The sequence below is a fragment of the Roseomonas aerilata DSM 19363 genome, assembly GCF_000711725.1.
Lineage (GTDB): Bacteria > Pseudomonadota > Alphaproteobacteria > Acetobacterales > Acetobacteraceae > Roseomonas > Roseomonas aerilata.
The window spans coordinates 1-55,116 of sequence record NZ_JONP01000024.1 but is presented as its reverse complement, the minus strand read 5'-3'; the positions used below and the strand labels follow the sequence as shown (position 1 = coordinate 55,116).

The following is a 55,116-nucleotide window of genomic DNA, read 5'->3' as shown; positions in this document are numbered from 1 at the left end:
TTAGGTACCCCTTTCCTGCGCAGGGGAGACAGACGACGCACTCAGTCGCCGTTCGCCGCACGAGAGCGTCTCTCCGATAGCTCGCCCCGATCAGCCCGGCAGAAAAAGCCCAGAACCACCAGCCTTCTTACGCGACACAGCAGAGGGGAGCGAAACCGCGAAGAAACCAAAAAAGGTTGGCTGAGGACGCAGTCAGGCACGATCCCGTCTCTGCACCACATTCCCTGGTTTCAGGGAAAAGAACAGGGATTGCAGCAGGCAAAGAGCACGAAAGGGTCCCCATCATCGCGAAATCCTAGCCCTCTCAGGTACTTACCTATCCAGTTCCCTGCCGCGATGATCAGGGAATGCCTTCACCTAAACAGTCAGCGACGCAGGCTGAACAGGGAACAAAGCCATCGTCCGGCTGCCGTGGTGCGAAAGTCGGTCGGTGCTGAGCAAAACTTCAAGGGCACAGCACTTAGCGCCGAACATCCGGAGCGGCCTCTTCAGAACAGGCCTTCCCGGAGACGGAGGCCGCCTCCCTCAAAGGAGTATCTATTCCAACATCGCTTGGGGCGGGTCTACCGCGCCCGCCGGAAGGTCAGGTTGTAGGGGCGGCGCTGGTCAGCAGATGCCTGCCATCCGACAGGGTGTTGACGCCTTGGTCGGTCAGCCGCGCCGGCCCTCTCCAGACCATCAGGCCTCGACGAGACGCCGGATGCCGCCATGCTCGTCCGCTTCGACGCGCTGGATGCCCTGCAAGTCAGGCCGGTGGTGAGCCAGACGCTCAGCGACATGAAGGAGTTGCTCGTTGCCCGGCGCGGCCTGGTCAAGGCCCGCGTCGCCGCGTCCAACCGGACCACACTCACCGTGCGCCACTGCTCAAACGGCTGACCGATCAGCAACTGCGCCAGGTTGAACGCCAGATCGCCGCCATCGATGCCGCTTTGCGCACCCTGTGCCAGGCAGATGCCGAATTGAAGGCCCGCTTCAATATCCTTGTCAGCATCCCAGCTATCGGCGAGGCGACCGCACTGGCCATGCTAATCGAGATGCCGGAGCTCGGCACGATGGACAACAAGTGCGCGGCCAGCCTGGCCGGCCTTGCTCCGATCGCACGCGATTCAGGACAGCACAGCGGCAAGCGCTTCATCCGGGCGGGTCGCGCCCACCTACGCCAGGCCCTCTATATGCCAGCCCTGGTGGCGATCCGCTTCAACGCGGACATGAAGACCAAGTATCAGGCCCTCGTCGCCAGGGGAAAGCAGTCCAGGGCTGCGACCACCCTTATCATGCGGAAGCTCATCATCCTCGCCAATGCACTGCTCCGCGAACACGGAAACTGGGCGCCAAGGCCCGCTTGACCAACACGGATACTCTAGCTCTCGACGCCGCACCGGAATTCCAGGAAGGCGCGCATGTCGGGAATGCTGTGCAGCGGCCCGAAACTCGGAGAGGCCGGGCGCGGGAGCTCGCGCACGAAGCTGCCGGACCCCTTGCGGGAAACCACGTGTCCCTCTACCCGAAGACGGACCAGCGCCTGACGCAGCACCGAGCGGGAGACAGCGAAGCGCCGCGCCAGTTCCTCCTCCGCGGGCAGTCGGGCGTCGCGCGGGAAGCTCCCCGAGCCCAGAAGGCCGCGCAGGCGGTCGTATACCTCGTGGCTAAGCGGGCGGCGTGCGAGAGCAGTCAGCTCAACTGAAGCTTTGTGACGAGGTGCTGAAACAGCTCGCGCTCGCGCGCGATGAAAGCATCGAAGTCCGCACCCTCTAAGTACGCCTGAAGAAAGTGGCCCCGGTTCAGGGCGTCTTGGTAGCTCTGCTCCTGTATGGTCCGTCGGGTGATGACGGCAAGGCGATCCACGATCTCGCGCGGCGTACCGCGCCGGACGGCTAAGCCGCGCCAAGTTCCGATAGAGAGGTCGATGCCGCGTTCCTTCAACGTCGGCGCGGTCTCAACGCCCGACGCGCGCGCGTCAGCCATGACGGCGAGAACACGAAAACGGCCGCTCTGGATGTGGGCCATCGCTTCCGGAGGGCTAACCGTCAGCGCATCCACATGCCCCCCGAGCAGCGCGGTGACCGCTGGGGCTGAGCCGGCATAGGGCACGTGCAGGAAACGCACGCCGGCCAGATCGGCCATTGCGGCGCCGGCCAAGTGAAAGATCGAGCCGACCCCGACATCGCCAAGCGAGATGCCGCCTGGGCGGCGCTTTGCGTCGGCAATGAACTCCTCAATCGTGTTCCAGGGGGCTTCCGAAGGGACAATGATGGCCGCGGGATCGGTGTTCAGCCGTGCGATGGTCTGGAAGTCGTCGGCGGAGAAGCGGATCTGGTTGAGATAGGGGAGGATGTTCAACGCCACGATGATGACACCGACCTTGTATCCGTCGGGGCGCGCGTTCAGCACGTCGGAGAAGCCGATGGCACCGGCGGCGCCACCCCGGTTCACCACCATGAAGGGCTGGGGCGAGTGACGCTTCGCCGCTTCGGCGAAGGCACGCGCCACCACATCGGTACCGCCACCCGCGGAGGAGGGCACGACGAGTTCGACCGGTCGGTTCGGGTAGTCGGCTTGCGCACTTGCCCCACGGCCCAGGGCAAGGGAAGCGGCACCGGTAGCGAGAGCGAGGAGTTCCGAGCGTCTGAACATTGTCACCTGGGACGTTCCTTCCCGTTTTCTTTGTTGCTTCGGAGCGATTGGTCAGCAGCGCGGACAGGTCAGGCCGGGTGCAGCACCGGCGCGGCGCGCAGTACTCCCCGGCCGGCAAGATTGCGCATCAGCCTGATGGTCCCGAAGGTCCAAGGCTCGCAGTCGTCGGTCGAGCGCATGCGGTTGACCAGCGCGCCCAGCTTCGGCGCGGCGATGGTGACGATGTCGCCCATCGCGTGGGTGAAGCCCTTGCCCGGCGCTCCGCGATCCGCGACCGGCGCGAACATCGTGCCCAGGAACAGCACCGCGCCGTCCGGATACTGATGATGTGACCCGATCATCTGGGCCACGAGATCCTCCGGGTCACGGCTGATCTGCGCGATGGAGGAGGACCCCTCCATCCGGAATCCGTCCTTCCCTTCGACCTCCAGCGTCACGGTGGTCTGCCGGATATCGTCGAGCGAGAACGAGTCGTCGAACAGCCGCAGGAAGGGGCCGAGCACGCAGGCCGCGTTATTGTCCTTCGCCTTGCCCAGCAGCAGCGCGGAACGCCCCTCCACGTCCCGCAGGTTCACGTCGTTCCCCAGCATCGCGCCCACGATCCGCCCGGCGGAGGATACGGCCAGCGCTACTTCCGGCTCCGGGTTGTTCCAGGAGGATTTCGGGTGCAGCCCCGCATCCATGCCCGTGCCCACGGCCGACATGGGCGGCCCCTTGGTGAAGATCTCCGCGTCCGGACCGATGCCCACCTCGAGATACTGGCTCCACGCCCCCTGGGCGATCAGCACCTCCTTCAGCCGCATTGCCTCGGCCGAACCCGGCTTCAGCCGCGACAGGTCGTCTCCCACCAGCCGCACCACCTCGGCCCGGATCGCGGCCGCCGCATCGGCGTTGCCGCGCGCCCGCTCCTCGATCACCCGCTCGAGCATCGAGACCGCGAAGGTCACGCCCGCGGCCTTGATCGGCTGCAGGTCCACCGGCGCCAGCAGCCAGGGGCGGCCCGCGTCGCGGGTATCCGGTGGCGTGTTGGCCAGGATGTCGTCGATCGCGCCGATCTGCTCGCCCCGTGCGGCTGAGAGGGCGCCAGCTGGGTCGCTGTTCTCGCAGAGCTCGCTGACTGTTGGATAGGACGATGTGACGTCGATCAGGTCGTGCCCGCGCAGGGTGACGACGGACGGACCGCCCAGCTCAGGGCGCCAGATGCGGCCCACGAGGATGGCGGCGTCTCGGTCGGTGGGAAGCACGCGGGCGGGGTCAAGGGTGAGATGGGGCATGGCGTATCCTGCGGTTCGGGCCGTCAACACCCACGCACGACGGCATTGGGGGCGGTGCCGCTGCGCGCCCAGCTGGCAACATTCTCGGCATATTTCCGGCGTAGATCGACGACCGAAGCGGTCGAGTACCAGGCGACGTGCGGCGTCACGACGGTGCGCGGATGGTGCAGGACCGGATGGTCCAAGCGTGGCGGCTCCCCCGGCATCACGTCGAGGCCCAGGCCGCGCAGTCGCCCGTCCTCCAGCGCGCGAAGGGCGGCGTCGAGGTCGACGAGACCGCCGCGGGCGGTGTTGACGAGATAGGCGCCGCGAGGTGGGATCCGGGCGAGCAAGGCGTCGCCGACAAGGTTCTGATTCTCCGGCGTCAGCGGGACGTGCAGGGTGATGGCATCGCTCGCCGCGAAGAGTTCCTGCAGGCCCAGGCGCACCACGTCCTCCGGCCAGCGCTCCTCCGGCAGGAACGGGTCATAGGCGACCACCGCGCGGAAGAACGGACGGGCCCGCTCCATCACGAAGCGGCCGAGCCGGCCAAGGCCGACGATGCCGAGGGTAAGGTCCGCGATGCGAGCGATCTCTCCGGTCGCCTGGAAGTCCCAGACGCCGCCCCGCACCTTCCGATCATGGAAAGGAACGTGGCGCAGGATCGAGAAGAGCAAGGCAAGCGTATGAGTGGGCACCTCGTCATGGCCGTAATTCGGCACGTTCGAGACCCAGACCCCGTGCCGGTCCGCGGCCGCGAGGTCGATGGTATCCACCCCTATGCCGTAGCGGCTGACCACACGCAGCTGCGGCAGCGCGGCGAAGACCTCGGCGGTCAAGGGCGCGTACTGGACGAGCAGTGCGCTCGCGTCGTGCCCCGCCGCGATCACCTCCTCCGGTGACCGGCACTGCGCGACGGAAACCTCGAAGCCGGCCTCCTCGAGCAGATGCCGCTCGAGATGCGGCTCGCGGACCTCGGTATCGGTGATGAGCGCCTTCATCACGCGCCGTGCGTGCCGCCGGCCCAATCGGCGCGCGGATTGAACTGCACCACCACGCGCTCCGAGAGGATGGGAGTGCAGAATTCCTCGAAGAACTTCTGATGCTCGGGCGACTCAGCGTAGTCGCGGTATCCCTGCGCGTCGTCGAACTCGAGCACGAGTCCAACATTATAGTTGGGGCGGAAGTTGTGGCGGCCGACATGGCTCTCGCCGCCCGCACCCTCGTTGCGGCCGATGTACCATTTGCGGATCACGGGCAAGCTCGTGGCCAGCTTGGGGAAGTTCTCGAAGTACCGGCGGATCGCGTCGGGATCGGCGTCCGGCTTGAACTTCAGGATAGCCATGTGGCGAAACATTCTTGTGCGTTCCTTGGATGTGCTGGTGGGTGGATCAGGCGGCGAGCCAGCCTCCGTCGACCCTGATCTCCGCGCCCGTGACATAATCCGAGGCGGATGAGGCGAAGTAGATCGCGGCACCCGCGAGGTCGGACGGATCACCGAGGCGGCGCATGGGGATGCGGGACATTACCCAGTCATGCTTCGCACGGTCGGCAAGTAGATCCTCGGTAAGTGCCGTTCGGTAGTAGCCGGGGATGATGGTATTCACGCAGATGCCGCTCTCCGCCCATTCATGGGCGAGCACGCGGGCGAGGCCAGCGAGGCCGCTCTTGGCCGCTGCATAAGGCGCCACCTGGCGGATGCCGATATGCGAGTTGAGCGATCCGACAAGCACCACCTTGCCCGGCGCGGCGCGTCCGAGGAGGTGCCGCGCGGTGGCCTGCGCGAGCAGGAAGGCCGAGCGGAGATGGATGTCGTGGACCCGGTCCCACTCCTCGGCAGTGACCTCCGTGGCAGGCTTTCGCACCTGGATGCCCGCGGCATGGACGAGAATGTCCACCTGGCCGGCGGCGTGGACGGCGTACTCGATCAATCGCAGGGGGCCGTCAGGGTCCAGTAGATCCAGCTCGGCCGCCACGGCCCACCCGCCGCGGCCGGCAATTTCGGCGGTGGCGCTCTCCAGTTCGGCACGGGTCCGGCCAGCGATGATGACCGTTGCGCCGGCCTCGGCCAGTCCGAAGGCGATCGCCTGGCCGAGGCCACGGCCTCCGCCCGTCACCACCGCGACGCGGCCGGTGAGGTCGAAGAGCCTCATTGGATCGCCTCGACCGGAGCGCTCTGCGGAATCTGGAAGGCGCGGGCGGCAGCGCCGCCGAGGACGAGCGCGCGCTCGTCGGCTCCGAGGCCGGCGAGCAGACCGCGCGTGCCGGCCCAGAGCTCGGCATAGGAGCCGGCCAGGAGACCGACGGGCCAGTTGCTCGCGGCCATGACGCGGCCCGGCCCGAAGAGGGACAGCACATGGTCCACATAGGGGCGCAGCGCCTCCGTGGACCAGCGCCAGCCGAGTGCGACGTCCAGCCCGATCGAGAGCTTCACGCGCAGGTTCGGAAGGGCCGCGGCGCGTGCGATGAGAGTCGCCCAGGGCTCCCATCCGCCGGAATCAACGGGCGGACGGGCAAGATGGTCGATGACGACCGGCATGTGCGGCCGCCGCGCGGCCGTGTCGAGCACCGCTTCCAAGCGAATGGGGTCGTTCGGCACGGCGTCGAAAACGAGGCCATGCGCCGCGATCACGTCCACCGATTCCTGCACCTCCGGGCGCAGCAGCCAGTGCGGGTCCGGCTCGAAATTGATGAGGTGACGGATGCCGATAAGGTGCTCCCGATGCGGCATCCTTTCGAGCAAGAGTGCGAGGCGGTCCGGGCAAGTCAGCGGCACCCAACCAACCACGCCAAGGATCCACTCGGTCCTGGCGGCAAGTGCCAGGAACTCGGCAGTCTCCTCGGCGTCGTTAAGCGACTGCATGAGAATCGTGCGGTCTACCCCCGCAGCCCGCATCTCCCGGCGAAGATCGTCGGGGGTGAAGTCGCGTGCCAGCGCCGCCATCGCCGGGGCGGGCCAGGCATGGGCCCGCGCCCCATGGCGCCAGAAGTGCTGGTGCGCGTCGATGACGGCGGCGCGGGACATGGCGGGTTGCCGGTCAGACCAGCTCGGGCTTCTTCTCGAGCGGCTGGGTGCCGTCCTCGGTCAGCCACACCGTCTCGGCCGCATCGGTGTTCGGCACGCCGATGTAGCAGAAGATGAGCGAGGCCTCCTCCGTCTCGGAGGCGTTGGCGATGACATGGATAGCGCCGGAGGGGACGTAGGCGAAGTCGCCACCCTCCAGGATCACCTCCTTGCGCTCGCTCGCGTCGCTGCGGGCGTACCAGAGCTTCACCTTGCCGTAGAGGATGTACCAGACCACGTCGTTCTTCGCGTGGTAGTGCGTGGGGTTCGGCCCGGCGCCGGGCACGAGGATCGTGCGGCCCATGGTGGCGTTGGGCGAATCCACCGTCTTGTCGCTGATGCCAAAGCCGATGCGCAGCGGCGGCTCGTAGCTGACGTCGGTGCCGATATTGCCCTGGCGGACGACAGTGACGACCTGCTTCTCGAAGGGAACCATCTGTAATCGTGTCTCCGGTGATTGGGGGAAGGGGCTCAGGAGGCCGGGAGGCGCTCGTCCCGGCGTGCCTCCAGGGCGTCGGGCGGAAGCCCGAGCTCCCGGAGGATCTCCTGCGTATGCTCGCCGAGCAGGGGCGGCGGGTGGCGCACCGCCTGCGGCGTGCGGCTGAGCTTCACGGGGAAGCCGAGCGCGTTGATGCGGCCTTCGGCGGGATGGTCGATCTCCATCACCATGTTCCGGGCACGCGTGTGGTCGGCCGCCAGGGCCTGGGCGAAGTCGTTCACCGGGCCGGCGGGAATGCCTGCCGCCAACAGCATCTCGATCCACTCCGCCGCCGGGCGGGCGGCGAAGGTTTTCTCCAGCGTCTCGATAAGCTCGAGCCGGTGCCGCAGGCGGCCGGGATTGTCGGCGAAGCGCGGATCCTCGATCAGCTCGGGGCGGCCGATGACGCCGCACAGGGCGGTCCAGAGCTTCTGGTTCGCGGCACCCAGGACGAAATGGCCATCGGCGGCGCGGACGGCCTGATAGGGCGCGCTCATCCGGTTGGCGGTACCGAGAGGCTGCGGCACGCGCCCCGTGCCCCAGAACTCCGTTACCTCCCAGATCGAGAGGGCGAGCGCCGTCTCGAAGAGCGAGGCGTCCACATGTTGCCCGAGGCCGGTGCGCTGGCGCTCGATATAAGCGCTGAGCACGCCGTAGAGGGTGAAGAGGCCGGAGCCGAGATCGGCGATGGAGACGCCGCATTTCACGGGGTCCGCGCCGGGCAGGCCGGTGGCACTGATGACCCCCGACATGGCCTGCGCGATGAGGTCGAAGCCCGGCCGCTGCGACCACGGCCCGGTCTGCCCGAAGCCGGAGATGCTCCCATAGATGAGGGCGGGGTTGATCTCCCGCAGCGTCGGGTAGTCGATCCCCAGCCGCGCGGTGACGCCAGGGCGGTTGTTCTCGATCAGGATGTCCGCGGTCCTGACCAGGGAGTGGAAGACAGCGAGCCCGGCCTCGCTCTTCAGGTCGATCTCGATGCTGCGCTTGTTGCGGTTCAGCGCCAGGAAGCCGGGGCTGTCATCGCTCTTGAGGCGAAAGCCCATGGCCTTGCGGGTCTGGTCTCCCGCGCCGGGCGGCTCGACCTTGATCACGTCGGCGCCCATGTCGCCCAGCATCATGCAGCAGAAAGGGCCGGCCATGACCTGGCTGACGTCCAGAACCCGGATGCCGGAGAGGGGGAGGGTCATGCGACCTCGCACCACGGCTTGGTAGCTCGCGCACCCTCATCCGCAGCCATGGAAATCTCCCAATGGGTTGGCTGCTCGGCAGACCGACCAGGGGATCTGAAGCCGCCTCGTATTACCTATCGTATACGTTAATAGGTGACAAGTCCATTCGATTACGCCTGCAACTGGGTGGTATCAGGGCTATCCACTGGAGCTCGCGGCTATTCTGCCCGAGGCACGACGTGTACGTTCCCGCGTTCTTCAGCGCATCTCCGAGGTCCTCTTCTTGCCCACGGTTTCGAAGTCACGCCCGGAAGCGACGGTCGCACGGGGTGGAGAGCGTTCTGCCCAGACTGCCTATGCGCGGATCAAGCAACGCATCCTCGACAACGACTACGTGCCAGGCGATTCAGTGCTCGAGCAGGTCTTGGCGGATGATCTCGGTCTCTCGCGCACGCCAATCCGCGAGGCTCTGGTACGCCTCGAGCAGGAGGGGCTGGTCACCGTCGTGCCGCGCCACGGGATGCGCGTGCTGCCCTTGCTGCCGCGTGACATGCGCGAAATTTACGAGATCATGATCAGCCTGGAGGTGACGGCGACACGCTTCCTCGCCCAGCGCAGGCCAACGCGGGAGGAAATCGTCCCGCTGATCGAGGCCTGCGACGCCATGGAGACGGCGCTGGAGCGGGACGACCTGATTGCCTGGGCGCGGGCCGACGAGCGGTTCCACCTCTCGCTCGTGGAGCTCTCCGGCAACAAGCGGCTGGCCGCAATCGTCATGGCGGTTTGGGACCAGTCGCACCGGGCAAGGATGTTCACCCTGCGCCTGCGGCCCAAGCCGGTGGACTCCACCCGCGAGCACCGGGCGGTGGTCAACGCAATCCTGGCGGGCGACGCAGCGGGATCGGCGGCGCTGTACCAGGCGCATCGCGAGAAGGCCGCGGTAACGATGGTCGCGCTGATCGAACAGTTCGGGCTGACGCGGCTCTGAAGCACCGCAGGCTGCCTACAGGGGCTGAAGAGTGCTTGCCGACCAGCAACGTATACGTTAAGGTATATCTCGACGCATAACAGCAGTGCTTGCCGCTCTGGTCGCGCGCACTGCGCGGGAAGGACGTGCAAGCATGGTTCTTGGGATGTCCCGGCGCACCCTGGGTGCCGCTGCGTTGCTGCCTTTCGTGAAGGGCGCCTCGGCCCAGGGCACCTATCCAACACGGCCCGTGACTCTGCTCGTCGGCTTCGCGCCAGGAGGCGGGACCGATATCATCGCCCGCTTGCTTTCCTCCCGTTTGAACGAGGCCTTCGGGCAGCCGGTGGTGGTGGAGAACCGGCCAGGCAGCAGCGGGACCATCGCGGCATCGGCGGTTCTGCGCGCCAGGCCGGACGGCTACACGCTCGGCATCGGCAGCAACAGCAGCAACGCCATCGTCCCGCCGCTGATGCGGCCCTCCCCCTTCGACCCGATGAAGGACCAGACGGCTATCCTGCATGTGGGCACGGTGCCGCTGGCCGTGGCGGTTCCGGCAAACTCGCGCGCGAAGGACCTGCGTGACTTCATTGAGATGTGCAAGGCGCGGCCAGGCGGGGTGAATTACGCCACGGCAGGCGTGGGCACCCAGCAGCACTTCGCGGCCGAGCTCTTCGCCCGCGCCACGGGTACGCAGATGACGCATGTGCCCTATCGCGGCAGTGGGCAAGCGCTGAGCGACCTTATCGCAGGACAGGTGGACGTTAATTTCGACACGCTGCCCTCGGTCCTCTCCAACATCCGTGCCGGAACGCTGCGCGCGCTCGCCGTGACCACGCCGGAGCGGGTGGACTGGCTGCCAGAGGTGCCGACGGTAGCAGAGGCGGCAGTACCGGGCTTTGAGGTGGTGACCTGGTATCTCGCTTTCGGCCCCGCCGGGCTACCTGCTCCCGTCGTGGCGCGCTGGGCGGATGCGCTGAATGCCGCCCTGTCCGACCCAACGATGCGCGCGCAGGTGCGCGACGCCGGCTTCATCCCGGGCGGCGGCACCTCGGACGCCGCCGCGGCCAGGGTGCGCGCCGATTCCGAGCGCTTCGGGGCGCTTGCCCGCGCCGTAGGGATAGCGCTGGACTGAGGCGCCAGGAAATGCCCTCCCCCGGGCTTCAGCCCAGCCCGATCTCCCGAAGATAGCGCCAGACACCGGGATGGATCAGCGCCGGATCCGGCGCCGCGCGAAGCGTATTCTCCGCGCGCGTCTCCCGGGCCTGGTCCAGCGCCACGGCGAGGCGATCCTCGCCCCGGTGGAGCGCCCGTGCGAGCCGATAGGCCGTATCCTCCTCCAGATCGGGCCGCGTCATCACGAAGCTCCAGGAGCCTACAGACTCGATCGGCGCATCCTGGCCGGGATAGCTGCCGGCAGTCGCGGTCAAGGGCTTGAGGAAGGCGTGGCGTTTCAGGATGCGCGCGCGCTCCGCCGCATCCGGCGCGATGAAGCGGGCGCCGGCGGGGCCGTTCGCGACCGCGGTGAAGCCTGGCCAGCCGGCGCCACCACCCCAGAGCGCGGCGACGCGGCCCTCCATCACCATGGCTGGGCCATCACCGGCACGATCGAGATAGACCGCCTCAAAATCCGCATCCTGGGCGAGGCCGAGACCGTCGAGAATATAGCGGGAGAGGATGACGAGCCCGGAGCCGCGCGCCCCGAAGGCGATCCGTTGCCCCTTGAGATCCGCGATGCTCCGGTATGGCGAATCGCGACGCGCCACGAACATGCCCGGCGTGGAATACATGGCGGCCAGGATGAGAAGCCGCGCGGGCGGCCGCCCGATGCCGGCCAGGCTTTCATGCGCCACCTCGCCCTGCACGAGGCCAAGGTCTATTTCGCCCGCCTCCAGCAGCGGCACGTTCTCCGTGCTGCCCTTGGTATGCCGCGGCTCGACTTGCAGCGTGGGGTCAGTGGCGTTCACCACCTCGGCCAGGACTCCCCCATAAAGCGGGAAGCCGCCGCCGGGCGTCGCCGTGCCGAGACGTACGAGGGTGGTCGCATCACTCACGGGTTCTCTCCGCCCGCTTTGCGCCGTGCCGCCGGTTCAGCGCGCGTCGGGCTCGGCTTCGCCAAGCTCCTCCAGCGCGATCCGATGCGCCTCGATGGAGGCCGGCACGCCGCAATACATGGCGACCAGCAACAGCACGTCCTGGATCTGCTCGCGGGTGCAGCCATTGGCGATGGCGCCCTTCACATGCACGCGGAACTCCGTGGCGCGATTGCTGGCCGCGGTGATGCCGAGCATGACGAGGCTCCTGACATCGTGGCTGAGGCCGCCACGGCTCCAGACATCACCGTAGATGTAGGCGTTGATTACGGTCTGCAGGGGCGCGCCGAACTCTCCGACGGCCCGCATGCGCTGCTCCACCGCCTCCTCCCCGAACATGGCCTTGCGAAGCCTGAGGCCGCGCTCGTTCAGCTCACTGACGTCGACCATCATCGCGCTCCCACTGCCTGATGTTCATCCGCATGAATGCGGACACGCCCATGCTGCCGCTGAACGTTTCCTGGACAAGGATGCCACAAAGCAATGCTTGCGCAATCAACATTTGTCCGGATAATTAGGTGAAAGCCGGAAAGGCACACCCACCGCGAAGGAAGCGCGGCGGGAGCATGGGAGAGAACGTCATGTCGATCCTGTCGGGCCTGCGCCGCAGGCTGCCGAGCTGCATGGCCGCAGCCGCGCTGCTCATCCTCTTCGCCTGCACGGCAGCCGCGCAGGATTATCCCACCCGCGCGATCCGGCTCGTGGTCCCCTTCCCGGCCGGCGCCGGACCGGACCAGGTGGCGCGCATGATTGCGCAGCACCTGCGCGACACCATGGGCCAGCCCGTGGTGGTCGAGAACCGCACGGGCGCGCTCGGCAGCATCGGCGCGCAGGAGGTCGCCCGGAGCGCGCCGGACGGCTACACGCTGCTGATGGCGACGAACACCACCCACGCCGCCAACGTCGCGATGGTCCGGCGCCTCTCCTACGATCCCGTGGCGGATTTCGCGCCGGTCGGGCGCGTGATCACCACGGCCATGGTGCTGCTGGTCAAGCCGGATTTCCCGGCGCGCACCGTGCAGGAGTTCATCGCCTATGGCCGCAGCCGTAATGGCGAGCTGACGGCGGGCTACGGCTCTGGCGCGGCGCAGATGTCGATCGCGCAGCTCCGCCGCTTCGGCGATGTCAGAACGGTGGCCGTCTCCTACCGCGGCGTGCCGCAGGCGGCGGGGGATGTGATTTCGGGCAACCTTTCCCTGTCCTTCGCCGACTACGCGATCGCCCTGGCGCAGATCCAGGGCGGGCTGCTGCGCGGGATCGGTGTGACGGCGGCCACGCGAACGGAGCTGATGCCGGACCTGCCGCCCCTGGCCGAGGCGATGCCGGGATTCGACGTGACGATCTGGTACGGGCTGGTGGCGCCGGCCGGGACGCCCGGCTCCGTCGTCACGCGCCTGGCGGGGGCAACCCAGGCCTGGCTCGCCATGCCGGAGACGCGGTCCCGGCTGCTCGGCATCGGCCTCAACCCGGCCTTCCTGCCGCCCGCCGAGTTCGACCCGTTCATCCGCGCCGAGGTGCAGCGATGGACGGCGAACGCAAAGGCGGCTGGGATTGAGCCGGAATAACCCCGGGGGAAGCAGGCACCATGGACGGGCCCATCATCGACGCGCATCACCACATCTGGGAGCTGGCGCGGATCCCCTGGCTCTCCGGCCCGCCCGCGCCGCGGATCTTCGGGGAATACGCGGCGCTGCGCCGCGACGTGCTCGCTCGGGAGTTCGTGGAAACGGTGCGCCGCCGGGGCGTGGTCCAATCTGTCTATATCCAGCTCAACGTCGCGCCGGGGGAGGAGGTGACCGAGGTGGCATGGGTGAAGGCCCAGGCCGCGGAGGAGCGGTTTCCCATGGCGGTGGTCGGCTTCGCCAACCTCTCCTCGCCCGATGTCGGCGCGGTGCTGGACCGGGAGCTGGAAGCGGGGCCGATCGTCGGCATCCGCCAGCAGCTGCACTGGCACGAGACCCCGCTCTACCGCTTCGCGCCGCGGCCTGACGTGATGCACGAGACCGCCTGGCGCCGTGGCCTGGCCGAAGTAGCACATCGAGGGCTGACTTTCGACCTGCAGGTCTTCCCGGGGCAGATGCGGGATGCGGAGCGGCTGCTGCGCGACTTTCCGAACACGCGCTTTATCTTGCAGCACGCCGGCATGTTGGTGGACCGGAGCCCGTCAGGCTGGGCGGAATGGCGGGCGGGGATGCAAGCCCTCGCGGCCTGCCCGAATGTCGTGAGCAAGCTGTCGGGCCTGGGCACATTTGAGCGGGCCTGCTCCGTCGAACTGTGGAAGCCGGTGGTGGAGGAGACCCTGGCGATCTTCGGTCCGCATCGCTGCCTGTTCGGCAGCAACTGGCCGATCGAGATGATCTGGACAAGCTACGACCAGATCCTCGACGTGATGCTGGAATGTCTGAGCGGGCTCTCCTCGTCGGAGCGGCGGGCGGTGCTGCACGACGTGGCGCAGCAGACCTATCGCCTGTGAGGGACGGTTCGTGAGCGAGGCGGCGCCGGTCGGGCTTGCGGGCCTCGGGCTCGTCGGCGCTGCGCTGGCAGCACGGCTGCTGGCCGCCGGCCATGCCGTGCTGGGCTGGGACCCCGATCCCGCGCGCCGGGCGGCGCTCCGTGCGATAGGCGGGGCGACGGCGGACGGCCCTGCCGCACTCGGGCAGGATTGCGAAGCGCTGATCGTGGCCGTGTACGACGCCGATCAGGCGGCCGCGCTGATCGCGGCGCTTCCCAAGCCTGCACAGGTCTCGACCATTCTCTGCGTGACCACCTGCGATCCTGGCCAAGCGACGGGCCTTGCGCAGCAAGCCGCGGCACTGGGCCTCGGCTTCGTCGAGTTCCCACTCTCCGGCAACAGCCGCGAGATCCGTGCTGGAGACGCGACTGGGATGCTGGGGGCGGAGGATGCGGTTGCCAGGGGCATCGCTCCCCTGCTGCGGGTGCTCTGTCCGCGTCATCTCCGGGTTGGTGGCGTCGGTGATGCGGCGCGGATGAAGCTGGCCGTGAACCTCGTCCTGCAGGTGAACCGCGCGGCGCTGGCCGAGGGCATGGTGCTGGCAGAACGGCAGGGGCTCGATCCCGCGCTGTTCCTGGAGGTGGCCCGGCACTCGGCGGCCCGTTCGGCGGTGATGGACGGCAAGGGGCCGAAGATGGTTCGCGGGGATTTCGCCCCTGAATCACGCATCGTGCAAACGCTGAAGGATGCGGAGCTGATCCTGGCCGCGGGAGCGGAGGCGGGGCAGCCGCTGCCCCTCGCCTCGGCTCAGGCGGCCCTGCTGCGCGAGGCGGTCGCCGAGGACGGAAGTCGCGACAGCGCGGCGGTGATCGAGGCGATTCGCGCGCTCGGCCGGAAGTGACAGGGACGATCATGATCGACGCCGCCATCGTGGGTCTGGGGCGCTGGGGAAGAAGCTTCGTCGAAGCCGGAAGCGGAGGGCTGCGCTTCACCCATGCCGTCGAACCAGCGCTGGACGGGGCGCGGAACTTCGCCGCGCGGCACGGGCTGGCGCTGGTTGGGCATCTGGACGAGGTGCTGGCCGACTCCGCCATCGGCGCGGTGGTGCTGGCCACGCCGCACTCCCTGCATCCACAGCAAGTGTTGGCCTGTGCCGCCGCCCGAAAGCCGGTCTTCTGCGAGAAGCCGCTCGCGCTCCGTCTGGGCGAAGCCCGGAGCATGGTCGAGGCCTGTCGCGCGGCCGGCGTGCCCCTGGCGGTCGGCCACAACAGGCGCTTCTGGCCGTCCATGCGCGCCCTGCGCCGCCTGGTGGCGGAGGGCGCGCTGGGCAAGCTGCTGCATGTCGAGGGGCACAACAGCAACGAGAACGCGGGCGCGGTGAAGGGGGGCTGGCGCCTCTCGCCCACCGAATCCCCCGGCGGCGGCATGACGGGCGCCGGCCTGCATGTGCTGGATGCCTTCGTCAGCCTCATGGGACCGGCGCGACGCGTGCAGGCCCGATTGCTCTCCCACAAGCAGCCTCCGTCGCCGCTGGACACGGTCTCGGTGCTCGTCGAGTTCGCCAATGGCACGAGCGGCATGCTGGCGACGGTGCGCGACACGCCGTTCTACTGGCGGGTCCATGTCTTCGGCAGCAGGGGCTCCGCCGAGGTGCTGGGCGAGACCCGTCTGCTCCTGCACCGCAGCGGGGTTGCGCCCGAAGTGGTGCCGCTGGAGCCCGCGGACTCGCTCAGAGCGGAGCTGGACGCCTTCGCGGCCACCTTGGCCGACGGCACACCCTACCCGATTCCGACCTCGGACATGCTGGCGACGGTTTCGGCCTTCGAGGCTGTGATAAGCTCCATCGAGAAGGATGCCCCCTGCCTCTGTGATGCTCCCTGACGAGACGCCCCGCCCCCTGCCGCGCTACCAGGAGATCGCCAACGCGCTGCTGTCCGAGATCCGCCTTGGACTGCATCCCGTCGGCAGCCGGCTGCCGATCGAGACGGAGCTTGGCGTGCGGTTCGGCGTCGGACGGCATACGGTGCGTGAGGCACTTCGGATCCTCACACAGCAGGGCGTGATCGTCCGGCGGGCCCGGGTCGGCTCCGTCGTGCTCGCCCCTGGGCCTCCCGCGCTCTTCACCCATAGCGTCGGGTCTCTCGCGGAGTGGATGCGCTACCCGCCGGAAACCTATCGGGAGACCGTGCAAACCGGGGAGGTCGTGGCGGACCGGGAGCTCGCGGCGCTCCTGAAATGCGAGGAGGGGCGACGCTGGTTCCGGATCGGCTCGGTACGCCGGGCGGATGCCTTCAGCAAGCCGCTGGGGTGGGCCGACATCTACATCCTCCCGAAATACGCGGCCGTCGCCAAGCGGCGGGATCACGGGCGCATACCGGTCCACGAGCAGGTCGCGAAGCAGTTCGGGGAGGCGATCGAGTACGCGCAGCTCGACATCCTCACCCGTGGCCTGCCGCCAGAACTGGCGCCCTGGCTGGGCGACCCGCCGGGCTCGCCGACACTGGTGATGGTCCGGCGCTACTACGGCGTCCGAAGCGGGCTCTTCGAGATCACGGTCACGACGCATCCGGAGGGCCGATACGTCTACAGCATGGAAATGCGCCGCGACCTGCGCGTGGTGTGAGGACGCGCTCCGGGATTCCGGAGACTGCGTCGGCCAGCTTCAGCTGTCCGGAGACGGCCGCTGAGGCCGTGAGGCACCCTCACTCGGCGGATCGGGCCTGGTGTCTCTCGGAGCACGCCCCGCTGCGCCTGCCGGCTTGCCCGAGCGGCCGGGCGATGCCGGAATGACCCCGCCGTCAGCCCGAGGCGTCACCCCGATCCAGGCTGTGCCGCAGCGCCGCGAAATGCTGCGCCATGCTGCGGCGCGCCGCCTCGGGGTCATGCGCCACGATAGCATCAAGGATCGGCCGGTGGCCGGACTGCAACGCGGACCAGTCCTCCGCCTCCACGAGGTGGCGGAACCCCTCGGCCTGGGACCGGGAGACGAGGTCGGCCACGAGCTCCTCCAGGACCGGGTTGCCGCAGGCGCGGGCGATCGCGAGATGGAATTCGGCGTTGACGTCGGTGTGGCGCAGCGCTTCCGGCGACAGGGCAACCGTCAGCCGCAACGGCCGAGCGATGGCCTCTTGCTGCGCCGGGGTTGCACGCAGCGCCGCCAGCGCGGCGGTCTGGGACTCCACGCCCTCGCGCGCCTCCCAAAGCCGCAGCAGCGGCACACGGCCTGTCTCCAGCCGCGCCCGCCGAAGCCGGGCGAGGTCGGGCACGCGGTCCATGCGCAGGAAGCGGCCGCCGCCCGGGCGGCTCTCCACCACCCCCTGCATTTCCAGTGCACGGAACCCTTCGCGGATCACGAGGCGGCTCACCCGCCAACGCGCCTCCAGCATCCGCTCGCTGGGGAAACGGCCGTTCCGGCTCACCTCGCCAGCCTCGACGAGGTGGGCGATGCGCTCGATCACCTGCTCGGACAGGCGCAGCCCTGGGACAGGGATGAGGGCTTCGTCAGACATGACCGATTCTCTTGACCCAGTTCCGGGTCCGGGCTCAAGCTCCAACTGGGTAACCCAATTACGGACAGCCGAAGCGCTGCCGGGAAACGAGGAAACGTTATGCCACTCGACGCCGTCCCTGGCTGGACGGACCATTTCCCAGGCAATCTGCTCTGGTCGAACGCCATGCTCGTTTGCAAGGGCATGGCGCCCTACGGAGCGGTCGCCATGCGGGACCTGGACCGGATCGGCACCCGGCTGCGGGCCCGACAGGGCGAACCGGCAGCCTGGGCCGAGGAATGGAGCGCCGAAGCCGACGCGCTGGAGGCTCGTGCCGCGACCGCCCTCTCCCCGGAAACGGCCGGACACCTCCTTTTGCGGGCCGGCATGCTCCGCTTTACCGGTGAGCGCTTCGTCCCTCCCGGCCCCGAGAAGCGCGCGATGGGGGAGCGCGCCTACCGCGCCCTGCATGCCGGGCTCCGCGCCCGGCATCCGGAGATCGAGGCCGTCGAGGTCCCCTATGAGGGCACCACCCTGCCCGCCTTGTTCATGCAGGCGCCGGGCGTCACCGGCCGCGCGCCCGTGGTCGTCGTCTTCGACGGCATGGACAACGCGAAGGAGATGAGCGTGCTCTTCGCCGGGCTCGAATTCGCCCGGCGCGGGATGCACACGCTGGCGATCGATGGCCCCGGCCAGGGCGAGACGCTGCGCCTGCGCGGCATGAGCGCGCGGCACGACTACGAGACCGCCGGCGCGGCGGCCTTTGATTACGTCGCCGGGCGTGCGGACGTAGACCCGCGCCGCATTGTGGTGATGGGCTACTCCTTCGGAGGCTACTACGCCGTCCGCGTCGCCGCCCATGAGCCGCGCTACGCCGCCGGCGTCGCGCTCACCGCGCCGCACTGGGACCTGGCCGGCTTCCAGCGAGCCCAGCGCGACAAGGCGCGCGCCGCCGGCCACAGCACGGCCCAGTCCAACTTCCAGTTCCGCTGGGTCGTCGGCGCCCCGGACGACGACGCGGCCATCGCCATCGCCGAGCGCTTCGACGTCGCCGGTGCCGCGGCGCGGGTGAGCTGTCCCTTCCTCGTCACGCATGGTGCGGAGGACCGGGTGATCCCGGTGGCGAATGCAACCCGCCTCTTCGACGCGCTGGCCACGCCGAGGAAGGCGCTCCGAATCTTCACGGCCGAGGAAGGCGGGGCGCAGCACGCGCATGTCGATGACCGGCAGATCGGCATCGATCACGCGGCCGACTGGATCACGGACACGCTGCGCGAGGCAGCAGGCTAGGGAGTAGGAGGATGCTACAACGTCGCGCGGCCCTCGCCGCATCCATCGCCGCACTGGCCGTCCCCCTTCTCCCCGGGCCGGCGCTTGCACAGGACGCCCGGCGCCCTCTCGTCGTCGTGGTCGGCGCGCCACCGGGCGGCACCGCGGACGGCGTGGCCCGCGTGCTTGCCGAGGCGCTGCGCGCGGAGCTGGGCGGCATCGTCGTCGTGGAGAACCGCGGTGGCGGGAGCGGGCTGGAGGCCGCGGACCGGCTCGTGCGCGCGGAGCCGGACGGGCAGACCCTGCTGATGGCCAATACCAGCGTGCTCGCCATCAATCCAAGCCTCTACCCGAAGCTGAGCTACGACCCGCTGCGGGACTTCGCCTTCATCGGTAAGGTCGCCAATGTGCCGATCGTGCTCGCGGTACGTCGGGAGCTGGGCGTGCGCAGCGTGGCGGAGCTGATTGCGCTGGCGAAGCAGCGGCCGGGCAAGCTCAACTTCGGCTCCGCCGGCACGGCGACCGCCATGCACCTCGCGGGCGTGCTGTTCAACCAGCGGGCCGGCACCGAGATCACCCACATTCCCTTCCGCGGCAGTGCGCCGGCGGTGACGAACCTCATCGGGGGCCAGGGGCTGGACATGATGTTCGAGCCGGCCTCTACCCTGCTGGAGCATATCGGCCGCGGCACGCTGGTGGCCCTAGCCGTGGCCGACAGCAACCGCGCTAGCGCGCTGCCCCACGTGCCGACCATGGCCGAGGCGGGACTGCCGGGCTACCGCGCGACCCAGTATTTCGGCCTCGTCGCACCCGCCGCGACGCCGCCCGCGACGGTGCGCCGATTGAACGAGGCGATGGTTCGCGGCCTCAACGGCGCCGCCGCGCGGGAGCGCCTGGCCTCGATCGGAGCGGAGCCCGACCCCAGCACGCCGGAGGTGCTGCGGTCCTTCGTGGCGGAGGAAATTCCCCTCTGGCGCGACCTCGTCCGCATCTCCGGCGCGCAGCTCGATGGTGGCGGATGAGCGAGGCCCCCCTCTGCGCCGCACCGGACCGTGCGCCGCGCGCGCCGTCCTTCGCCGTGCCGCCGCTCGCCTGCGACTGCCACCTGCACGTCTTCGGCCCCGCGGATCGCTACCCCTACCAGCCCACGCGCGGCTACACGCCGCCGGACTCGCCTCCGGCCGAAATGCAGAGGCTGCACGCGGCGCTCGGGATCGGCCGCGCCGTGCTGGTGCAGGCGAGCGTGCACGGCACCGACAATCGCGCGATCCTGGACGCCGTTGCGGAGGACCCGGCCCGCCTGCGCGCCGTAGCCTCGGTGACGGAGGCGGTAACGGAGGCGGAGCTGGAGCGCCTGCACGCGGGCGGCGTGCGCGGCTTCCGCGTGAACCTCGTGGACAAGGGCGGGATGCCATTCCGCTCGCTGGCCTCGCTGGAGGCAGTGGCCGCGCGTGTACGGCTCCTGGGCTGGCACGCGGAGCTGCTGGTGCACGTGCACGACAGCCCGGACTTCCTGGCGATCGCGCGCCGCCTGCCCATCCCGGTCGTGGTCGGCCATATCGGCTACACCCCTGCCTCGGACGCGCTGACGCACCCCGCCTACCGCGAGTTCCTGGCCCTTTTGCGGGACGGCGCCTGCTGGGCGAAGCTGACCGGCCCTTACCGCATCTCATCGGCCGACCGAGCGCCCTACGCCGACGCGGCACCGCTGGCCCGTGCCGCAGTGGACGCCGCACCGGACCGCATCGTCTGGGGCAGCGACTGGCCCCACGTGATGCTGAAGGGCGTGATGCCGAACGACGCCGAACTGCTGGACCTTCTGGCGGCATGGGTGCCGGACGCGGCGCTGCGCGACCGCATCCTCGTGGACAATCCCGCGATCCTCTACGGCTTCGGCGCATGACCGTGGCCTTCGAGCTGAACGGGGCGCCCGTCATGCTGGACCTGCCACCGGAGACACCCCTGGTCCATGCCCTGCGGGACGGGCTCGGCCTGTTCGGCACGCGCTGGGGCTGTGGGGCGGAGGCCTGTGGCGCCTGCATGGTGCTGCTGGACGGGCAGCCGGTTCCTTCCTGCACCCTGGTGCTGGATGCAGTGGCGGGGCGGCGGGTCCGTAGCGTGGAGGGGCTCGGCACACCCACCGCGCCGCATCCGCTGCAGACGGCCTTCCTGGAGGAGCAAGCTGGACAATGCGGCTACTGCCTCTCCGGCATCCTCGTCAGCGCCGCCGCCCTTCTGGAGCGGATCCCCGATCCGGACGAGACGGCGGTGCGCACGGCGCTGGATGGCAATCTCTGCCGTTGCGGCGCGCATAACCGCATCATCCGCGCCGTGCTGCGGGCCGCCGCCTCGATGCGGGGCGTCCCGGCATGAGCAGCGCCCGTCCCGCACCGGATGCCGCGCCGCCGCGCAGCGCCGATGTCGGCCCCCCGTCCGCCCCACCCAGGCTTCCCGGCAGCCTGGAGGCCAACCGCCGCCTCTCTCAATGGCTGCGCCTGCTGCCTGAGGGACGCGTGGTGGTCACCCCAGGGAAGGTGGAAATTGGCCAGGGCATCCTGACCGCCCTCGCGCAAATCGCGGCGGACGAGCTGGATGTGGACTTCGCGCGCATCTCGGTGGAGGCAGCCGCCACGGATCACAGCCCCAACGAGGGCGTCACCTCAGGCAGCCGTTCCGTGCAGGACAGTGGCCTAGCGGTCCGCCATGCCTGTGCGGCGGCGCGCGCCATCCATCTCGGCGTCGTCGCCCAGCGCAGCGGCGTGCCGCTGGAGTCCTTGCGAGTGGAGGACGGCACCTTCATCGGGCCGGATGGCCGCGCCGTTGGCTCCTACTGGAGGGAGGCCGCTTCGGGCCTTCTGGAATGCGACACGCCGCATGACGTGGCACCCAAGCCCGCCGCCGCCCGCCGGGTCGCCGGTACGGCGGCGCCGCGGCTGGACCTGCCAGACAAAGTCTTCGGCGCGCCGCGCTTCCTGCACGACATGCGCCTGCCCGGGATGATGTTTGCGCGGATCATCCGCCCTCCCTCCCGCGAGGCGCGGCTGGAGGCGTTGCCGGAAGCCCCGGCGGGGGCACGCCTGGTGGTAGATGGCAGCTTCCTGGCAGTGGTCTGCGCGACCGAGGCCGAGGCAGCCGGCGCCGCCACCCGCGTGGCCGCCCGCGCCCGCTGGGCGGAGCGGGACACGCTACCGCCCGCGCCCGAGCTGGCCGATCGCTTCCGTGCCGGCCCGGTCGAGACCACCCCTATCGCTGATCGCCCAGGTGCCGGCGCGGCGCCGGCGCGCACACTGCGGGCCACGTTCTTCCGGCCCTACATGGCCCACGCCTCCATCGGCACCTGCTGCGCCGTCGCGCGCTGGTCGGAAGCGGGGCTGGAGGTCTGGTCTCACTCGCAGAGCATCTTCGCGCTGCGCCGCGACCTCGGCCTAGCCCTGCGCCTGCCGGCGGAGCGGATTGTAGTGCACCACCGCGAGGGAGCGGGCTGCTACGGCCACAACGGCGCCGACGACGTGGCGCTGGACGCCGCCCTCGTGGCCCGCGCTACGCCCGGCCGGCCCGTGCGCGTGCAATGGAGCCGTGAGGACGAATTGGGCTGGGCGCCCTTTGGCGCCGCCAACCTCGTGACCGTGGAGGCCGAGGTGGCCGAGGACGGCACCCTGCTGTCTTGGACGCACGACATCTATGGAAACGGCCATCTCAGCCGCCCCGGCTTCTCCGAAACCCCCTCGCTCCTGGCTGCAAGCCACCTGGCGGTGCCCTTTCCCGCACCGGTCGCGCTGAACCCGGCCCCGGCCGGCGGCGGCGGCGCCGACCGGAACGCGATGCCAGCCTATCGAACTGGCGGCCTCTCGGTCCGCGTGCACCGCTGGCTGGAGATGCCGCTCCGCACCTCGTCCTTCCGGGCACTCGGTGCGATGGCAAACGTACTGGCGATCGAGAGCGTGATGGACGAGCTCGCCCTGGCCGCCGGCCGCGATCCGGTAGCCTACCGCCTCGCCCACCTCGACGACCCGCGCGCGCGCGCGGTGATCGAGGCCGTGGTGGCCATGGCCGGCCCCCCGCCGGGCGGGCGTGGCGAGGGGGTGGGCCGCGGCCTTGCCTTCGCTCGCTATAAGGGCAGTGGCGCCTGGTGTGCCGTGGTCGCCGAGGTGGAGGCGGAGGAGAGGGTGCGCGTCCGCCGCCTCTGGATCGCGGCGGATGCCGGCGAGGTGGTGAATCCGGAAGGGGCAGCGCACCAGATCGAGGGCGGTGCGGTGCAGGCTGTGTCCATCGCGCTGAAGGAAGAGGTGACCTTCGATGGCCGTGGGGTGACCAGCAACAGCTGGGACACCTACCCGATCCTGCGCTTCTCCGAGGTACCGGCGGTGTCCGTGCAGTTGCTGCCGCGTCCCGAGGCGCCGCCGCTCGGCACCGGCGAGTGCGCGACGGGCCCGACGGTCGCCGCCATCTCCAACGCCATCCACGACGCGCTCGGCGTCCGCGTCCGCACGCTGCCCTTCACCCCCGATAATATCGCCCAGGCCATGGGCTAAGGGAGAGAGCCGATGACGGATTGGAAGCCGGAGCGGGAGGTGGCGCTCTTGGCCGGCACCCCGGCAGGAGGCGGGCAGGACCGTCCCGCGCGCGCGCTGCTGGCAATCATGGCGGAGGGGGGGTTGGTCCCGGCACCGATGACCCTGGTCAACATCCCCGGGCGGGGCGGCGGCAATGCCTGGGACGACCTCGCGCGCCACCCGGGCGAGGCGCACCGCCTGGCGATCAACTCGCCGACGATCCTCAGCAACCGGGTGATGGGAGTCAGCGCGCTGGCATGGGAATCCCTCACGCCGCTCTGCAACCTCTACACGGAATACCTCTCCTTCATCGTGCGCCCGGACTCCGGAATCCGGGATGCGGGCGACCTGCTGCGCCACCTGGGAGAGAACACGGCAGGCCTGCCCGTCGCCCTGGCGACGGCGATCGGCAACGCCAATCATATCGCCCTCGCGAAGCTGACCCGCCATGCCGGGGGCGCGGTGGCGGCGCTGGCCCTGACTGTCTTCGACAGCGCGCGCGATGCTATCGCCCATGTGCTGGCGGGACAGGCCGAGCTCGGCGTTATAACCGCTGCCAGCCCGGTGCCGGAGCTGGCGGCAGGCACGGTTCGTTGCATAGCCGTCTCCGCGCCCAGCCGCATGGCCGGCGTCTACGCTGGCGTGCCGACTTGGCGGGAAGCGGGCTTGGACCTCGTCGCGGGTCCTTGGCGCGGCGTGATCGGCCCCGCCAGCCTCGCGCCGGAGGCGATCTCCTTCTGGGAGAGCGCGCTGCGGACCGCGACGGCCAGCGCGACATGGCGCGACGAGCTCACCCGGCGCCACTGGTCCGACACCTTCCTGATTGGCGAGGCGCTGCATGCCTTCCTGCGCGAGGAAGACGCGACAATGGCCGCTGAATTAAGGGCTCTCGGCCTGGCGCGGGAGAGCCGACCGGACTGATGACACCCCGACAAGGGAGGAAAGCATGAACAACGAGGCGAAGCGCCGTACCATCCTGGGGGCGCTGGGCGGGCTCGCCGCCCCTGCGGCGCGCGCGCAAACGGCTTATCCCACACGCCCTGTACGGATCATCGTCCCTTTCCCGCCCGGCGGCACCTCCGACATCCTTGCCCGGCTCGCGGCGGACCGATTGGCCGCTGAGACGGGGCAACCGTTCATCGTAGACAATCGGGCGGGCGGTGCCGCCAATATCGGGGCTGATGCAGTCGCAAAGGCCACGCCGGACGGCTACACCCTGTTGCTGATCTCCACGATCCACTTCATCAACGCCAGCCTGTTCGAGGGGCGTATCACCTACAACGTCCTCCGGGACTTTGCGCCGATCGGTCTGATCGCCACAGTTTCGCAAGTGCTGCTGGTGAACCCCGCCCTGCCCGTCACAACCCTGCGGGAGCTGATCGACTACGCGCGGGCACGCCCGGGCGTTCTGAACTACAGCTCCCCCGGCAGCGGCAGCCAGCCCCACCTGACAGCCGAGCTCTTCGCCAAGGCAACCGGCACCCGCATGGTGCACGTTCCCTATCGCGGGGCGCCCCAGGCGGTGACGGATGTGGTGAGCGGACAGGTGCAGCTCACCTTCGCCACCTCGCCCTCCGCCGTACCGCTCGTGCGCGGGGGGCAGGTGCGCGCCCTTGCCGTCACCTCGGCGGAGCGGATCGGCGCTCTCCCGGATGTGCCGACCACAACAGAGGCAGGAATGCCTGGCTTCGAAAGCGTTGGCGGCAACGGCCTCGCTGCACCAGCCGGAACACCGGCCGCGATCGTGGAACGCCTCGCCTCCATCGTCGTGCGGATGCTCGGCACCCCGGAGATGCGTTATGCCCTCACCGAGCAGGCAGCCGATCCGAGACCAATGAGTCCGGATGAGTTCAAGAGCTATATCGCGGCCGAGACCGCACGCTGGCACGGGGCCGTGCGGCTCTCCGACGCGAAGCCGGAATGAGCGGCTTCTATATAGAGTTGAGTTGATGTTGGCAGTCGAACCTCTCTATCGCTCAAAATTCTTTGATCGGTTTCCCGCCTCATGGCTTTTGTCGAGACGCTGGAGACGCAGCCTCGCCTCGATCCGCTGCTGGAGCTTTGCTCGCATCCAGCGACAAGCCGGCCCTTGGCCTGATCGCGCCGCAGCTTTCAGCTGCTCCAACCTTTGCGCTGGCCATGGTGCCAGCCAACCCGTCGGGGGTTGCCGGCGGCCCTTCTAGTCTCGCCACCGCGAAAACGGCGGACCAAGCAAGCGTGTGACGTCGATCAGTCTTGGGCAAAGAGCCCGTCGACTGCCGCAAGACCCTCGAGAAGACTCAAACGAAGGCTGCAGCGGCCTGTGATTTGATTGACGCTGATGCTGCAGCACTTATGCGGGTCATAGGGCACTCAAAAAATCTGTAACGGCCTTGGCCAGCAGCTCTGGCGTCTGGATCGCCATGAAATGGCCGCTCTCCACCACCCGATAGGTTGCGCCTGGGATGGCGGCAGCCACCGGCGCCACGCGGGCGGGCGGGCGGCCCAGGTCGTGAGTGCCGGCCAGGACCAGCACGGGGCAGCGGATTCGGCCCAGAGCCGCCCGCATGTCCAGCTTGGCCAGCATCCGCATCGTCGCTGCCTGCCCCACGGCGTCGGCCGCCAGGCGCTGCGCCCGTGTCCGGGCAAAGCGCGCCACGTCGCCGCGCAGCGGCGGCGGGTAGCCCAGATCCAGTCCCTGCCCGACGAAGCTGCGCAGGCCCCTGGCTTCTACCTCGTTGGCTCGGTCGAGCAGCGCCTGGCGGGCCCCCTCCGGCACGCCAGTGGCGGGAGAGGTCGCGACGGCAGCCCGAATCCGTTTCGGATAAGCTGAAGCCAGATGCAGCGCCACTGCGCCGCCCACGGCAGTGCCCACCGGCACGACCGGCCCTGGCACGCCGAGCCCGTCCAGCAGCGCCAAGGCGTCCTGCCCCGCCTCTCTTATGCCGTAAGGGCCGGGGGGCCGTTCCGTCATCCCGGCACCGCGCTGGTCGTAGCGGATCACCCGATAATACGGCGAGAGCAAGGGAAGGACGTCGTCCCAGCTCTCCATCGTGCCGCCCATCTCGTGCAGCAGCAGCAGCGTCTCCGGGCCGTCGCCGGCCGCCTCGTAACGCATGGAGAGGTGAGGCGTCTCGATCCAGGGCATGGCGGACCTCCCTCAGGCCGGGGCGTCGCCGGCGAGGTCAGTGGACCAGGCATCCGGTAGCAGCCGAAAGCCGTCCCCCTCCCGCACGACATGTGCCAAGCCAGGGAAATGCAAGTGCATGCCGGCAATGCCCTCGCGCCGGTCGGCAACCTCGGCCAGGATGGCGCGACGCGTGGCGATCGCGGCGGGCGGGTCCACGTCCACCAACATCGTTACCTCGGGCCGCGGCACCTGCAGTTCCTGAACATGGACGATGTCGCCCCAGATCAACAGCGACCGGCCCCCAGACGCGACGCGGTAGCCGGTGTGTCCGGGGGTGTGGCCTGGCAGGGACACCGCCGTCACGCCCGAACACACCTCGCCCACCGCGAAGGTGCTGAGCCGCCCGGCATAGGCCGCCAGCGCCTCGCGCGCGTTGAGAAAGAAGACTTTCCGCCGTGCCGGGTCCTCCAGCCGCATCATGGCCGCGTCGTCGTTCCAATGGGCATGCTCGGCCTCGTGCAGCAGCAGGTCGGCGCGGGGAAAGGCGGCCCCGCCGGTGCTGTCGAGCAGCCCACCGAAATGGTCGGGGTGCAGGTGCGTCATAAGCACAAGGTCGACGTCGTCCGGCGACAGCCCAGCGGCAGCAAGATTTGCCGCCAGTCGGCCGGCCGTAGCCGCGCCCCGGGGGCCACAGCCGGCGTCGACCAGCACCGTGCGCCGCCCGTCGCGCAGCACGAAGGCGTTGACCGTCGTGCGGCGCGGCACCGGGCGGCGTGCGGCACCGAGCATGGCCGCGGCCTCGGCCGGGTCGATGCCGAGCACGGTAGTCATTGACACGTCCTGGTGGCCGTCGTGCAGCGCCGTCACCAGGATGTCGCCGACGCGCCGGTGGTAGACGCCGGGCACCTGGGTAGCCGGGATCATGGGCACCAGGGGTTCTCCTCGGCCTGCGCGCTATTCAAGCTTCACGCCCGCTTTGCGGATGACCTCGCCCCATTTCCGGGTCTCGGCCGCGATGTAGGTGGCGAACTCCTCCGGCGTATTGCCGGAAACGCGGCCACCCTGGTCCACCAGCACCGCTCGCGTCGCCGGGTCGCGCAGCGCCTCGACAGCCGCGCGGTTCAGGAGGTCGATCCGAGCGCGCGGAACGCCGGAAGGGGCGATCAGCCCATAGTAGCTCTCGGAATCCATGTCTTGTACGCCGGCCTCCGCCATGGTCGGCACGTCGGGCAGCGCGACGGACCGTTCGGGTGCCGTGACCCCCAGCGGCCGGACTGCGCCGGACTGGATCTGCGGCAGCATTACCGGAACGTCGCCAAACATCATCGAGACCTGGCCGGCCACCACGTCTGTCAGCGCCGGCGCGGCGCCGCGATAGGGCACATGGACGACGTCCAGCCCGCCCGCGCGGTCGCGGAGCATCTCCATCGCCAGATGGAGCGAGTTGCCGTTGCCGGAGGAGGCGTAGGTGAGGCGGCCTGGCCGCTGCCGGATCAACGCGATCAGCTCCCCCACCGTTCGCGCGGGCACGGAGGGATGGACCGCCAGCACCTGCGGCACCGAAATGACGAGCGTGATCGGCTGGATGTCGCGCACAACGTCGAACGGCATGCGCGGCATCAGGTGCGGTAGCACCGACATGGCGCCGCCGCTGCCGACGCCGATGGTGATGCCGTCGGGCCGGGACTTCGCAACCGCCTCGATCCCGATCACGCCACCGGCTCCGGCGCGGTTATCCACCACGAAACTGACACCGAACCGGTCGCCCAGCGCCTTCGCCACCACGCGGCCGACTAAGTCCGCGGGGCCGCCGGCTGGGAAGGGCACGATCAGCCGGACCGGCTGGTCTGGGTACCGGTCCTGCGCCCGAGCTATCCCAAGGGGAAGGACGGCGGTTGTGGTCGCTGCCAGCAGCCGGCGTCTCGTGGTCATGGCAGATTTCCTCCCGTTATTCCCGCTCTTCTATGTCTCAGGCAGCCTGGCGCGCCGGCGTCGGTAGGCCGAGGCGCCGCCGCGCCTCCTCCGGTGTCGCGATTCCGATGTCAAACTCGTCGAGGATGCGGCGGATCTTCCGGACCTGCTCGGCATTCGATGTGAACAGCCGGCCCGGCCGCTCGGTGACATTGTCCTCCTGCCCGATCCGCACGTTCGTGCCCATCAGCGCGCCATAGGCGGCGGCGCGCATGTTGTCCGGCCCGGTGCCGTGGGTGAAGATCTCCGTCTCCATCCCGAACAGTCGCTCCGTCGTGCGCTTCAGGTGCAGCAAGTGGTCGATGTCGGACGGGCTACCTCCGAGGATGCCGGTCAGGAACTGCACGATCAGCGGCCGCTTCATGCGGCCCATCTTGTTCTTCATGTGGTACTCAAGGATGTAGAGGTGCCCGACGTCGTAGCACTCAAACTCCATCATGATGTTCTGTTCGATGAAGATGTCGATCAGGCGGTCAATCTTCTTGAATGTGTTGTTCGTCACCCGCTCGTAAGAAGAGGGGCCGAAAAGCTCACGCTCCCAGTCGTGCTGGAACTCGGTCACGCCCTGAGCCTGGGCTTTCTTGAACATGCCGTAGTTCATGGAACCGACGATGACGGTGGCGATCTCCGGCTGCAGCACCATGGCGGCGGAAGCGCGGTCCTCCGCCGTGTTGCCCATGGAGCAGGACATGTTGATCACCGCATCACATTGCGAACGGATGGCCGGCAGGAAGTCCTGCCAGACGCCCACCTCTTTGGTCGGGCGGCCATCCTGCGGGTTCCGCGCGTGGAAATGTAGGATGCAGGCCCCCTCCCTCGCCGCATCCACGGACTGCGTGATCATCTGCTCGGCCGTCACCGGCAGGTAGGGCGACATCGAGGGTGTCATGCCCGAGCCTGTGACGGCGCAGGTGATCATGACGTTCTTCCCGGACATGTTCATTCTTCCTTGGAGCGATGGTGTCAGCTGGCGACGAGATGGAGGCCGGCGCTGGGCGAGGTCTACCTGTCGAGGATCCAATCGCGGAACTCGCGCAGCTGCGGCAGACTCTCGGCCTGCTGTTGGTGGATCAGATAGAAGTTCTCGGGCTGACACTGGCTTATCGGCCAGGGTGCCACCAGCCGACCCTTTCTTAGATCGTCCTCGACCAGCAGCTTCTCGCCTATGGCGACGCCCAGTCCCTCCGCCGCCGCCTCGTAGGCGAGGACGGAGCTTTCGAAACGCTGGACCGTGAAGTTCGACAGGTCCGGCAGGCCGGCGGTGGACAGCCAGCTGTCCCAGCCCTCTGGTCGCAGGTTGGAGATCAGGAGAGTTTGCCGCCGCAGGTCAGCAGGCTCTCGCAGCCCCTGCTCCTGACGCAACAGGCGCGGCGCGCAGACCGGGGTCAACTCGCTGCCGAAAAGCCAGTGCCCAACAAGGTCGGACGGCCAGCTTCCGGTGCCGGCGCGGATCAGGATGTCGGTCTGGTCGAAATCGAACGCCGCCTCGGCCGAGGTGAGGGAAGTGACGAGCAGCACGTGCCGGTTGGGGAAATGTGCGTGAAAGTCACGCAGTTGCGGGAAGAGCCAGCGCGTTGCGAGGTTGGCCGAGCACATGACCCGCAACGGCCGCCCCTGGCGGGCCTCCATCAAGCGTCTGGTGGAGGTGTCGATGCGGCGCAGCGCGTCGGTGAGCCCGGCCAGGTACTGCAGCCCGTCCGCCGTCAGCCGCACCTCTCGGTTGGCCCGCACGAACAGAGGCACGCCGAGCGTGGCCTCGAGAAGGGCAATCTGCCGGCTGACGGCACCCGGGGTAACGTGCAGCTCCTGGGCCGCGAGGCTGAAGCTGCTATGGCGGCCCGCTGCCTCGAAGGCACGAATGGCGTTGAGGGGCGGTAATCTCCAGACCATCAGCCAGATAGTCCATGATGGAGTGGCTTCGGAGCCTGAACCACGGGCAGCTCCTCCGGACAGTCAGCCTTCTTATTGGTAGATAGTGACCATTGGGGACACTCGGGTCAAATCAGGATATGTGCGTTCGGTTGAGAAATTCTCACTCGATTATTACGCGAGGTTGTTTGCTTTGGCCGCGTGGGCGGACGTTTGCTTCCAACGTTCGCAGCGGCGGAGATGACCTATGCGATGGAGGGCGTGTTCGGGTCGCTCGTACGCGCCGAGCACTGGACCATCTTCGCGGCTTTTGAGGCGGGCGATTCAGTGGCACTCGTACCAGCCGTTGGACGGTATCCTCTTCCAGATCGGGCCGCATTATCACGAAGCACCAGGAGCCCACGGACACCCAGCGCAATACATCGGAGGATGTCATTCCCGGGGAAGCAGCCGCCGCCAACGCCTCAGCACAAACCCGCTAGCTGTTCGTGGTGCGCGCCATACCTCGTGCCGCGATCAGCCCGAAAGTAAGGCCCGAGGCTAGGGAGAAGCCTGTCTGATAGCCGGACCCCGTCTCTGTCCGCGCGGCGGCATTTCCCACCGCATAGAGCCCGGGAATGGGATGCCCGCGCACATGCGTCACCCGCGCTTCTGGATCTGCCAGGAGCCCTGCGGAGGACAGCGCCGTCGGGTGCAGGCGGATGCCGTAGAAGGGCGGCTGCTCGATGGGACCAAGCGTCGTGCTCGGGTCGAAGCGTGCCAGCCCCCAGGGAGTCCCGCCGCGGTGCTGCTCGCTGTCTACGCCGCGCGCCGCATCCTCGTTGAAGCGCCGGATTGTGTCCGCAAGCCCCTCGGCATCGATCCCGAGCTCGGCCGCAAGGCCTTCCAGCGACGCGGAGCGCGAAACCCAGGACGGGATCTCCGCATCCGGCGGCCGCCCGGCGAAGGACTGCGCCCCTGCGTAACCCGAATCGAAGACGAGGAAGCAGGGGAGGTTCGGCTGCTCACGCGCGCGCGCATCGAAATCGCGCAACCGCGGCGCGACGGCCTGGAAGAAGCTCTCGTCGGCGAAGCGCCGGCCCCGGCGGTTCACGACGATGGTCCGTGGCGCCGTCAGCTCCGCCGTGCCGGAAAGGCGGCACAGCGCGGTTCCGCCGGGCGCCTCGTCGGGGTTCCGGAAGCCGAGGAACAGCGACAGGTTGTTGCCGACCACGCGGAGAGCAGCCCCGATCTCGGTGGCCATCACCAGAGCGTCGCCGGTCAGGCTCTCCGGGAACATGGATTGCCAGCCAGGCAGGGCCTCGAAGCGATCGACGAGCTCCGGGTTGGACTCGTAACCGCCGCTCGCCAGCACCACGCCGCAGCGCGCGGACAGGATCTCGCCATCCTGGGTCACGATCCCGGCCACGCGCCCTTCCGCCATGATCAGCCGCTCCGCCGCCGTTCCCGTCCGAAGCTCCACCCCGTGCCGCAGGGCCGCGCGCAGCATCCAGGCCACCAGCCCCGCGCCGGCGCCGCACAGACCCGGCCTCGCGCGCGCGACCTCCTCGGCGGCGTCCCAGGTTGCCGTCCGGTTGGGGCCGCCCAGCGCGATCGCCTCCCGCCCGCCCAGGCGGTGCAGCGGCCCGGCCGGGCGCAGCACCCGGTCAGCCCACTTTCCCAGCTCCGCCGCGTCGATCGCGGGCAATTCGACTAAGCGGCCCCCGTTCGTCGCTCCCGGAGCCATGCCGTAGTGGTCGATGCGCGGGCTCAGCCGGAAGGGCAGGCCCGCGGCCTCGAAGAAGCGCAGCGCCCCGGGCGCCTCGGCGGCAAAAGTCTCCATTCGCGCCGAATCGAGCCCGTCCGCGCCGACATAGCGGAGATAAGCCCGGACGGCGTCGAAGCTGTCGGTTCCGCCCGCTGCCGCATTCAAGTGGTTATCACCAATCCACAAGAGGCCGCTCGAGATCGCAGTGCCGCCGCCGAGCTTCCCCGCCTTCTCGACCAGCAGACAGTCGAGGCCGAGGACGCGCGCGGCGATCGCCGTGGCAAGGCCCGCCAGGCCGGAGCCGACCACGACGACGTCCCAGCCCTGTGCCGGCACGGAACTGGCCCTCACTGCGGCCGGATCCCGGCCGCCTCCACCACGCCGCGCCACCGAACCGTCTCCTCGGCCAGGAGGCGCTCGACTTCCTCCGGCGGCTTGCCGCCGGGAAGGCAGGCGATGGAGGCCAGGAACTCCGCCATGTCCGGCGCGGCCAGGGCCTTCGCCGCCTCGGCGTAGAGGCGATCAACCACCGCTTTCGGCGTGCCGCGCGGGGCGGCGAGCCCGGACCAGTGCATCACGTCGTAACCCGGCAGCCCCGCCTCCGCGAAGGTCGGCACATCGGGCAAGGCGGCGAGGCGGCCCGGGCCGCTGATCGCCAGCGGGCGCAGCAACCCGGCACCGCCACCCATCGCCGCGCCGGGAGAGGCGAAGACCACGTCCACCTGCCGGGACAGCAGCGCCGTCACCGCCTCCCCGCCGCCGCGATACGGCACGTGCAGCAACTTCACCCCGGCAGCCAGCTCGTAGGCGACGGTCGCGAAATGCACGGAGCTGCCCACGCCTCCGCTGCCATAGCTCAGCTTCTCCGGCTGCTGGCGCGCGGCATTCGCAAGCGCCTGCAGGCTCGTGATGGGGGAGTCCCGGTGGACTGCCGCGATCACGGGCGTGAAGGCGCTGATCGTGATCAGCTGAAAGGCCTGAGCATGATTGAAGGGCAGGTTGCCTACCAGGAAGGGCATCATGCCGTAGGTGCTGTCCAGCGCGATCAGGGTGTAGCCGTCCGGCGCGGCACGGGCGGCCTCGGCGGCGCCGATGCTGCCGCCTGCGCCCGAACGGTTCTCGACGACGACGCTCTGCCCAAACCCCTCGGAGAGCTTCTGCGCGAGCTTGCGGGCTACCGTGTCGATAGCCCCGGTGGGCGCCCAGGCCACGATGAGCCGGATCGGGCGTGTCGGGTAGGGCGCCTGGGCCGAGACGGTGGGGGACGCTAAGGGCGACGCTGCGGCCGCTGCCAGCAGCGCTCGGCGTGAGCTGTGCATCCTGAAGTTCCCGTCCCTTCGCCCCAGTGCGGGAGTCGAAGCGCCTCGCCACACGAGCTTTGTGTTCCGAAGGCTGTGACCGGCTACCGGCTATGTCAACGCCGTAAGCCGGTGACCTGGATGAGGCCTGACGGACTCCCTGAAACGAGGGCGAGACGATGCTTTATCTTTATTGCAACGCTACGTGTCGTATGTTTTATAGCCAGCAAGCCAGCTCGAGTGACGGCGCCCGGAGGAACAGATGGCACGGCAAACGCGATGCGTGATGATGCGCGGCGGCACGAGCAAAGCCGTCTTCCTCAAAGAGGCCGACCTGCCGTCGGACCCAGTCGCCCGCGACGCCCTCATCCTCAGCATCTTCGGCTCCCCCGATAAGCGCCAGATCGACGGTCTTGGCGGCGCCGATCCGCTGACGAGCAAGCTCGCCGTGATCGGCCCGCCCCGCGCGGAGCTTCCGGAAGCGGCTGGGACGCATCTGACCTACACCTTTGGCCAGGTAGAGATCGACGGGCCCGCGATCGACTATCTCAGCCTTTGCGGCAACATCAGCGCGGCCGTCGGCGCCTTCGCGGTGCGCGAGGGCATGGTTGAGGCGCAGTCACCGGTCACGACCGTTCGCGCCTGGAACACCAACCTGAAGCGGGTGCTACGGATCGAGGTGCCGGTCGAGGACGGCCAGCCAGCCGAGGATGGTGACTTCGCTATTCCCGGCGTTCCCGGCACGGGCGCACGAATTTTCGTGGACTTCGCCGACACCGCCGGTGGCGCAACCGGCGCGCTACTGCCAACGGGTAATCCCGTGGATCGGCTGGAGGTGGAGGGCGTCGGCACGATAGAGGCGAGCCTCATCGACATCGGCAACCCGCACGTCTTCGTCCGTGCCGCGGATGTGGGCATGACCGGGCGCGAAACGCCGGCGGAGATCGACGGCGATGCCAAGTTGCTGGACCGCCTAGAGCGCGTCCGGGGCGTCGCCGCGCACCGGCTCGGCCTTGCCACCTCCCCGTCCATGGCACGCGTGGAGACACCGGCCGTGCCGATCCTCGGCATGGTCGCGGCGCCGGACGCCTACCGTGACTTCCTCCACGGCCGCGAAGTGCCTGCCGAGGAGATGGATGTGCTGGCACGGCTGATGTTCATGCAGCGCACCCACAAGACCTATGCCGGCACTAGCACCGTCTGCACGGGCGTGGCGAGCCGCCTTCCCGGCACGCTGGTGCACGAGGCCGCGCGCCCGGTCCCACACGAAACTGCCGAGTGCCGCATCGGCCACCCGGCCGGCGTCATCACCACGGAGGTAAAGGTCTACGGCGGGAACGGACCGGAGTTCCGCGTCCAGCGTGCTACGCTCGGGCGCACCGCCCGGCGGATTATGGAGGGCTATGTCTTCACCCCGGACCACCCGCGGGTGACGGCGGAGGCCGCCGAATGAGCGCGGCCGGGCACGGCCCAATGCTGATTGCGCAGCCGGGCACGATGGGGCCGCTAGCCCTTCGTAACCGCATCATCATGGGCCCGATGGGGACGAATTACGGCACGGGCGACGGCTTCTCCACCGAGCGCGACAAGCTCTACTACGCCGAGCGGGCGCGGGGCGGCGCGGCGATGATCATCACCGAGGCGATGGTAGTCTCGGCCGGTGCGCGCAATCACCGTAACTCCCTTTGCATTCACCACGACCGCTTCATCCCGGGGCTCGCCGCCGTAGTGGAGGCGATCCATGAGGGCGGCGCCCTCGCCGTAGCGCAGCTGAACCACCGCGGCGGCCTGTTGCGGCGGTCCGTGCTCGGCATGGAGCCCGTAGGCCCCTCGGATTGGACCCATCCCGCGACTGGCGAACCAATTCGCAGCCTCTCCGTGGGCGAGATCCGCGCGATCCAGGAGGACTTCCTCAGCTCCGCGCGCCGGGCCTGGGAGGCGGGTTACGACGCCGTCGAGCTGCACGCCGCCAACGGCTACCTGTTCCAGCAGTTCTTCACCCCCCGCATCAACCGGCGGGACGACGTCTATGGCGGCCCGCTCGGGAACCGGATGCGGCTGCTGATGGAAACGGTGGAGCTCATCCGTGCGAAACTTCCGGACCTGCCCCTCATGGTCCGCGTCAGCGCGACGGAATACGTCGAGGGCGGCTATGGCGAGGCGGAAATTATCGCGCTCTGTCAGGCGCTGGAGCGGGCCGGCGTGATCGCCATCGACCTCTCCGGTGGCTCGAACGAGAGCCCGGCCCTGTCGCGCTACTGCATTCAGCCGCCCTCCTTCCCGCGCCGGTTCCTGGAACCCTTCGCACGCCCCATCAAGGACGCGCTGAACATTCCGGTGATCATGGCCGGGCGCATTATCGACCCCGAGGATGCCGAAGGCGTGCTGCGGGCGGGGAGCGCTCAGTTTGTGGCCGTCTGCCGCGCGTTAGTGGCTGATCCCTACTGGACGAACAAGGCCTTCGGGGCGATCCCGACGCCGATCAAGAAGTGCATCTCCTGCAATGTCTGCTTCGAGCGGCTTACGCTGGAGCAGGACGTCGCTTGCGTTGCCAACCCGCTCGTCGGCACCGAATTCGAGCGGCTGGACCTCGCGGAGCCGCAACTCGCCGATCCCGTGCCGGAGGCGCTGCGCCGGCGCGTGCTCGTCCTTGGCGCCGGCGTGGCGGGGGTGGAGGCGGCACGCGTCGCCGCGGCGCGCGGCCACTCCGTCGAGATCTGGGAGGCGAGCGACCGCGCGGGCGGGCAGGTGCCACTCGCGACCGCAGGCCCGGACAAGGCGGATGTCGGCGGCATCTGGAGTTATCGCTGGCCACAGATCGAGGCCCTCGGAGTTCCCGTGCGCTACGCCACCGAGGCTACGGCGGCCCGCCTCCGGGACTTCGCGCCGGACCTCGTCATCGTGGCCACCGGCTCACGCGCGCGGCGCCTGCCGATGCTGGACGCGGCACCCTGCCCCACAATTCACGCCTGGGAGGTGATCCGCGACCCATCGCGCATCCCGCCCGGCAGCACGGTGACCGTCATCGGCGGTGGTCTCGTCGGCCTCGAGACGGCGGACCTGATCATGGGCGATGGACGCTGCGTTACCGTCCTCGAAGGGCTGCCCACCGTCGCCACCGGCATGGCGCGCAACAACCGCTTCGACCTGCTGGAGCGGCTGGAGCGCGGCGGCGTAACCTGCGTGACTGGCACGCTGGTGGAGGGGTTCGAGGGTAGCAACCTCGTCCTGCGGAACGGCGAGCGTCGCTGGACGATGCCGGCGGGCGACGTGATTGTTCATGCGGTCGGTCCCGTGCCGAACCGGGACGTGCTGCCCTTGCTGCAGGAGGCCGGGGTAGAGCATGTGCTCGTCGGTGACTGCAACCGGCCGAGCGACTTCCTGGATGGCATTCGAGATGCCTGGATGACGGCACTGGCCGTCGAGCGCCGCCCGAAGGCCCGGGCCCGCATCACCGCGGCTGATCTGGCCATTTCCTAGAAATGCCCCTCATGGACAACACCTACGAGCTCTTCGCCATCCGCTACGCCACCCGCGAGGCGAAGCGGCGGGAGCACTTCATCGGTGGCGACCCGCATGATGCGCCGATGCCGATGGACTACTTCGTCTGGGTCGCCGTCAGCACGGAGCGGAGCTTTGTGATCGACACGGGATTCACGGAGGAAACGGCGGCGAAGCGCGGCCGCACCTTTCTGCGCTGCCCCGTCGAGAGTCTGCATCTGGTCGGCGTTGATCCGGCAGCGGTGCAGGAGGTGGTCCTGACACACCTGCACTACGATCACGTCGGGAACTTCGACCGCTTCCCGGCCGCCCGGTTCCACCTCCAGGAGCCGGAAATGCACTACGCCACCGGCCGCTACATGGCTTACCCGAAGCTGTCGCACTCCTTCGAGGTGGAGGATGTCTGCGGCATGGTGCGGCTGAACTACGCGCAGCGCGTCCGCTTCCACGACGGCGACGCGGTGATCGCCCCTGGAGTCTCGCTACACAAGATGGGCGGGCACTCGGCAGGGCTGCAATGCGTGCGCGTGAACACGCGGCGCGGGCCGGTCGTGCTCGCCTCCGATGTCACGCATTTCTACGAGAACATGGAGAAGGGCCGCCCCTTCCCTACCGCCTTTCATATCGGGGAGATGCTGGAGGGCTTCGAGCGACTGCGGGAGCTCGCCCCTACGCCGAAGCACATCGTCCCCGGGCACGATCCGGAGGTCATGCGTCGCTACCCCGCCGCCTCGCCAGAGTTGGATGGCGTCGCTGTCCGCCTCGACACCGAGCCGAGCACCTGAGCCCAGAACAGGAGGATATCCGATGTCCGAACCCGCCGCTGTCACCCTCGCCCGGCACTTCTCTTCCCTCACAATCGACCGCATCCCGCAAAAGCATCTCGACGACGCCAAGGCGCTGATCGCTGATTGGTTCGGCGTCGCTCTGGCAGGCTCCCGCGCAGACAGTGGCGCGATCGCTCGGCGCTTCGCCATCGAGACCGGCGGCGTGGCGGAGGCGAGTATCGTGAACGGCCGCGGCGCGCGCGTACCGGCGGTTCACGCGGCCTTCGCCAACGCCATTGCCTCGCATAGCGTGGAGCTGGACGATGTGGACATCCTCGCGCTGTTCCACTTCAGCCCGCCTGTGGTCGCAGCCGCGCTGGCCGCCGCCGAGCGGGCAGGATCGACTGGCGCAGAGTTGCTGACAGCGGTGGTGGCCGGCTGCGAGGCCATGGCGCGACTGAGCGACGCGACGAACCCATCGCTGCGCGACCGCGGCTATCACACTACGCCTGCAGTCGGCGGCTTCGGCGCGGCAGTCGCTGCGGGCCTCCTCTTCAAGCTGGGCGAGGAGCAGATGGTCTCCGCGCTCGGCATGGCCGGCGCCCAGGCCTCTGGACTTATGGAGATGTACGGCCCCTCCATGCAGAAGCGCTTCAACCCGGGGCCCGCGGCGCGCAACGGCGTAACCTCCGCGGTAATGGCGGAACTCGGCTTTACTGGTGCGGCGACCATCCTGGACGGCCAGCGTGGCTTCTGCCGGGCCTTCAGCGACAAATTCGACCCGGAGGCGCTGACGCGGGGATTAGGGACGGAGTTCCCGATTTACATCGAGTACAAGGCTTATTCCTGCGCTCGCCCGATCCATAACGGCATCGACTGTGCGCTGGACATCCGACGGCAGATGGGCGCCGACCGCGTCGATGGCATCCGCCGCATCACCATTCGTCGGCACCCGGCCTGGGCGCATTACCACCAGATCCCCCGCCCCGCGACGCATCACGAGGCGCAGGTCAGCTTGAACTACTCGGTGGCCGTGGCGCTCCGCGAAGGGGCGGCGCTGCTGCCGCAGTACACCGAGGAAAAGGTGCACGAACCCGCCATCATCCGCCTCTCGGAGATGGTCACGGTAGTACCCGACGACAGCCTGCCGCGCGGCGTCTCCTGCCTGATGACCGCCGAGGCGGCGGATGGCACGACCTACTCCTCCCAGGTGGACCATCCCAAAGGTTCCATCGCCAATCCCATGACGCCTGCCGAGGCCGCGGGAAAGGCCCACCTGCTCGGCGACCCCGTGATCGGGGCCGACGTGATGGACGGGCTGCTGGAGCGGATCCGCCGGGTGGAGACATTGCCCGACGCCGCGGAGCTGATGGAGCTCACTCAGGGCGGCGCCACCACCGGCCGTGCCGCCGAGGGGACGCCTTTCGCCCGCGCTTCCTGAAGGGCTGACCCGCAAAGAACGAGATCCAAGAAGAATAGAAGGGAGAGAAGCAGATGAGCGACGAGGTAACTGTCCGAGCGCGAGCGGAAATGGCCCGCGTCAGGCGCCGCGGGCTGCTCCTCGGGGCACTCGCCACCCCCGCGCTGCTCCGGCCGGCCCGGGCACAGGGATTCCCCACGCGCTCCATCCGGCTAGTGGTGCCCTTCACGCCGGGGGGCGCCGCTGACATTACGGCGCGGCTGATTGGCGAGCGGATGTCGGCCATCCTCGGTCAGTCCGTGGTGATTGAGAACCGCGGTGGCGCTGGCGGCAACATCGCGGCTGAGGTGGTCGCCCGCTCGGCGCCCGATGGCTATACGCTCTTCCTCGGCGGGGCGACAATCTTCTGCGCGAACAAGGACCTTTATGCCGGGCGCATTCCCTTTGATCCTATGAAGGACTTCACGCATCTGAGCCGCGTGTCGATCGGCACGACGCTGCTCACCGTCAACGCCAACTCGCCCTGGCGAAACTTCGCGGAATTTATCTCTGCCGCAAAGGAGAGCCCGGGCAAGCTCACGATGGCCTCTTCGGGACAGGGGACGATCAGCCATCTTTCCCTGGCGAAGCTCATGCAGTCCGCGGGCGTGCAGATCACCCATGTTCCTTATCGCGGATTGGCGCCCGCGCTGAACGACCTGCTGGCAGGCTCGGCGGACATGATCTTCGACGGTATCCCTGCCATCATCCCCCATGTGCGAGAGGGGCGGCTGCGTGCGCTGGCAGTTGGAAGCGCGAAGCGGGTGGACTACGTACCCGGCCTCGAAGCCGTTCCCGGCATGGCAGAGCTGTTGCCAGGTTCAGGAATGGACATGGAGTTTTGGTACTCCATCGACGGCCCGGCCGGGCTCAGCCCTGAAGTCGTCGGGCAGCTGCACGGTGCGACAGTGCAGGCTGCACAGCAGCCGGATTACAGGGAACGCCTGCGGCCTCTTGGCTTCATGCCTGTCACTGACGCATCCCCTGCTGCCTTCACCCGCTACATCGAGGCGGAAACTCCAGCCTGGCAGGAGCTTGTCCGGGTGTCCGGGGCACGGCTGGAATAGACGGGCCCGCGTGACTTGAACCCCATGGACCTTTCCGCCAAGAGGAACCCGGTTTGCAGAGGTTCCTTCATGTCGGTTGAGGACGGAGCGCCGGCCGCCACGCTACGCCGCGGCCGGCCCCGCAGCACGGAAGCGCGGGAGAAGATCCTGGCCGCGACCGAGGAGCTGCTCTCCGAGGGAGGGTTCCAGGCCGTTACAATGGAGGCGGTCGCGGCACGGGCCGGCGTCGCGAAGACGACCCTCTACCGGTGGTGGCCGAACCGGGCGGCCGTCGCGCTGGACTGCGTCTCGGCGCGGATGACACCGATCGCGGACACGTCTAAGGCCGGCAGCTACAGGGAACGGTTTCAGCGGCAGCTCAAAGCGACCATCCGCCTCCTGAACAGTTCACAGGGGCACGCCATTCTGGCGCTGGTTGGCGCCAAGCAGACCGATCCGGTGCTGGCGCAGGCCTATTCGGAGCAGATTGCCCGACCACGGCGTGAGCAGACGCGGATGCTAGCGCAGCAAGCAATCGAGGCCGGCGAGATCGCCGCGGGGACGGACCCCGACCTCTTCCTCGATGCGATTTACGGCCCGCTCTACTATCGCAAGGTGGTATCCGGCGAGCCGGTGACGGACGCCTTCATCGACCGCATCGTGGACGCCGCCTTCACCGCTTTCGGGGTAGGCGGCCAGCGGAAATCAAAGCCGGGCTGAACCCCGGATCGCACGCTCCCGAGAGGCTGGCGCGACGTGCTCAGCCCCACGCTTCGGCCGCCCATACGACAGGACCTGATGCGAAGCGGACCAAGGGGCTGTCATGAACACAGATGGTTGAAGAGCCTTGCGAGCAGATCCTGCCATCGGCGTCGTCGTGGGCGGCGGAAACGGCATCGGCGCAGCGTGCTGCCGCGTCATGAAGCGACAAGGATGGTGCGTCGTCGTGGTGGATCGCGACGGCCAAGCGGCGGCGGCTAAGGAGGTGGAAGGGCACGCCTTCGAGGCGGATGTCCGCGATGAAGAGTCGGTTATGCGCTTGGCTGAGCGCATCGAGCGTGATGTCGGTCGCGCGGAAGGGCTCGTCGATTCATCGGGCACCTTCCAAGACAATACCGCTATCAGCGAGCCCGGTGCTCCGTCCTAGGCCGCATACCGGGGCACGGTGGCGCGGATGCAGACGCGGGCCGAACGCTACAGACCCATCCGCCACCGCGACGAAGGGACACTCGACGTCAGTGTCGTGAGGAGCGTGATCCCCGAGGAAATGCCGCAGTTAGCAAACGAGTGATCGCTACCACCGCGCCGCTCAGAGCCCGATACGCTGGAGACGTGGGGCGCGCCTGACGGAAGCGCCGCTTGCCGGTGGGATGCGACCTTCTAGTGGATAGGCCGGATCGTTGTAGCCGGGAGTGGAGGGGTGACCGGCCGGAACCAACCTGTCCACCAGCGCTTCGTCCTCGTCGGTGAAGCGATAGGCCAGGGCGCCCAGATAGTCCTCCCACTGCGCCTCCGTGCGCGGTCCGGTCACTGATGCGGTGACAATCCCGTTGTTCAGCACCCAGGCGACGGCGAACTGCCCGGCCGTAATACCACGCGCTTCCGCATGCTCTCGAAGATGCTGCGCGATGGTCAGGCTCTCAGGTCGCCACTCCGTCTCGAGCATCCGCGGGTCCGCCCGCCCGGCGCGGGAGTCATCCGGCGGCGGACCTTGGGTCGCGTACTTGCCCGTCAGCACGCCGCGCGCGAGCGGGCTGTAAGGAACGACGCCAAGGCCAAAATACTCGCAGGCGGGCAGGTGCTCGACCTCCACCATGCGATTGAGCGCGTTGTAAAGCGGCTGGCTGACCACGGGGCGGCCGATCCCTGCCGCATCACAGAGGCGGCAAAGTTCGGCGATTCGCCATCCCCGGTGATTTGAAACGCCGAAGTGGCGGATCTTTCCGGCCCGGACGAGATCGGCGATAGCTCCGACAGTTTCAGCCAGTGGCGTCGCATGATCTTCCTTGTGAAGGTACAGTATGTCGATCGTATCAGTGCCGATGCGACGCAGGCTGTCGTCGACCGCCATTTGACAATGCCGCCGGGATAGGCCGCGGTCATTCGGCCCTGGGCCCACCGCATTGGCCAGCTTCGTCGCCAGCACCCATTCCGAACGCCGAGCGCGGATGGCCCGGCCGACCACCTCTTCGGAGCGGCCGGCATTGTAGGCGTTCGCCGTATCGATGAAGTTGATTCCGCGCTCGCGGGCGCTGTCGATAATGCGCGCCGAGGTCGCCTCGTCGGTTGCGCCGCCGAACATCATGGTACCCAGACAGAGTGGCGAGACTCTCAATCCACTACGGCCGAGATTGCGATACTCCATGGCGTTCCTCCATAATGACGGCTGCGCTGACACAAGGTGCGCGTGGCAGGCTACGCCTGGCAAAAGCTAGGGTCGACCGGCAGTGCCCATGGAGACGGGCGCGTTATCCCACGGTGGGCTTGGGAAGCACCAACCGTGGATCGCCGGCCCAAGGAACTACTCCATGCGGATGCCCATCTCGCCCAGCTTGCGCCCCCAATAGGCCGTCTCCTCCCGAATGGAGGCCGCGAAGGCTGCGGGAGGCCGATCAGGAGGCGGCTCCATCCCCTCCAATGTGATGCGCCGCCGGAACTCATCCGTCGCCACGGCACGTCGCGCGGCCGTCTCGTACTGGGTCAGCAGATTCGCAGGGGTGCCGGCGGGCGCAAAGACGGCGTGCCAACCGGTGATGGTTACGCCAGGCAGGCCGGCCTCCGAGAGCGTCGGCACCTCCGGCAGGGCCTCCATGCGGTGATCCCCCGTCACGGCGAGGGCGCGCAGCTTGCCTTCACGGGCCAGTGGGATGACCGGCGCCGGCGAGCTGAAGATCAGCGCCACCCGATGCGCCACCACATCCAGCAGCGCCGGCAGGCTGCCACGATAGGGGACGTGCTCCATCTGTATGCCGGCTGCGTCACAGAATACCACCGCGGCCAGGTGATTGTTGCTGCCGACACCGGCCGAGGAGTAGGCAAGGACGCTGCTTCCCCTGGAGCGGGCGAGCGCGATCAGCTCCTGCACGCTCGACACGCCGAGATCGGGATCCACTGCCAGCACGTACTGGTAGGATGTCGCCTGCACGACGGGCATCAGTGTGGCCACGAGCTCCGTGCCGGCCCCGCGCTGCAGATGTGGATTCACCACAATATGCGTGCTGACGGCGTAGAGCAGCGTGTTGCCGTCCGCCCGTGCCCGCGCAACCGAGGTGGTGCCGATATGCCCGGCCGCACCGCTGCGGTTCTCCACCACCACGGTGCGGTCGAGCTCACGCGAGAGGAGCTGCGCGAAGCTCCGGCCAACGATATCGGTGCCGCCCCCCGGCGCGTAGGGCACGACCATGGTCACGGCTTGTGACTGCGCGCCAGCGGCATGCGTCAGCATCGGCAGCCCGGCCGTGCCGTGAAGCAGGTGACGACGGGTTATGGACATCAGCGCCGCTCCTCCCCGCGCACGGCCGAGCGTCGGTCGGCCGAGAGCACGGACAGCAGCTCCCCGAAGTCTGTCAGCGCTTCAAACTCATCGACCTGCCTGCCGACGAGGGCGGCCTCAGCGTCTGAAAGAAGGCCGGCCACATTGCCGCGGAATTTCGCCTCGACCGCGGCGAAGCTTACCGGGTTTTCCGGGCTGCCTCGGCGGTTCAGCTCCTCATGACGAAGGACCGTGCCGTCGCGTAAGGTTATGCTCATGCGACAGGCGTGGCGGAATGGGGCGCCCAGAGCCTCTATTTCCGCATCCTCATGCGCCTTTACCCGGGAGATGAAGTCCAGCACCTGCGGGTCTCGCAGGCGCTCTTCGGTGAAGTCCGCCGCGGTGACGGTGCCGCTCAGTGCGGTCACGGCCAGGCCGAAGGAGAGGTTCATCTGCGCCGCCGTGATGCCGGCCGGACGATACGGCCAGGCCGTATGCACGTAGGTCATGCGCCCCATACCCACCTCCACCAGCGCGATATCCTGGTGGGTGAGGCGGTGGATCGATATCAGGTGCCGCAGCGCATCCAGCGCGGTGTGGATGCTGGTGACGGTCGGATACATTTTGAACCCGACATTGAGCGTCTCCCAGGTCTCACCGAGGTCGGCGGTCAGCTTCTCCGGCACAGGTCGGCTGGAGAAAGAGCTGAGATAGCCACCATAGCCTGCCTCCAGGATCTCGGTGATCCCCGTGAAGCCCCGCGCGGCCAGCGAAGCGGCGAGCACGCCGGCCTGGGCGGCCCGTCCAGCATGGAGACGCTTCACCATCGCGCCCTCCTGCGCCGCCATCAAGCCAGACGCCATGGAGCCCGCGATGCCGAAGGCATGCTGCATCTGCACAGCATCCAACCCGCGCAGCCGCCCGGCCGTGGCCGCGGCCACAAAGGTCCCGCTGGTGCCCTGCGGATGAAAGCCGTCAAGGAACAACGCCATCGTGGCCGCGTTGCCCACGCGGGTGCCGACCTCGTAGCCAGCGACTATGGCGGTGAGCAGATCCTGCCCGCTGACCTCACCCTCCGCCTCAGCCCAGCCAAGCGCAATCGGCGTAGTTAGCGAATTTGGGTGAAGGATGGACTCCTTGTGGATGTCGTCCATCTCAAAGCCGTGCCCGGCTGTGCTGTTCACCAGCACCGCTTGGCTCATCGAGCTTCGCAGCCCGGTTCCCCACAGCGAGGCAACAGGCGTTCCACCCTCAGTCTCCACCACCTCCTGCAGGATCCGCGTCCAGGAAAGCAGCGCTCCCTGAAGGCAGACGCCGACGCCGTCGAGCAGGCACAATTTGGCATGCTCCACCACCTCCGGCGGCAGATCCTTGTAGCGCAGCCCGGCAGCGAAACGCGCGAGGTCGCGCGTGGCGTGCTCGAGAAGGAGGGGCGTTTCTCCGCTCATGGGCGTTGTTTCCTCAGCGTACCTGCCAATGCGACGTACGCTAGGAACACGACTATGCGCGGTCCAATATATTGCTGGAGCACTATCCATATGCGCAAAGTATGGGATGGAGCTGCGGCATCTTCGATACTTCCGCGCAGTGGCGGAGGAGTTGAGCGTCACCCGCGCCGCGGCCCGCATCGGCATGGCCCAGCCGCCGCTAACGCAGCAGATCAAGGCGCTTGAAGCCGAGCTGGGAGTCGCGCTCTTCCACCGGATCGGACGACGCATCGAGCTTACTGCTGCCGGTACCGTGCTGATCGGGGAGGCGCGAGCCATCCTGGACCGTGTAGAGCGCGCGACCGCTCTGGCCCGCCGCGCCGGGCACGGCGAGATCGGCAAGCTACGTGTCGGCTTAACCGCCTCTGCCTCGTTCAGCCCCTTCGTCACGGAGGTACTGAAAACCTACCGGGCGCGTTGGCCGGAGGTGGAGATCGCCCTTGTGGAACGCCGCACCGCTCTGCTCGCCGCCGCGCTCAAAGCCGATGACCTCGATGCGGCCTTTGTGCGCCCTCCCCTTAACCCGGATACGTCCGTGTCCGTCCGATGGCTGGTGAAGGAGCCCATGGTGGCTGCGGTGCCGATCGGGCACCCGGCGGTCAAGCGACGCATCGTGCAACTGGAACTGCTGCGGGATGATCCATTCATCCTCTACCCGCGCCGCGGAGGCTCCGGCCTATCGGACCAGGTCCTCTCGGAGTGCCTGCGCCTCGGCTTCTCGCCCCGCATCGGGCAACATGCGCCGGAGCTGACCACCGCCATCAACTTCGTCGCGGCCGGAATGGGAGTGGCGGTCGTCCCTGCCTGCATGCAACACCTGCGTCCGGACGCAGTCCGCTACCTGACGCTGGTCAGCAGCGGGCTGAGCGCGCTGCTCGGGCTAGCTCATCGGGATGAGAGCCGGACAGAGACTATTCGGAACTTGGTGGCTGTTGCAGCAAATCTGAGTGCCGCATATGGGAGTTTGGCAGGTGACTAATCCCAAAGAACCGCCGCGCTTGTTCAGATAGGTTTCTTCTCTTCCATCCCCTGTGACTAGCTGCGCGACCGGCTGGACCCGACCCTGCGCTGACGGAGCCCATGACCCACCGCACCCTCATCGCCTCCCATCGCGGCGGCAGCTATCCCTGGCCGGAGAACAGCCCCACCGCCTTCCGCGAGACCGCGAAGCTCGCGGTCGAGCAGGTGGAGTTCGACGTGCATCTCTCGTCCGACGACGCCTGCGTCGTCATCCACGACCCCCTGCTGGACCGCACCACCGAGGCGCGCGGTCCCGTCCGGGCCCGCACGCTGGCGGAGCTCCGTGCCATTCGCATCCGCGGCGCGCATGGCGAGACGATCCCTACCCTCGCGGAGGTCGCGGCCATCTTCCGCGATACGCCCATCAAGCTCCGGCTGGAGATCAAGTCGGATCCCGACCGCCGGCTCTATCCCGGCATCGCACCGCGCGTGCTGGCAGTGCTGGGGGAGGCGGGAATGCTGGAGGGGACGGTGATCACCTCCTTCCAGGCCCCGATGCTGACCGAGGTGCGGAAGGCCGGCTTCACCGGCACCACCATCTGGCTCTGCGCCCTGCCGGTCTGGCACGACATCGGCGTGAAGGGCGCCATCGGCGTGTCGCGGGGGCGCGAGTGCCAGGGCATGGGGCTGCACCACTCCATCCTCGACGCCGCGGTGCTGGAGGAGGTGCGCGCCGCCGGCCTCTCCCCTGGCGCCTGGGGCTTGAAGGAGCGCGCGGATATCCGCCGCGTGCTCGACCTCGGCGTTGACGTCTTCACCAGCGACGACCCGGTGACCGCGCTGGAGATGCGGCAGGCGTCTGGCGCAAGGCCGGAACCGGAATAGGAGCGTCGCCGGCTCAGCCCCTCCGGGGAAGGGAGAAGAGGTCGGGCCGGTCGGTGGTGATGAGCGCCACCGGTGAGGCCAGCCAGTGGGCAATGGCCGCCGGCTCGTTGATCACCCAGGCGCCGAGACGCTCCGCCCCGACGCGCGCCAGCAGCCGGCTGCAGCCAGCGGAGTTCCTAGTTTCGATTATCGGAAGCCTTGAGCTTTTCGGCGGCCCACTCCTGGCGCCGGGACTCCTCACGCGCCCCATTGCCCTGCTCTTCAGTGACTTCACGGCTGTCGCGACCTCTGACGATCACCGGTCAGCTGAGTACCTCCGGATGGCCAGGAGCTTTCCATGCCTTTGCCTCCGCTCATCCTTTCCCTCACCATTATGCCTTGCGGTGGGGGCAAGCGGTCCTTGGACCGCAAGCTCGGGCGCGAGCTCTGACGGGATGGGTCCTGGCAGGGCCAGGGATTGATGACCGCGGGATTTCTGACGTTACGTCAGTCGGGAAGGAACCAGGATGAATCAATGGAGACGACGGCGCGACCTGCTCCCCTTGGCGCCGCTCCTCCTGGCATCGATCGGCATCATCGGGCAGGCGGCGCCGGCGGCCGCACAGGCCTGGCCGGCACGGCCGCTCCGCGCCGTCGTCGGCTTCGCGCCGGGCGGCGGGGTCGACCTGGCGGCTCGCGTCATCGCGCGGCGCCTGGCGGAAGTGCTGGGACAGCAGGTGGTGGTGGAGAACCGCCCTGGTGCCGGCAGCACCGTCGCCGCCGCCTATGTCGCCCGCACCGAGCCGGACGGCTACACGCTCATGGTCGGCGAGACCGCCATGTTCACCGGCCCGATCCTCTATCCCAGCACGCGCTTCGATCCCGTGGCGGACTTCGTGCCGGTGATGCGCATGGCCGTCGCGCCGCTCGGCATTGCCGTGCCGGCGGCACTTGGCATCGCGGACCTATCCAGTGCTCTCGACCGCGCACGACGGGCCCCTGCGCCTTGGCGGTACGGCACCCCCGGCGTGGGAACGGCGCAGCACCTGGTGGGCGAGATGCTGCGGCAGGCAGCCAGCGTGCCGCTTGAGCATGTTCCCTATCGCGGCGGCGCGCCCGCCATCACCGCGCTGCTGGCGGGCGAGGTCGAGATGGCGGTGGCGAGCCTGCCCTCCCTCACGGCGGCGGTCGCCTCGGGCGGGGTGCGGCTGCTGGGCGTGACCACGGCGGCGCGGGTTCCGGGCCTTGCCGAGATCCCAGCGGTGGCCGAAACCATCTCGGGCTTCGAGGCAGCGCCCGGCATCTTCCTGCTCGCTCCAGCCGGCACGCCGGCGCCGGTGGTCGCGCGGCTGGCCCAAGCCGGGGCCGAGGTGGGCCGGGACGCAGCAATCGGGGCCGCTCTCGTCTCGGCGGGGCTGCTCCTCGGCGACACGGCCGGGCCTGCGGAACTGGCGGCACAGGTGGCGGAGGAGACGCGGCGATGGTCGGAACTGGCACGGGCGACCGGGGCGCGCCTCGAATGAGCGGGAGCGCCGGGCGGCCGCTGGTCGGCATGATCGTCCCGCCGGCGGATGGCGCGGTACCACCCGAGGGGCCGGCGCTCTATCCGGAGGGGCCACGCTTCATCGCTGCCGGCCTCGCGCTGCCGCGGCTGACGCCCGAGGGCTACGACTCCGTCGTGCCGCAGATCGCCCGCGCGGCGAAGCGCCTGGCGGAGCAGGGTGCGATGGCGGTCGCGCTGATGGGCACGTCATTGTCCTTCTACAAAGGAGCCGCCTTCAACGAGACGCTCACCCGCGCGATCGGCGAGGCAACGTCGCTGCCGTGCACGACGATGAGCACGGCCGTCGTCGAGGCGTTGCGCCGGCTGGGCGCGCGGCGCGTGGCCGTTGCCACCGCGTATTCCGACGAGGTGAATCACCGGCTGGTCGCCTTCCTGGAGGAGTCAGGCTTCGCCGTTGCGGGGCTGGAGGGGCTTGGGCTGGAGATGGTGGGCGCCATCCACGCGGTGACGCAGGAGGAACTGGACGGGCTGGCGGACCGTGCCATCGCGGCCTCGCCGAGCGCAGAGGCGCTGCTTGTCTCCTGCGGAGGGCTGCGGACGCTCGAGCTCGCGCCGCGGGTGGAGGCGCGCCACGGGTTGCCGGTGGTTTCCTCCGCTACGGCCGGAGCCTGGGCCGCGGCGCGGCTGGCCGGCCATTCCGGCCGCTCGCCCGGCTACGGGCTGCTGTTCGAAGAGCATGCCTGAGCACCCAGGCCAGCGGGTTCAAACCTCGTACGCCACGAACTCGCCATCGATCCCGGCCGCGATTTCACAGGATGCAGACATGTGGGCCACCGTTGATGGCTCGGACACGCCACTTCCGACAGAGTAGCAGAAACAATAGGTCGGAGCACCGTAATTAGCGCCCCGCATGCAGACCTGTAGTTCACCCTGCCGATCAAGTGGAGCGTGCGACTGGACGGCCAAGATCACCCGTTTCCGTCTTGCCGACGGCCGGTGTGGCCAGCGCCAGCACCATGAGCTGCACCCACATAGCCGGCCTCCCAATCCACCTTCTGCCGGCCAGCGCTCCTCTCTCCTGCAGGACCATGCCCCCCGCCACCGGGCGTACCCATGAGCACAGTGTCGCCTTTCGCGAGCACATACTGCCGCTTGGGGTCTACGGCCCGCCCGTTGATGTGCAGCATGCCCGGGGCACCGGCCTCCCCACCTTCGATGCCAAAGGCAGGAAAGAGAGTGCGCTCAGCGAGAAAGGAGACGGCGATCGGGCTTTCAGACCGGCTCTCGATAAGCACCTCCTGCCCCAACCCACCGCGGTGACGCCCGGCGCCCCCACTGTCCCGACGCAGGCGCTTGTGGTGGACGCGCAGCGGCGCGATGTGCTCCGTGATCTCGATCGGTGTCGAGGAGACGTTCGATGGCCAGGAGAGGCAGGAGATGCCGTCGCCGCGCATGTTCCCTCCCATCCCCCCGTTGAAGAAGAACATGTTGGCGTAGGGCTTGCCGGCGGCGTTCACGCCAGATTGGTTCATCCCCCACATCGGCGACCCACAGGCCGCCATGACGCGCTCCGGCACCACCTGGCCAAGGCAGCCGAAAACGAGCATCGGGATATAGTGCCCGATCAGCATGCGGGATCCGCCCGAGGCCGGGAACACCGGATTGACGATGCAGCCAGGCGGCGCCTCGATCCGGATGGGCCGCCAGGCGCCCTCGTTGTTCGGCAGGTTAGGGCTGGTGCAGACCTTCACCCCGTACATCGTCATGGCGTAAGTGTAGCAGAGGGCACAGTTGATCGCCCGATCCACCTGCGCATCCGTGCCCGTGAAGTCAGCGGTGATGGTATCGCCGTCGACCGTGAGAGCCAGGCGCAGGGTGATGGGCTTGTCAATCAGCCCATCCGTTTGGAGAGAACTAGCGTAGGTGCCGTCCGGCAGGGCGGCGATGGCGGCGCGCATGGCTGTTTCGCAGCGTGTGTGAATCTCTGCTGCCAGATCCCGCAGGTGGTCGAGTCCCACCTGCTCCATGAGTATGAGCAGCCGCTCCTCCATTAGGTCCAGCGCCACCACCTGAGCCCAGAGATCACCCATGGTCTGGTCGGGCGTGCGGACATTCTTGCGAATGATGGCGACTAACGTGTCGTCCTGCTGCCCCGCCCGCATTAACTTCATGGGTGGGATCTGCAGCCCCTCCTCGAAGACCTCGCGCGGCTCGGGGCTGCGGATCTTGCCGCCGATATCGGGCGCATGGGCGGTCGAGGCGCTGAAGGCGACCAGCTTGCCGTCGCGGAAGATGGGCTTTGCCACGGTGATGTCGGGCAGGTGCCCCGTTCCGAGCCAGAGGTCGTTCGTGATCAGCACGTCTCCGGGCTGCAGGCTCTCCTCCGGGAAGTGCCGGATGAAGTGCTTCACCGTCTCGGGCAGGGTGCCGATGAAGCTTGGGATGCTCTCGGTCGCCTGCACCAGCGACTGGCCTGCGGCATCCGTCACCACACAGGAGAAGTCGTAGCTCTCCCGCACCAGGGTCGAAAAGCTGGTGCGGACCAGCGCCGCCGCCGCCTCGTCCACGAGGGAGATGAGGCGCCGCCAGAGCAGCTCGATCTCCACGGCGTCGAAGCGCCGGGTAGCCTCGTTCTCGCTCATGCCACGCGCTCCGCCAGAATGGAGCCGTCGGGCAGCACGCCGATGCGCGCGCCGGGACCAACGACGAAGGTGCTCTCGTTCTCCTCAAAGATCGCAGGGCCTTCGAGGGTCACGCCCGGTGAGAGGGCGTAGCGGTCATAGACCGGCGTTTCGATGTCGCCCACCTCGGGAAAGTGGACACGACGACGGCCCTTCAGAGCGGTCGCGCCCGCCTCGATGCGGCCGATGCGCAACGTCCCGCCCGCGCCGGGCATAGGAGCGGAGACGGAGAGGCGCAGCGCCACGAACTGAGCGTTGGCGCCGGGCGGCGTGCGGCCGAAGAGCTGGCCATAGGCGGTCTCGAAGGCCGCGAGCACGCCTTGCGGCTCCAGCACCTCGGGCAGGGCCACGGTGACTTCGGAGCCCTGTCCGACATAGCGCATATCTGCCAGCCGGCGCAGGCTGCGGCGCGAGAGGTCCGCGCCGGTGCCACCAACGATGTGCAAGGCCTCCCGCTCTAGGCCCTCAAAGGTGGCGCCAATTTCGCTCCAGTCCGCCTGCGCCAATGTCACGTTGCGAGAGGCCACGCGGTCGATACGGGCGGGGGCCATCAGCATGCCGATGGTGCTTCCCGCTCCGGCACCGGGCGGGCAGACCACGCGGGAGACGCCGAGCTTGATGCCGACATTCCATGCATGGACCGGCGCGGCCCCCCCGGTGGCGAGCAGGGCGTAGTCACGCGGGACACGGCCGCGCTCGGCAATGGCGACGCGAGCCGCGCCGGTCATGTTCTCGTTCACGACGTCATGGATGCCAGGCGCGCCGCGTCCGGGCTCGAGCCCAAGCCGCGTGGAGAGGTCCTCCAGTGCGCCGACGGCTGGCCCGGGATCAATCCGCATCGTGCCGCCGAGAAAGAAATCGGGATTTAGATAGCCCAGCGCCAGGTCGCTGTCCGTGACAGTCGGCTCCGTGCCACCCCGGCCGTAGCATACCGGCCCCGGCTGTGCCCCCGCGCTCTCCGGTCCGACATGCAGTGTGCCCAGTTCAGACGGTCGCGCGATGGAGCCGCCCCCCGCCCCGATCTCGATCAGCTCGACCGTCGCAATCTGCACTGGCAGCCCGGACCCGCGAAGGAAGCGTTTGGTGCGCGCCGCCTCGAAGCCCCAAGCAAGGAGCGGCTCCCCATCGTCGACCAGGGCCAGCTTGGCGGTGGTGCCTCCCATGTCGAAGGCCAGCACCCGCTCTAACCCCGCGTGGCGGCCGAACCAAGCTCCCGCCAGCGCGCCCGCCGCCGGGCCGCTCTCCAGCAGCTGCACCGGCGCGCGCTTGGCCTCCGCCACATGCGTCAGCCCGCCATTTGAGAGCATGAGGAAGAGGCCGCCCGGAATGCCCGCACGCTTCAGCGCGGCCTCCAGTGTGTCTAGGTAGATCTCCGCGATCGGATGGACATAGGCATTAGCGACCGTGGTGACGGTCCGCGGGTACTCGCGGATCTCCGGCGCGATGTCGCAGGAAAGCGAGAGTGACAGTTGCGGGAAGCGCCGCGCGATGGCCTCCGCCACCAGACGCTCATGCACTGGGTTAGCGTAGGCATGCAGGAAACAGACGGCGAGGCTGGTCACGCCCTGCGCTACTAAGTCTGCCACCTCGGCCAGCGCCGCCTCCATGTCCAATGGCACCTCGATGCTGCCGTCCGGCGCCAGGCGCTCGCGCGCCTCCCGCCGCCAGGGACGGGGCACAAGCGGCTTCGGCATTTCCAGGAAAAGGTCGTAGAGCTCGTATTTCCGCTCCCGTGCGATCTCCAGCACGTCGGCGAAGCCCGCCGTCGTGAGAAGCCCCGTGGGCGCGCCCTTCCGCTCGATCAGCGCGTTGGTGAAGAGGGTGGTGGCATGCACCACCCTCCCGATCGATCCCGCCTGGATGCCGCTGCGCGCGAGCAACCGCTCCAACCCAGCGATGGCGCCGCGAGAGGGATCGTCGGGCGTCGTGCTCTCCTTCCAGATGGCCGCACGGCCGTCAGAGGGGTCGTGAATGACGAGATCGGTGAAGGTTCCACCGATGTCGATGCCGAGCGAGAGCGACGCGGTCATGAGCTTCCTTGGTCAACGGGAATGTGGCGGCCGTCAGTCGCCGCGAATATTGTTGGCCTGCACGACCTCTTTCCAGCGCGCGCGATCCCTCAAGATGCGCTGCTCGAAGTCGGATCCGGCCGCGCCGAGCGGCAGGAGGCCGCGCTCAGTGAGGATCTTCGCCGTCTGCGGATCGTTCACTACGGCATTGAACATCTCACCCAAGCCGGTCCGCACCTCGGTCGGCATGTTGGCTGGGCCAGCTAGGCCGAACCAATTGTTAATCTCGAGCGCCGGGATACGGCTGGCCAGCGGCGCCAGCCCCGGCATCAGCGAGGTAGGTTCCCTTGCAGTCACGCCCACGCCCTTGAGCTGCCCAGCGACGATTTGCTGCGCAACCTCGGCGACGTTCGCCACCATCATGTCCACTCGCCCGGCGGAGACATCGAGCGTGGCCGGCGCACCGCCACGGTAGGGGATGTGCGTCATCTGCACCCCTGTTGCCCCGCAGAAGAGCGCGGCACCGAGATGGTTGATGGAGCCGTTGCCCGAGGAGGCGTAGGTTGCCGCCCCGTTGCGCGATTTCGCGTAGGCGATCAGCCCGTCCACGTCGCCGAAGGGCGCGTCCGGCCGCACCACCAGCGCCATGGGCGTGCCGGCCAGGGCAGAGACGGGGGTCAGCTCCCGGTCTAGGTCCAGCGGCACGGGGATGCCGGGAATGGCGGGCAGCACGCTCATCATCCCCATGATGGCGCTGCACAGGGTAGTACCATCCGGTGCCGCTCGGGCCGCGGTCTGAGCCGCGATGAAGCCGTAGGCACCGCTACGGATCTCGGGAACAAGCTGTACGCCGCGCAGGCGCTGCGCCCCCTCGCCCACCACGCGGACAAGGATGTCTACGGCACCACCGGGCGGATAGCCCACCAGCACACGGATGGGCTGTGTCGGTAGCCAGGCGGCACGGGCCTGGCCGGCAGGGGCCATGGCGGCTGTAACGGCGCCGGCCATGAAGGCGCGGCGTGGCATCCGGACAGGTGTCATCGGTCTCACCTCCAGGCTGAGCCGGGCGAGGCTGGCTGCGTCATCCCCGGCCGCCGGATCATGGTCCGGACGGTCCCTTCTCGTTCTTGCGAGATCATGCCGCTTCGGCATGATCTCGCCGTCGTCCCCCGAAGGTTCGGCGGGAACGGCTTCAGCTGCAACTGAAACTCCGGCATGCCTTCATGAGGATCTGGAATAAACTCCGACCATGCGCCGCCATGTTCCGCCAACGGCCGCCCTGCAGGCCTTCGAAGCCTGTGCCCGCCACCTCAGCGTTTCCCGGGCCGCCGAGGAACTGCGGCTGACGCAGAGCGCGGTCAGCCGCCAGCTCGCCGGGCTGGAGGGGCTGCTCGGCCTCCGCCTTTTCCAGCGCGTCCGGCAGCGACTGGTCCTGACGCCCGCCGGCGCTGCCTATGCGCCGCGCGTGCGCGCCAGCCTCGCCCGCCTGGAGGGTGCGACACGCGAGTTGCTGGCGCGTCGCGGCACGGGTGGCACGCTGAACCTCTCCGTCTCTCCCACCTTCGGAGCACGCTGGCTCACACCGCGCCTTCCGGCCTTCCAGGTCGCCTATCCGGGCGTGATGCTTAAAAGCCAAGAACAAAACCTCCTGATCTGGCGGAGGCAGATGACGGCGCAGGCGAGGGTTGTCAGGGCGAGGTGCAGGTCGGCGCGGCGTTCGTAGCGGACGGTCAGGCGCCGGAACCGGGCGAGCCAGGCGAAGGTGCGCTCAACCACCCAGCGGTGTCGTCCGAGGCGGGCACTGCTCTCGATGCCGCGCCGTGCGATGCGCGGCGTAATGCCGCGGGTGCGGCACTCACGGCGACAGCGGCGGTGATCGTAAGCCTTGTCGGCGTGAAGCTTGCTGGGCCTACGGCGCGGGCGCCCGCGGTGCCTGGCCCGCACACCGGGCA

55 protein-coding genes are annotated in these 55,116 nt (G+C 68.5%); 29 read left to right on the top strand and 26 right to left on the bottom strand.

Features of this window, described 5'->3' with window-relative positions; translation table 11 throughout:
* The first annotated feature begins 708 nt into the window (after window positions 1–708).
* Complete coding sequence (locus BO39_RS32800; RefSeq protein WP_156963819.1) at window positions 709–876, top strand: hypothetical protein; 168 nt, start codon at window positions 709–711, stop codon at window positions 874–876.
* Between the two features lie 83 nt (window positions 877–959).
* Window positions 960–1,346, top strand: a complete 387-nt coding sequence (locus BO39_RS30300; RefSeq protein WP_052402433.1) for an IS110 family transposase — start codon at window positions 960–962, stop codon at window positions 1,344–1,346.
* A gap of 14 nt (window positions 1,347–1,360) precedes the next feature.
* On the opposite strand, the gene BO39_RS35280 is transcribed toward BO39_RS30300, so the two are convergent.
* From BO39_RS35280 to BO39_RS21640, 9 genes are all read right to left on the bottom strand, one after another.
* Window positions 1,361–1,675 carry a FadR/GntR family transcriptional regulator gene (locus tag BO39_RS35280; RefSeq protein WP_084698361.1) on the bottom strand — a complete coding sequence of 105 codons (315 nt, stop codon included), beginning with the start codon at window positions 1,673–1,675 and terminating at the stop codon, window positions 1,361–1,363.
* On the bottom strand, window positions 1,672–2,634 hold the full coding sequence (locus BO39_RS21675) for a Bug family tripartite tricarboxylate transporter substrate binding protein (RefSeq protein WP_043837395.1): 963 nt from the start codon (window positions 2,632–2,634) through the stop codon (window positions 1,672–1,674). Before BO39_RS21675 ends, BO39_RS35280 begins: the two co-directional genes overlap by 4 nt.
* Before the next feature lie 68 nt (window positions 2,635–2,702).
* Window positions 2,703–3,908 (bottom strand): fumarylacetoacetate hydrolase family protein, encoded by a 1,206-nt coding sequence (locus BO39_RS21670; RefSeq protein WP_043837393.1) that lies wholly within the window; start codon window positions 3,906–3,908, stop codon window positions 2,703–2,705.
* A 23-nt stretch (window positions 3,909–3,931) separates the two neighbouring features.
* Window positions 3,932–4,888: a C-terminal binding protein gene (locus BO39_RS21665; RefSeq protein WP_043837455.1), complete on the bottom strand. Its 957-nt coding sequence runs from the start codon at window positions 4,886–4,888 to the stop codon at window positions 3,932–3,934.
* A complete protein-coding gene (locus BO39_RS21660; RefSeq protein WP_043837391.1) occupies window positions 4,888–5,244 on the bottom strand; it encodes a Dabb family protein in 357 nt (118 codons plus the stop codon). Before BO39_RS21660 ends, BO39_RS21665 begins: the two co-directional genes overlap by 1 nt.
* Before the next feature lie 34 nt (window positions 5,245–5,278).
* Entirely contained in the window at window positions 5,279–6,040 is a 762-nt protein-coding gene (locus tag BO39_RS21655; RefSeq protein WP_043837388.1) for an SDR family oxidoreductase, read from the bottom strand.
* Window positions 6,037–6,912 (bottom strand): amidohydrolase family protein, encoded by an 876-nt coding sequence (locus BO39_RS21650; protein WP_043837386.1) that lies wholly within the window; start codon window positions 6,910–6,912, stop codon window positions 6,037–6,039. Before BO39_RS21650 ends, BO39_RS21655 begins: the two co-directional genes overlap by 4 nt.
* 13 nt (window positions 6,913–6,925) lie before the next feature.
* A complete protein-coding gene (locus BO39_RS21645) occupies window positions 6,926–7,387 on the bottom strand; it encodes a cupin domain-containing protein (protein WP_043837384.1) in 462 nt (153 codons plus the stop codon).
* A 35-nt stretch (window positions 7,388–7,422) separates the two neighbouring features.
* Entirely contained in the window at window positions 7,423–8,619 is a 1,197-nt protein-coding gene (locus tag BO39_RS21640; RefSeq protein ID WP_043837382.1) for a CaiB/BaiF CoA transferase family protein, read from the bottom strand.
* A gap of 265 nt (window positions 8,620–8,884) precedes the next feature.
* Between BO39_RS21640 and BO39_RS21635 the strand changes: the two genes are divergently transcribed.
* Together BO39_RS21635 and BO39_RS21630 are read left to right on the top strand one after the other, a co-directional pair.
* Window positions 8,885–9,589, top strand: a complete 705-nt coding sequence (locus BO39_RS21635; RefSeq protein WP_043837379.1) for a GntR family transcriptional regulator — start codon at window positions 8,885–8,887, stop codon at window positions 9,587–9,589.
* A gap of 145 nt (window positions 9,590–9,734) precedes the next feature.
* The gene (locus BO39_RS21630; protein WP_043837377.1) at window positions 9,735–10,700 is read left to right on the top strand and encodes a Bug family tripartite tricarboxylate transporter substrate binding protein; all 966 of its coding nucleotides are present in this window, start codon (window positions 9,735–9,737) and stop codon (window positions 10,698–10,700) included.
* 28 nt (window positions 10,701–10,728) lie between these two features.
* On the opposite strand, the gene BO39_RS21625 is transcribed toward BO39_RS21630, so the two are convergent.
* Window positions 10,729–11,619 (bottom strand): TAXI family TRAP transporter solute-binding subunit, encoded by an 891-nt coding sequence (locus BO39_RS21625; RefSeq protein ID WP_084698355.1) that lies wholly within the window; start codon window positions 11,617–11,619, stop codon window positions 10,729–10,731.
* Between the two features lie 36 nt (window positions 11,620–11,655).
* Complete coding sequence (locus tag BO39_RS21620) at window positions 11,656–12,051, bottom strand: carboxymuconolactone decarboxylase family protein (protein WP_052402431.1); 396 nt, start codon at window positions 12,049–12,051, stop codon at window positions 11,656–11,658.
* Window positions 12,052–12,224: 173 nt separating this feature from the next.
* On the opposite strand from BO39_RS21620, the gene BO39_RS21615 reads away from it, so the two are divergent.
* Genes BO39_RS21615 through BO39_RS21595 form a run of 5 tightly spaced genes read left to right on the top strand, consistent with a single transcriptional unit; the run spans window position 12,225 to window position 16,733 of the window.
* Window positions 12,225–13,223 carry a Bug family tripartite tricarboxylate transporter substrate binding protein gene (locus BO39_RS21615; RefSeq protein WP_052402430.1) on the top strand — a complete coding sequence of 333 codons (999 nt, stop codon included), beginning with the start codon at window positions 12,225–12,227 and terminating at the stop codon, window positions 13,221–13,223.
* 20 nt (window positions 13,224–13,243) lie between these two features.
* Window positions 13,244–14,131, top strand: a complete 888-nt coding sequence (locus BO39_RS21610) for an amidohydrolase family protein (protein ID WP_043837375.1) — start codon at window positions 13,244–13,246, stop codon at window positions 14,129–14,131.
* A gap of 10 nt (window positions 14,132–14,141) precedes the next feature.
* Window positions 14,142–15,011 (top strand): NAD(P)-dependent oxidoreductase, encoded by an 870-nt coding sequence (locus BO39_RS21605; RefSeq protein ID WP_043837373.1) that lies wholly within the window; start codon window positions 14,142–14,144, stop codon window positions 15,009–15,011.
* 11 nt (window positions 15,012–15,022) lie between these two features.
* Window positions 15,023–15,991 (top strand): Gfo/Idh/MocA family protein, encoded by a 969-nt coding sequence (locus tag BO39_RS21600; RefSeq protein WP_052402429.1) that lies wholly within the window; start codon window positions 15,023–15,025, stop codon window positions 15,989–15,991.
* Entirely contained in the window at window positions 15,981–16,733 is a 753-nt protein-coding gene (locus tag BO39_RS21595; RefSeq protein WP_043837371.1) for a GntR family transcriptional regulator, read from the top strand. The genes BO39_RS21600 and BO39_RS21595 overlap by 11 nt, the downstream gene beginning before the upstream one ends.
* Before the next feature lie 175 nt (window positions 16,734–16,908).
* Here BO39_RS21595 and BO39_RS21590 read toward each other — a convergent pair whose 3' ends face one another.
* Window positions 16,909–17,619 (bottom strand): FadR/GntR family transcriptional regulator, encoded by a 711-nt coding sequence (locus BO39_RS21590; RefSeq protein WP_043837369.1) that lies wholly within the window; start codon window positions 17,617–17,619, stop codon window positions 16,909–16,911.
* 99 nt (window positions 17,620–17,718) lie between these two features.
* Here BO39_RS21590 and BO39_RS21585 point away from each other — a divergent pair, with 99 nt between their 5' ends.
* The 7 genes from BO39_RS21585 to BO39_RS21555 are packed head-to-tail and all read left to right on the top strand — an operon-like array spanning window position 17,719 to window position 25,344.
* Window positions 17,719–18,888 (top strand): alpha/beta hydrolase family protein, encoded by a 1,170-nt coding sequence (locus BO39_RS21585; protein WP_052402428.1) that lies wholly within the window; start codon window positions 17,719–17,721, stop codon window positions 18,886–18,888.
* An 11-nt stretch (window positions 18,889–18,899) separates the two neighbouring features.
* Complete coding sequence (locus tag BO39_RS21580) at window positions 18,900–19,889, top strand: Bug family tripartite tricarboxylate transporter substrate binding protein (protein WP_043837367.1); 990 nt, start codon at window positions 18,900–18,902, stop codon at window positions 19,887–19,889.
* On the top strand, window positions 19,886–20,770 hold the full coding sequence (locus BO39_RS21575; RefSeq protein WP_043837365.1) for an amidohydrolase family protein: 885 nt from the start codon (window positions 19,886–19,888) through the stop codon (window positions 20,768–20,770). Before BO39_RS21580 ends, BO39_RS21575 begins: the two co-directional genes overlap by 4 nt.
* A complete protein-coding gene (locus tag BO39_RS21570) occupies window positions 20,767–21,240 on the top strand; it encodes a (2Fe-2S)-binding protein (RefSeq protein ID WP_043837362.1) in 474 nt (157 codons plus the stop codon). The genes BO39_RS21575 and BO39_RS21570 overlap by 4 nt, the downstream gene beginning before the upstream one ends.
* A complete protein-coding gene (locus tag BO39_RS21565; protein ID WP_084698352.1) occupies window positions 21,237–23,399 on the top strand; it encodes a molybdopterin cofactor-binding domain-containing protein in 2,163 nt (720 codons plus the stop codon). The genes BO39_RS21570 and BO39_RS21565 overlap by 4 nt, the downstream gene beginning before the upstream one ends.
* 12 nt (window positions 23,400–23,411) lie before the next feature.
* Entirely contained in the window at window positions 23,412–24,341 is a 930-nt protein-coding gene (locus tag BO39_RS21560; protein WP_043837360.1) for a tripartite tricarboxylate transporter substrate-binding protein, read from the top strand.
* A 25-nt stretch (window positions 24,342–24,366) separates the two neighbouring features.
* On the top strand, window positions 24,367–25,344 hold the full coding sequence (locus BO39_RS21555) for a tripartite tricarboxylate transporter substrate binding protein (RefSeq protein WP_052402427.1): 978 nt from the start codon (window positions 24,367–24,369) through the stop codon (window positions 25,342–25,344).
* Window positions 25,345–25,761: 417 nt separating this feature from the next.
* On the opposite strand, the gene BO39_RS21550 is transcribed toward BO39_RS21555, so the two are convergent.
* The 7 genes from BO39_RS21550 to BO39_RS21520 all read right to left on the bottom strand — a co-directional run bounded on the left by BO39_RS21550 (window position 25,762) and on the right by BO39_RS21520 (window position 33,435).
* A complete protein-coding gene (locus BO39_RS21550) occupies window positions 25,762–26,547 on the bottom strand; it encodes an alpha/beta fold hydrolase (RefSeq protein WP_043837358.1) in 786 nt (261 codons plus the stop codon).
* 12 nt (window positions 26,548–26,559) lie between these two features.
* Window positions 26,560–27,453, bottom strand: coding sequence for an MBL fold metallo-hydrolase (locus BO39_RS21545; RefSeq protein WP_043837356.1), 894 nt, complete (start codon window positions 27,451–27,453; stop codon window positions 26,560–26,562).
* Between the two features lie 30 nt (window positions 27,454–27,483).
* A complete protein-coding gene (locus BO39_RS21540; RefSeq protein ID WP_043837353.1) occupies window positions 27,484–28,461 on the bottom strand; it encodes a Bug family tripartite tricarboxylate transporter substrate binding protein in 978 nt (325 codons plus the stop codon).
* A 37-nt stretch (window positions 28,462–28,498) separates the two neighbouring features.
* Window positions 28,499–29,437 (bottom strand): beta-keto acid cleavage family enzyme, encoded by a 939-nt coding sequence (locus BO39_RS21535; RefSeq protein ID WP_052402426.1) that lies wholly within the window; start codon window positions 29,435–29,437, stop codon window positions 28,499–28,501.
* A 65-nt stretch (window positions 29,438–29,502) separates the two neighbouring features.
* A complete protein-coding gene (locus BO39_RS21530) occupies window positions 29,503–30,390 on the bottom strand; it encodes a LysR substrate-binding domain-containing protein (RefSeq protein WP_043837349.1) in 888 nt (295 codons plus the stop codon).
* Window positions 30,391–30,847: 457 nt separating this feature from the next.
* On the bottom strand, window positions 30,848–32,467 hold the full coding sequence (locus BO39_RS21525; RefSeq protein ID WP_169742804.1) for an FAD-dependent oxidoreductase: 1,620 nt from the start codon (window positions 32,465–32,467) through the stop codon (window positions 30,848–30,850).
* Window positions 32,464–33,435, bottom strand: a complete 972-nt coding sequence (locus BO39_RS21520; protein ID WP_043837345.1) for a Bug family tripartite tricarboxylate transporter substrate binding protein — start codon at window positions 33,433–33,435, stop codon at window positions 32,464–32,466. Before BO39_RS21520 ends, BO39_RS21525 begins: the two co-directional genes overlap by 4 nt.
* A gap of 241 nt (window positions 33,436–33,676) precedes the next feature.
* Between BO39_RS21520 and BO39_RS21515 the strand changes: the two genes are divergently transcribed.
* The 7 genes from BO39_RS21515 to BO39_RS21485 all read left to right on the top strand — a co-directional run bounded on the left by BO39_RS21515 (window position 33,677) and on the right by BO39_RS21485 (window position 41,334).
* Window positions 33,677–34,867, top strand: a complete 1,191-nt coding sequence (locus BO39_RS21515) for a 2-methylaconitate cis-trans isomerase PrpF family protein (protein ID WP_043837343.1) — start codon at window positions 33,677–33,679, stop codon at window positions 34,865–34,867.
* Window positions 34,864–36,894 (top strand): oxidoreductase, encoded by a 2,031-nt coding sequence (locus BO39_RS21510; RefSeq protein ID WP_084698350.1) that lies wholly within the window; start codon window positions 34,864–34,866, stop codon window positions 36,892–36,894. The genes BO39_RS21515 and BO39_RS21510 overlap by 4 nt, the downstream gene beginning before the upstream one ends.
* 11 nt (window positions 36,895–36,905) lie before the next feature.
* Window positions 36,906–37,700, top strand: a complete 795-nt coding sequence (locus BO39_RS21505; protein WP_156963817.1) for an N-acyl homoserine lactonase family protein — start codon at window positions 36,906–36,908, stop codon at window positions 37,698–37,700.
* A gap of 22 nt (window positions 37,701–37,722) precedes the next feature.
* Window positions 37,723–39,123: an MmgE/PrpD family protein gene (locus tag BO39_RS21500; RefSeq protein WP_043837338.1), complete on the top strand. Its 1,401-nt coding sequence runs from the start codon at window positions 37,723–37,725 to the stop codon at window positions 39,121–39,123.
* A gap of 197 nt (window positions 39,124–39,320) precedes the next feature.
* The gene (locus BO39_RS21495; RefSeq protein WP_245615324.1) at window positions 39,321–40,208 is read left to right on the top strand and encodes a Bug family tripartite tricarboxylate transporter substrate binding protein; all 888 of its coding nucleotides are present in this window, start codon (window positions 39,321–39,323) and stop codon (window positions 40,206–40,208) included.
* A gap of 69 nt (window positions 40,209–40,277) precedes the next feature.
* The gene (locus BO39_RS21490; RefSeq protein ID WP_052402425.1) at window positions 40,278–40,907 is read left to right on the top strand and encodes a TetR/AcrR family transcriptional regulator; all 630 of its coding nucleotides are present in this window, start codon (window positions 40,278–40,280) and stop codon (window positions 40,905–40,907) included.
* Between the two features lie 157 nt (window positions 40,908–41,064).
* Window positions 41,065–41,334 carry an SDR family NAD(P)-dependent oxidoreductase gene (locus tag BO39_RS21485; RefSeq protein ID WP_281175616.1) on the top strand — a complete coding sequence of 90 codons (270 nt, stop codon included), beginning with the start codon at window positions 41,065–41,067 and terminating at the stop codon, window positions 41,332–41,334.
* A 162-nt stretch (window positions 41,335–41,496) separates the two neighbouring features.
* Here the strand turns inward: BO39_RS21485 and BO39_RS21480 are convergent, their stop codons facing one another.
* The 3 genes from BO39_RS21480 to BO39_RS21470 all read right to left on the bottom strand — a co-directional run bounded on the left by BO39_RS21480 (window position 41,497) and on the right by BO39_RS21470 (window position 45,107).
* Entirely contained in the window at window positions 41,497–42,552 is a 1,056-nt protein-coding gene (locus BO39_RS21480) for an aldo/keto reductase (protein ID WP_052402424.1), read from the bottom strand.
* Window positions 42,553–42,708: 156 nt separating this feature from the next.
* A complete protein-coding gene (locus BO39_RS21475) occupies window positions 42,709–43,680 on the bottom strand; it encodes a Bug family tripartite tricarboxylate transporter substrate binding protein (protein WP_043837333.1) in 972 nt (323 codons plus the stop codon).
* A complete protein-coding gene (locus BO39_RS21470) occupies window positions 43,680–45,107 on the bottom strand; it encodes an MmgE/PrpD family protein (protein ID WP_052402423.1) in 1,428 nt (475 codons plus the stop codon). Before BO39_RS21470 ends, BO39_RS21475 begins: the two co-directional genes overlap by 1 nt.
* Here BO39_RS21470 and BO39_RS21465 point away from each other — a divergent pair.
* The 5 genes from BO39_RS21465 (at window position 45,106) to BO39_RS21450 (ending at window position 49,218) form a co-directional block, all read left to right on the top strand.
* Window positions 45,106–46,125, top strand: coding sequence for a LysR substrate-binding domain-containing protein (locus BO39_RS21465; RefSeq protein ID WP_156963816.1), 1,020 nt, complete (start codon window positions 45,106–45,108; stop codon window positions 46,123–46,125). The genes BO39_RS21470 and BO39_RS21465 overlap by 2 nt on opposite strands.
* Window positions 46,126–46,226: 101 nt before the next feature.
* Entirely contained in the window at window positions 46,227–46,991 is a 765-nt protein-coding gene (locus tag BO39_RS21460) for a glycerophosphodiester phosphodiesterase family protein (RefSeq protein WP_043837329.1), read from the top strand.
* A gap of 59 nt (window positions 46,992–47,050) precedes the next feature.
* A complete protein-coding gene (locus tag BO39_RS35275) occupies window positions 47,051–47,452 on the top strand; it encodes a DoxX family protein (protein ID WP_084698345.1) in 402 nt (133 codons plus the stop codon).
* Window positions 47,453–47,497: 45 nt separating this feature from the next.
* A complete protein-coding gene (locus BO39_RS21455; protein WP_043837327.1) occupies window positions 47,498–48,493 on the top strand; it encodes a Bug family tripartite tricarboxylate transporter substrate binding protein in 996 nt (331 codons plus the stop codon).
* On the top strand, window positions 48,490–49,218 hold the full coding sequence (locus tag BO39_RS21450) for an arylmalonate decarboxylase (RefSeq protein WP_043837433.1): 729 nt from the start codon (window positions 48,490–48,492) through the stop codon (window positions 49,216–49,218). The genes BO39_RS21455 and BO39_RS21450 overlap by 4 nt, the downstream gene beginning before the upstream one ends.
* Before the next feature lie 224 nt (window positions 49,219–49,442).
* Here BO39_RS21450 and BO39_RS21445 read toward each other — a convergent pair whose 3' ends face one another.
* Genes BO39_RS21445 through BO39_RS21435 form a run of 3 tightly spaced genes read right to left on the bottom strand, consistent with a single transcriptional unit; the run spans window position 49,443 to window position 54,205 of the window.
* Window positions 49,443–51,116: a hydantoinase B/oxoprolinase family protein gene (locus BO39_RS21445; RefSeq protein WP_052402421.1), complete on the bottom strand. Its 1,674-nt coding sequence runs from the start codon at window positions 51,114–51,116 to the stop codon at window positions 49,443–49,445.
* Window positions 51,113–53,185: a hydantoinase/oxoprolinase family protein gene (locus BO39_RS21440; protein ID WP_043837325.1), complete on the bottom strand. Its 2,073-nt coding sequence runs from the start codon at window positions 53,183–53,185 to the stop codon at window positions 51,113–51,115. The genes BO39_RS21445 and BO39_RS21440 overlap by 4 nt, the downstream gene beginning before the upstream one ends.
* A 33-nt stretch (window positions 53,186–53,218) precedes the next feature.
* The gene (locus BO39_RS21435) at window positions 53,219–54,205 is read right to left on the bottom strand and encodes a Bug family tripartite tricarboxylate transporter substrate binding protein (protein WP_169742802.1); all 987 of its coding nucleotides are present in this window, start codon (window positions 54,203–54,205) and stop codon (window positions 53,219–53,221) included.
* A 208-nt stretch (window positions 54,206–54,413) separates the two neighbouring features.
* Between BO39_RS21435 and BO39_RS21430 the strand changes: the two genes are divergently transcribed.
* A complete protein-coding gene (locus BO39_RS21430) occupies window positions 54,414–54,887 on the top strand; it encodes a LysR family transcriptional regulator (RefSeq protein ID WP_052402419.1) in 474 nt (157 codons plus the stop codon).
* Here the strand turns inward: BO39_RS21430 and BO39_RS31375 are convergent.
* A partial coding sequence (locus BO39_RS31375; protein WP_156963815.1) for a transposase occupies window positions 54,773–55,116 on the bottom strand: 344 nt, incomplete at its 5' end. The genes BO39_RS21430 and BO39_RS31375 overlap by 115 nt on opposite strands.

Excerpts from the sequence above, each read along its gene's own strand:
- BO39_RS21570 (WP_043837362.1), top strand. The coding sequence starts at position 20,767 with ATGACCGTGGCCTTCGAGCTGAACGGGGCGCCCGTCATGCTGGACCTG.
- BO39_RS21675 (WP_043837395.1), bottom strand. The coding sequence starts at position 2,634 with ATGTTCAGACGCTCGGAACTCCTCGCTCTCGCTACCGGTGCCGCTTCC.
- BO39_RS21450 (WP_043837433.1), top strand. The coding sequence starts at position 48,490 with ATGAGCGGGAGCGCCGGGCGGCCGCTGGTCGGCATGATCGTCCCGCCG.
- BO39_RS21650 (WP_043837386.1), bottom strand. The coding sequence starts at position 6,912 with ATGTCCCGCGCCGCCGTCATCGACGCGCACCAGCACTTCTGGCGCCAT.
- BO39_RS21665 (WP_043837455.1), bottom strand. The coding sequence starts at position 4,888 with ATGAAGGCGCTCATCACCGATACCGAGGTCCGCGAGCCGCATCTCGAG.
- BO39_RS21505 (WP_156963817.1), top strand. The coding sequence starts at position 36,906 with ATGGACAACACCTACGAGCTCTTCGCCATCCGCTACGCCACCCGCGAG.
- BO39_RS21595 (WP_043837371.1), top strand. The coding sequence starts at position 15,981 with ATGCTCCCTGACGAGACGCCCCGCCCCCTGCCGCGCTACCAGGAGATC.
- BO39_RS21465 (WP_156963816.1), top strand. The coding sequence starts at position 45,106 with ATGGGCGTTGTTTCCTCAGCGTACCTGCCAATGCGACGTACGCTAGGA.
- BO39_RS21440 (WP_043837325.1), bottom strand. The coding sequence starts at position 53,185 with ATGACCGCGTCGCTCTCGCTCGGCATCGACATCGGTGGAACCTTCACC.
- BO39_RS21475 (WP_043837333.1), bottom strand. The coding sequence starts at position 43,680 with ATGTCCATAACCCGTCGTCACCTGCTTCACGGCACGGCCGGGCTGCCG.
- BO39_RS21500 (WP_043837338.1), top strand. The coding sequence starts at position 37,723 with ATGTCCGAACCCGCCGCTGTCACCCTCGCCCGGCACTTCTCTTCCCTC.
- BO39_RS21430 (WP_052402419.1), top strand. The coding sequence starts at position 54,414 with ATGCGCCGCCATGTTCCGCCAACGGCCGCCCTGCAGGCCTTCGAAGCC.
- BO39_RS21510 (WP_084698350.1), top strand. The coding sequence starts at position 34,864 with ATGAGCGCGGCCGGGCACGGCCCAATGCTGATTGCGCAGCCGGGCACG.
- BO39_RS21555 (WP_052402427.1), top strand. The coding sequence starts at position 24,367 with ATGAACAACGAGGCGAAGCGCCGTACCATCCTGGGGGCGCTGGGCGGG.
- BO39_RS21585 (WP_052402428.1), top strand. The coding sequence starts at position 17,719 with ATGCCACTCGACGCCGTCCCTGGCTGGACGGACCATTTCCCAGGCAAT.
- BO39_RS21445 (WP_052402421.1), bottom strand. The coding sequence starts at position 51,116 with ATGAGCGAGAACGAGGCTACCCGGCGCTTCGACGCCGTGGAGATCGAG.
- BO39_RS21535 (WP_052402426.1), bottom strand. The coding sequence starts at position 29,437 with ATGTCCGGGAAGAACGTCATGATCACCTGCGCCGTCACAGGCTCGGGC.
- BO39_RS32800 (WP_156963819.1), top strand. The coding sequence starts at position 709 with ATGCTCGTCCGCTTCGACGCGCTGGATGCCCTGCAAGTCAGGCCGGTG.
- BO39_RS21655 (WP_043837388.1), bottom strand. The coding sequence starts at position 6,040 with ATGAGGCTCTTCGACCTCACCGGCCGCGTCGCGGTGGTGACGGGCGGA.
- BO39_RS21520 (WP_043837345.1), bottom strand. The coding sequence starts at position 33,435 with ATGCACAGCTCACGCCGAGCGCTGCTGGCAGCGGCCGCAGCGTCGCCC.
- BO39_RS21565 (WP_084698352.1), top strand. The coding sequence starts at position 21,237 with ATGAGCAGCGCCCGTCCCGCACCGGATGCCGCGCCGCCGCGCAGCGCC.
- BO39_RS21490 (WP_052402425.1), top strand. The coding sequence starts at position 40,278 with ATGTCGGTTGAGGACGGAGCGCCGGCCGCCACGCTACGCCGCGGCCGG.
- BO39_RS21610 (WP_043837375.1), top strand. The coding sequence starts at position 13,244 with ATGGACGGGCCCATCATCGACGCGCATCACCACATCTGGGAGCTGGCG.
- BO39_RS21470 (WP_052402423.1), bottom strand. The coding sequence starts at position 45,107 with ATGAGCGGAGAAACGCCCCTCCTTCTCGAGCACGCCACGCGCGACCTC.
- BO39_RS21530 (WP_043837349.1), bottom strand. The coding sequence starts at position 30,390 with ATGGTCTGGAGATTACCGCCCCTCAACGCCATTCGTGCCTTCGAGGCA.
- BO39_RS21660 (WP_043837391.1), bottom strand. The coding sequence starts at position 5,244 with ATGTTTCGCCACATGGCTATCCTGAAGTTCAAGCCGGACGCCGATCCC.
- BO39_RS21545 (WP_043837356.1), bottom strand. The coding sequence starts at position 27,453 with ATGATCCCGGCTACCCAGGTGCCCGGCGTCTACCACCGGCGCGTCGGC.
- BO39_RS21550 (WP_043837358.1), bottom strand. The coding sequence starts at position 26,547 with ATGCCCTGGATCGAGACGCCTCACCTCTCCATGCGTTACGAGGCGGCC.
- BO39_RS21575 (WP_043837365.1), top strand. The coding sequence starts at position 19,886 with ATGAGCGAGGCCCCCCTCTGCGCCGCACCGGACCGTGCGCCGCGCGCG.
- BO39_RS21615 (WP_052402430.1), top strand. The coding sequence starts at position 12,225 with ATGGGAGAGAACGTCATGTCGATCCTGTCGGGCCTGCGCCGCAGGCTG.
- BO39_RS21580 (WP_043837367.1), top strand. The coding sequence starts at position 18,900 with ATGCTACAACGTCGCGCGGCCCTCGCCGCATCCATCGCCGCACTGGCC.
- BO39_RS21540 (WP_043837353.1), bottom strand. The coding sequence starts at position 28,461 with ATGACCACGAGACGCCGGCTGCTGGCAGCGACCACAACCGCCGTCCTT.
- BO39_RS21480 (WP_052402424.1), bottom strand. The coding sequence starts at position 42,552 with ATGGAGTATCGCAATCTCGGCCGTAGTGGATTGAGAGTCTCGCCACTC.
- BO39_RS21560 (WP_043837360.1), top strand. The coding sequence starts at position 23,412 with ATGACGGATTGGAAGCCGGAGCGGGAGGTGGCGCTCTTGGCCGGCACC.
- BO39_RS21590 (WP_043837369.1), bottom strand. The coding sequence starts at position 17,619 with ATGTCTGACGAAGCCCTCATCCCTGTCCCAGGGCTGCGCCTGTCCGAG.
- BO39_RS21670 (WP_043837393.1), bottom strand. The coding sequence starts at position 3,908 with ATGCCCCATCTCACCCTTGACCCCGCCCGCGTGCTTCCCACCGACCGA.
- BO39_RS21600 (WP_052402429.1), top strand. The coding sequence starts at position 15,023 with ATGATCGACGCCGCCATCGTGGGTCTGGGGCGCTGGGGAAGAAGCTTC.
- BO39_RS21455 (WP_043837327.1), top strand. The coding sequence starts at position 47,498 with ATGAATCAATGGAGACGACGGCGCGACCTGCTCCCCTTGGCGCCGCTC.
- BO39_RS21620 (WP_052402431.1), bottom strand. The coding sequence starts at position 12,051 with ATGATGGTCGACGTCAGTGAGCTGAACGAGCGCGGCCTCAGGCTTCGC.
- BO39_RS35275 (WP_084698345.1), top strand. The coding sequence starts at position 47,051 with ATGAGCGCCACCGGTGAGGCCAGCCAGTGGGCAATGGCCGCCGGCTCG.
- BO39_RS21640 (WP_043837382.1), bottom strand. The coding sequence starts at position 8,619 with ATGACCCTCCCCCTCTCCGGCATCCGGGTTCTGGACGTCAGCCAGGTC.
- BO39_RS21460 (WP_043837329.1), top strand. The coding sequence starts at position 46,227 with ATGACCCACCGCACCCTCATCGCCTCCCATCGCGGCGGCAGCTATCCC.
- BO39_RS21630 (WP_043837377.1), top strand. The coding sequence starts at position 9,735 with ATGTCCCGGCGCACCCTGGGTGCCGCTGCGTTGCTGCCTTTCGTGAAG.
- BO39_RS21515 (WP_043837343.1), top strand. The coding sequence starts at position 33,677 with ATGGCACGGCAAACGCGATGCGTGATGATGCGCGGCGGCACGAGCAAA.
- BO39_RS21435 (WP_169742802.1), bottom strand. The coding sequence starts at position 54,205 with ATGACACCTGTCCGGATGCCACGCCGCGCCTTCATGGCCGGCGCCGTT.
- BO39_RS21645 (WP_043837384.1), bottom strand. The coding sequence starts at position 7,387 with ATGGTTCCCTTCGAGAAGCAGGTCGTCACTGTCGTCCGCCAGGGCAAT.